Here is a 57,671-nt window from a genome sequence, read left to right on the forward strand (position 1 = left end):
AAGAAAAGCCGGGCATGAAGGGCGCGGAAATGTTGATGTTCAACAGTGGTGGTATGGGCGCACGTCCTACGCTAGATGGTCTTAGCTCTACCGCCTTCCCAAGTGGTGTTCACACCATGCCAGTTGAAGCTACCGAACAAGCGGGACCGCTGATCGTATGGCGTAAAGAGCTGCGTAATGGTTCTGGTGGCGCGGGTGAGTTCCGTGGCGGCTTGGGTCAATCGATCGAGATTTCTCCTGCCAAGGGTTATCAATTCATGTTTAGCGCAATGTTCGACCGTATTGGTCACCCAGCCCGCGGCGTGAATGGCGGTCTAAATGGCGCATCTGGTTACGTAGGCTTGGATGATGGCACGGTGCTAAAAGGCAAGGGTAAACAATTTGTGCCAGAAGGTAAGAAATTGGTGCTGGAGTTGCCTGGTGGCGGTGGTTATGGCCAGCCTGAAAAGCGTGATGCAGAGGCGTTAAAGCGTGATGTTCGTAATGAATACATCTCAGCTGACCAGCTTAAACAAGATTACAAAGCATCTGTTTAAGCGCGAGGGGATAAAACGATGAATTTCCAAAACAAACGCGCAGGCATGATCAAAAGCTCGCCAAGCATGGCTGTGTCTATGCTGGCAAAGAAAATGGTGTCTGAAGGTTTAGATGTGATTGACCTAAGCCTTGGTGAGCCAGACTTTGATACGCCGCCTCACATTATTGAAGCGGCACATCAAGCCATGTTGGCGGGTAAAACCCGCTATACCGCACCAAATGGGGTGGAATCGCTTCGCAAGGCGATTGTGGCTAAGTTTAAGCGTGACAATCAAATTGATTATCAGCTAGATGAAATTACGCTAGGTAATGGTGCTAAACAACTGATCTTTAATGCTTTTCTATCTACCTTGGAAGAGGGTGATGAAGTATTGGTGCCAACGCCATACTGGGTGTCGTACACCGATATCGCGATTTTGCATGGTGGTAAGCCGGTACTGGTGGAATGCGGAATTGAAGATGATTTCAAGATTACCGCCGAGAAACTAGCGGCAGCCATTACGCCAAAGACGCGCTGGTTATTGCTGAACTCTCCTTCGAATCCAAGCGGTGCGATCTATACCCGTGAAGAATACGTAGCGTTGGGTAAAGTACTAGAAAACCATCCAAACGTGATTGTGATGTCGGATGAAATTTACGAACACATCATCACGGGTGATACCCCATTTGTGTCATTTGTCTCTGCTTGCCCTGCGCTAAAAGACCGCACCTTAATCATTAATGGTGTGTCAAAAGCGTACGCAATGACTGGATGGCGTCTTGGTTATGCGGTGGGTCCAAAAGCATTGATCGATTGCATGAACAAAATGCAGTCACAAAGCACTACTTGCCCTTCTTCAATCTCGCAAATTGCCTCTGCCGCGGCGTTAGATGGCCCGCAAGACTTTGTTTCGATGGCATCTAAACAGTTTGCCATTCGTTCTGCAGAAGTCACGAAGGCACTACGTGCGATTCCAGGCTTGGAAGTTAGCGATTCGAAAGGTGCGTTTTACGCCTTTCCTAAATGTGCTGCATTCATTGGTAAGAAGACGCCTGCAGGCGAGGTGATTCAGTCGGATACCGATCTATCTACCTACCTATTGCAAGTAGGTTTGGTCGCGACCGTGCCAGGCTCTGCCTTTGGTTTAGAAGGGTATGTGCGCCTATCTACTGCGACATCGAGCGAACAGTTGGCAAAGGCGACCGCGCGAATTGCAGATGCGTTAGCGCAGTTGAAATAAGGAATTGAATTTAATGAAACATTTCAAACGTGTATTGATTACTGGCGCAGCAGGCGCACTTGGCAAAGTGTTGCGTGCTGGCTTGGCTGATATTGCCGAAACCCTACGCCTAACTGACCGTATGGAGTTGGGCTCTGCAGCTGCCAATGAAGAATTGCAAGTGTGCGATTTGGCGGATCTGGAATCGGTTTTAGCGGCAACCAAGGATGTAGAAGCCATTGTTCACTTGGGTGGCGTGGCGCGTGAAAACACCTTTAATAACATCCTGAATTCAAACATTGTTGGTAGTTACAACGTGTATGAGGCAGCACGTAAAAATGGCGTAAAGCGCATTATTTTTGCAAGCTCAAACCATGCTATCGGTTTTTATGATCGCACCGAGACCATTGATTCTAATGTGATGCATCGCCCAGATAGCTTGTACGGCTTGAGTAAGGCCTTTGGCGAAGATTTGGCGCGTTATTACTTCGATAAATTTGGTATCGAATCGGTGTGTATCCGCATCGGATCTTGCTTCCCAGAGCCAATGGATCGCCGCATGTTGGCCACTTGGCAGTCATACGATGATTTCGTACAGATGGTTTCTAAATCGCTTATCGCTGCCCGCGTTGGTTTTACCGTGATTTATGGCATGTCGGATAACTGCGAATCTTTCTGGGATAACACCAAGGCATCGGTAATTGGCTACCGTCCGAAAGATACCGCAGATGTATTCCGTGAAAAGATGTTTGCAGCAACCCCGACTCCTGATCCATTTGCCCCGGCGATTGTGTATCACGGTGGTGGTTTTGCAGCTGACGGCCATTTTGAAGATCAATAAGGCGGAGTAAATATTGATGGGAACAACAGCAACTTCTCAATCCTACGATGTCGTGATCGTCGGTGGTGGTGTCGTCGGTAGTTCGACCGCTTACTTCTTGGCCTCTAACCCGGATTTCAACGGCAAAGTGTTGGTTATCGAGCGTGATTGGACTTACGCAAAATCGGCTACAGCACTGTCTAGCAGCTCGATTCGTCACCAGTTTTCTAACAAACTGAACATTGAAATCTCGATGTTTGGTTCGGAGTTTGTCCGTAATGCGGGCACATTGCTAGAAGTTGATGGCGACAAGCCAGATTTAGCTTTCCATGAAAATGGCTATTTGTATCTAGCCAACGAAGAACAGTACCCAGTGCTAAAGCGTAATCATGATACGCAAACAAGCTGTGGTGCAGAGATCGAACTACTGAACCCAGAAGGTTTAGGCAAGAAATTTCCTTGGCTAAACCTAGATTCGATTGCGGGTGGTAGTTACGGCTTGCGTGGTGAAGGTTGGTTTGATAGCTACGGATTGATGAGTGCTTTCCGCAAAAAGGCGCGTAGCTTAGGTGTGGAATACATCGAGAATGAAGTCGTTGATGTGGTAACGGATGGCAAACAGGTGACTGCTGTTCGTTTAGCAAGTGGCGAAACGATTCAGTGTGGCCAGATGCTGAACTCTGCAGGTACACGCGGCCCGAAAATTGCCCGCTTGGCAGGGCTAAATATCCCGGTTGAGCCACGTAAACGAAACTTGTTTGTCTTTGAATGTGAAACGCCGCTAGAAGGTGTGGTTCCATTGATGATCGACCCAAGTGGCGTGTTCTTCCGTCAAGAAGGTAAATATTACCTAGGTGGTACTTATCCTAAGCATGACCCTGAAGCAGATGTAGACGACTTTAACGTATTGCATGATGAGTTTGATGAGGAAGTTTGGCCTTTCTTGGCTGAGCGCGTGCCTGCATTCGAAGCAATTCGTGTCGTCAATTCATGGGCAGGACATTACGACTACTGCGTGCTGGACCATAACGCGATTGTTGGACCGCATCCAGAGTTATCTAACTTCCATTTTGCGAATGGCTTTAGTGGACATGGTCTGCAACAGTCGCCAGCGGTGGGGCGTGGCCTAAGCGAAATGATTACCTACGGTCAATACAAAACACTCGACCTGTCTTTGTTGGGCTATGAGCGGGTTATCCAGAATAAACCATTCCTTGAAGAATCCGTGATCTAAGCCGGTCTCGAGTGGAGAAAATATTAAATGAATACGCAAGTTAAACGTACCGGTGGTCAGGTTTTAGTTGATCAGTTGAAGATTCATGGCGTGGAACGCATTTTCTGCGTGCCAGGCGAAAGTTATTTGGCGGTGTTGGATGCATTACACGATGCTAAAGACGATATCGATCTGATCGTATGTCGCCAAGAAGGTGGCGCGGCTTATATGGCAGATGCTTATGGCAAGTTAACCGGCAAACCGGGCATTTGTTTTGTAACCCGTGGCCCTGGGGCAACTAACGCTTCAGTGGGTGTGCATACCGCATTCCAAGATTCAACCCCAATGCTGCTTTTTGTTGGTCAAGTAGCGCGGGATCAGGAAGAGCGCGAAGCCTTCCAAGAGATCGATTATCGTCGCATGTTTGGTCAGATGGCGAAATGGGTCGTGCAAGTAGAAGATGCAGCTCGTCTACCAGAGCTAATTAGCCAAGCCTTCCACCGCGCCGTGAATGGTCGTCCAGGCCCTGTGGTGATTGCACTACCAGAAGATATGCTGTGCGATTTGGTCGCTGTGCCAGATGCGGGTCCTTACAAACAAGTGGAACCTGCAATTAGCCAAGAAGATGTCGCACGTATTGAACAGCACTTGGCGCAAGCACGGCGTCCATTATTGGTGGTTGGTGGTTCTGGCTGGGATCAAACCGCGATTAACAACATGCGTGCGTTTGCTGAAGCTTACAACCTGCCGGTCGCCGCTTCTTTCCGTTGCCAAGACTTTTACGACAACACCTTGCCAAATTACGTGGGCGATTTAGGTTTGGCTGCTGGTCCTCGCTTGGTACAAGCGGTAAAAGACGCTGATCTACTGTTGGTGGTGGGGGCGCGTCTGGGTGAAATGACCACGGGTGGATACGCATTAGTCGATATCCCTGTGCCAAAACAGAAGTTGATTCATGTGCATTTGGGCGTAGAAGAGCTTGGCCGCGTTTACCAAGCCACTTTGCCAGTGAATGCCGGTATGCGTGACTTTGCTCGTAAAATGTCGGTACTAAAACCTGCCGCCTCAGTTGCTTGGGCTGAGTGGACAAAGGTATTGCGCGATGCCTACGTTGGCAATCTGGAAAGCCCAGTATCGCCAGGCAATGTACAAATGGGCCAGATCATGGCGTATTTGCGTAAAACCCTACCGTCAGATGCCATTTTGACGAATGGCGCGGGTAACTACTCTGGCTGGTTACATCGTTTCTACCAGTACCGTGACTATCGCTCACAACTTGGCCCAACCAATGGCTCAATGGGTTATGGTGTGCCAGCTGCAGTGGCTGCAAAGCTAACTTTCCCGAAAAAGCCAGTACTCGCATTTGCGGGTGATGGTTGCTTCATGATGAATGGTCAGGAAATGGCAACTGCGGTGCAGTACGGTGCGAATGTGATCTTTATCGTCGTTAATAACGGCATGTACGGCACCATTCGTATGCACCAAGAGCGTACTTATCCAGCGCGTGTATCTGGTACAGATTTGGTGAACCCAGACTTTGCCTTGCTGGGCGCTGCTTATGGCCTGCATAGCGAAGTGGTGGACGAGACCTCTCAATTTGCTGGCGCATTCGAGCGTTGCCAAGCGGCGGGTAAACCGGCGCTAATCGAAATTCGTATTGACCCAGAAGCATTAACACCGCGCATGAGTCTGTCCGAAATTCGTCAAAATGCTCAGAAGTTGCAAAGCAAATAAGGGGGCTGTCATGCAATTAAAGAATCCAGATCTCCTTCGTCACCAATGCTTGATCAACGGCCAATGGCTGTCAGCTACAGAAGGGGGCGTGATTGAAGTCACTAACCCTGCGAATGGCGAGCTAGTTGGCGTGGTGCCCAAAATGGGGAAGGCGGAAACAGCTGTCGCCATTGAAGGGGCGAACGTCGCCTTCCAAGCATGGCGAGAATACACCGCGAAAGAGCGTGGTACCTTGCTGCGCAAATGGTTTGATCTGATTATGGCAAATCAGGCTGATTTGGCGCTGATCATGACTATCGAGCAAGGTAAACCGCTTGCCGAATCGATGGGTGAAATCGCATTTGCCGCTGCTTATGTGGATTGGTTCGCCGAAGAAGGCAAGCGCGTGTATGGTGACTTGATCCCTGCAACGCAACGCAATCGCCAATTGGTCGTGATGAAAGAGCCAGTGGGTGTTTGTGCGGCGGTAACACCGTGGAACTTCCCGGCCGCCATGATTACCCGTAAAGCTGCGCCAGCATTGGCTGCAGGTTGTACGATTGTGATTAAGCCTGCTTCACAAACCCCGTTCTCTGCATTAGCGCTTTGTTACTTGGCAGAGCAGGCAGGGATTCCGGCTGGTGTAATTAACGTCGTTACGGGCGATTCTGGTGCCATCGGTACAGAGTTAAGTACCAATCCAACTGTTCGTAAACTCTCGTTCACAGGGTCTACTTCTGTTGGTATCAAACTAATGGAGCAATCTGCTTCTACCGTGAAAAAAGTCACGATGGAACTGGGTGGCAATGCACCATTTATCGTGTTTAACGATGCCGATCTAGATGCTGCGGTCGAAGGCGCAATTGTTTCTAAATTCCGCAACTCTGGTCAGACTTGTGTTTGTGCCAACCGGATTTTGGTACAAGAGGGCGTTTACGAAGAGTTCATCAAGCGTTTTACCATTGCGGTGAATGCATTGAAGCTTGGTAACGGGATGGAGCCTGGTGTGACCAGTGGCCCAGTCATTGATGCGAAGGCCGTGAAATTTATGACTGCCTTGGTGGATGATGCCAAAGCGAAAGGGGGCAAGATTGTTGCAGGTGGTAAGGTGGGTGATCTGCCGGGCACTTTCTTTGAGCCAACACTAGTTGCCTATGCGAGTGAGGACATGCGCGTCGCCAAAGAAGAAATCTTTGGTCCTATTGCGCCGGTGTTTGCTTTTAAAGACGAGGCAGATGCAATTCGTCTAGCTAACGATACCGAATACGGCTTGGCGTGCTACTTGTACACCAACGACAATAAGCGTATCTGGAAAATGTCTTCCAAGCTCGAATACGGCATGGTGGGGATCAACGTTAGCTTGGTTGCGACGGAAGTCGCCCCATTTGGTGGTATGAAAGCCTCTGGCGTGGGTAGGGAAGGGTCCAAGTACGGGATTGATGATTACTTGGAAATCAAATACCTGTGTATTGAGACGTGATCACTAGTCTTAGCCTTGACTGCTAGTCACAAAAAAGGACGCCAGATCATGTATCTGGCGTCCTTTTGGGTTTTTTGCAAGTCAACAGTTTAGTCGTTATCTGCAGCATCCGCTTGTGTTGCAGGGTTCAGAATGCGGCGGTAGCGTGTCAGGTTTTCTTCTAAATGTTTACGCAACATTTGGCGAGCACGGGTCGCGTCACCTTCTGTAATCGCGGATAAAATCGCACCATGTTCACGTGCAATTTTCTTGATATGCGATTGTCTACTTTGCCCACCAGATTTGGTATGTTTTAGACGCAAATCGAGAATAATGTCTTTCCCAATCGCTTCTAGAAAGTGGGGGAATTGCGGGTTGTTCGTGGCTTTGGCAATGGCTAAGTGAAACGCAAAGTCGGCTTCAGCTTCTGCATCTACATCTTTACCATCTAATGCATTAAAACGATCAAATGCTGCTGTAATTTCAGACAATGTTTGCGGAGTACGGCGTTCGGCGGCTAGTGCAACGGCTTCATTCTCTACGCCGACACGTAACTCTAGTACTTGTAACGCAACGCGAACATCATCCCCAGCATTGGAAACACTGATGTCAATTTTTTTGGTGTCACGCTCACAAACAAAAACACCAACACCTTGCTTAGAGATTAATTGACCACCTAGCCGTAAAGATGCGACAGCTTCGCGAATCACTGTGCGGCTCACCCCAAATTCAATGCCTAAGTCTTTTTCTGACGGTAGTTTATCTCCGGCAGGGTACATTCCATTGTCAATGCGCTTGGTAATTTCTTCAATAACAATCTGCGTTAGGTTTCCGCGACGGGCCTTGATCGCTTCTGTCATATTTTTACTCCCAGTAGGTACAGAGATACCTGCTTTTCTATTTGTATATTCCCGTTAGATTTAGCTGGCAAACTATTTTTTTAAATTCATTAGTATGTTATCACATGTATTATGAATTGGTATGACAAGATATCAACTTGCTGAAATATAAAGGTTTTAACTTGTATCTTCATATTTTTGTAACTTGTCTTTATTAGCAAATGCTTTATTGACACATAAATGATGTCTGTTATCATACAACATACATGCACATCGTATGGATTGGATAGCGACTTCATTAATGTCGCTGTTTTTTGATGAAACTCGATACTTTCGTTATGGAGAGAGTGATGCGTAGTAAGTTCTCAAAATCAGCTGTTGTAGCGTGCCTGTTATCTGCAGGTGTGATGTCTCATGCATTGGCAGAAGATCTAACCGTCAAAATCGGTTTTGCCGCGCCATTGTCAGGCCCATCTGCTCACCAAGGTGCGGATGTTCAGCACGGTGTAGAAATTGCCTTGGCAGAAGCAAATGCAAAAAAAATTAAGTTAGATGGTAAAACTGCTAAGTTTGTTTTGGTCGCGTTAGATGACGCGGGTGATCCTAAAACAGCAACTCAGGTTGCCCAGCGTTTGGTGGATGAAAAAGTATCTGTAGTAATTGGTCACTACAATTCTGGTGCAAGTATTCCCGCTTCTAAGATTTATGCAGAAGCAGGTATTCCTCAGATTTCTCCTTCTTCTACCAACCCAGCTCTAACTAATCAAGGTATCAAAACTGTATTCCGTACAGTAAATGATGACTCTGCACTGGGTCGTTATGCCGGTTCATACTTGGTTAAAAACCTGAAGGCGAAAAAAGTAGCGGTGATTGATGATCGTACTGCTTACGGACAAGGTTTGGCTGATGAAGTGGTAAAAGCGGTGAAGGCAGCGGGTGGTGCAGTTTCTGTACGTGAGTTTACGAACGATAAATCAACTGATTTCAACGCGATTTTGACTTCTATTAAAGCGTCTAAACCAGATGCATTGTTCTTTGCGGGCCTAGATTATCAAGCAGCGCCAATGGCAAAGCAGATGAAAAACTTGGGTGTTGCTATTCCATTCATGAACATTGGTAACTTGCCAAACGATGACTTCGTAAAAATGGCAGGTGATGCAGCAGAGAATATGTACGCTTGGAACTATGGTTTGCCATTGCAAAACATGCCTAGAGGTGCAAAATTTGATAAGCAGTTGAAAGACAAGTATGGCGTAGGTGTGATCCAGTCTTCTCCTGCTGCTTATGATGCAACTTGGGCCGCAATTACTGCGATGCAAAAAGCAGGTACAGCTAATCCGGCTAAATATTTGGGCGCATTGAAGTCTGTTACTTTTGATGGCATCACAGGCAAGATTCAGTTTGATGCAAAAGGCGATTTGACAGCTCCCGCAGCAACCATTTTCCAGTTTAAGTCTGGCAAGTGGAATACGCTTGAAGTAAAGCGCGGAATTTAATTTCCGAACCCTCTCCTTATACTCTGTTGAGCCACATGCAATTTGCATGTGGCTTTTTTTATTTTTAAATTATTCATTCCATATTGGAATCAATATGAGAATTTATGTCGCTTTTAAACCGCATGTGAATGTATAAAATAAGAAAAAAATTCAACTTACTAGGCAATGTATGAAGAAAAATTTAGTGGTAATCGGTGGGGGTGTAGCTGGACTTTCTTTGGCGACGAAAGCAGCAAAAGTTTTTCAAAAAGACTTCAATATTATCTTAATAGATAAAGCACGTTCTCATATCTGGAAACCGGTTTTACACCAGATCGCGGCTGGTAGTCTTAATCCAGCTAAAGAGGGGATGGATTATGTCGTACAGGCAAAATGGCATGGTTTCAAGTTTTGTCTGGGCGCCGTTTCTAGGGTCAATACAGAAAATAAAAAAGTAGTGATTGATCCGCTTTTAGATGACGAACAAAACGTCATTATTCCAGAGCGTGAAATTGCCTATGATTATTTGATTGTCGCAGCAGGTAGCCAAACCAATGATTTTTCTACCCCCGGTGTGCAAGAACATGCCATTTGTTTGAATTCAATTAAAGAAGCGACGGTACTGCATCAGCGCCTTGTTAATAACATTATTCGTGCGTCTACAGAGAAAGAAAAGCTAGGCAAAAGTGCGGTGAAAGTCGTGATTATTGGTGGTGGTGCGACTGGGGTAGAGTTAGCGGCAGAAATTCGCGACACTATTTCAGAGTTAACTAGTTATGGCCGAGAAAAGATTGATGCATTTAACGAGGTAAAAATTCAAATTATTGAAGCAGGTAACCGAATTTTGCAGCATCTTCCCGAAAAGCTCTCTACTGATGTATTCGAAAAGCTTCGTTTAATGAATGTGACGGTGCAAACATCTACTGCGGTAAAGTCTGTCTCTGCGCGTTCATTAGAAACCAGTGAAGGTACGATTGATAATATCGATATCATTGTTTGGGCTGCGGGTGTGAAAGCTCCTCAGTTTCTTAAAAATATCTCTGGTGTCACCACCAACCGAATTAACCAAATACCTGTTCACCCCACACTACAGTCGATTGATGATCCTTCTATTTTTGTTCTAGGGGATTCTGCTGCTTGTGTGTTAGACGGAAAACCCGTGCCAGCCCGTGCGCAAGCGGCCACTCAGCAAGTGCCGTTAATGATGAAAAACCTGCGCTTACTACTAAAAGATCGTCCGTTGCAGTCTTTTGTTTATAAAGATTACGGCTCGATCATTGCTGTTGGCCGTTCTGCAACGCTGGGTAGTTTGAATCGAATCAATCCGCGTAGCCAATTGCCCGTTTATGGGCGCTTTGCCAAGTTGATTTATGTAACGAACTACATCAAGCATCTCGTCTATGTTGGTGGTACTTACAAAACCATTCTTAAAGTGCTGGGTAAATTCATTGACCGAAAAATTCACCCATCCGTCAAAGTTCACTAATTCTTGAAAGTTAATCATGAAGTTGTTGTTCAAGCTGGGCATGCTAGCCGGTGTCCTCTGTAGCGCATTGCATGCAGAAACCTTAAAAATTGCTATCCAAGGAGCACTCCCTCCGTATGATTATATGGAGGGAGGCAAAATGAAGGGGTTTAATGTAGACATTACCAACGCCCTTTGTATGGAAATGAAAGTCACTTGCCAGATTGTGAAAACCCCATGGGAAAACATTATTCCTAATGTGGCAGCCGGCAAAGTAGATGCTGCTATTTCTACGGTGACGATTACAGAGGAGCGCAAGAAAATTGTGGCCTTCACCGATAAATATGCGCAGACCCCAGGCAGTTTTGTCGCCAAGAAAGGGAAGTTTTTATCGGTGTATATCACTAATCTTGATTTACAAAATAAAGTGATTGGTTATCAGGCAGGCACGACTTACGCCAATCTTATCAAAGGTCGATATCCTCAAATTAAGAGTATTGGCTATCCGTCTACCGACAAAATGTACGAAGCTTTGGTTGCCGGGGAAATTGATATTGCCATCAATGACATGGTCTCTTCTTACGATGGTTTCTTGCAATCCCCGGCTGGTAAAGGTTATGAATTGGTTGGCTCTCCGATCCGAGATAGTAAATATATGGGCACGGGGGAAGGTATTGTGGTGAGGTTGGGAAATCAAGCCTTGGTTGGTCGATTTAACAAAGCCATTGCGACGATTCGGCAAAATAGGGTTTACGATCAAATAATGAACAAATACTTTATATTCAATATATATTGATACAAAATATTTGTATGCAATTTTATTTTTCTGAAAAAAGGGGGCGATTCATGACATCACTCCCTTTTCTCCATCTTACATTGCGTCTTAACACTTAAAACAAACTGAAGTTGCTCGATGCTGGGGCTACTTTGGCTTTGGGCGAATAAAACGCCTGCATGTCAGTGGCAGGGAAGTCTCTAATAAAACTCCGCGCTTCATCGGGGTGTCTGCAAGACAACCAGGCATCGTATTCTTCTGGTCTGACTACCACCAAACTTCGCTTTTCATCATCTGGTTTATGCATCCGCTTCATCAGCGGGTGGTGGTCTGCATTCATGGTGATTTGGGTAAAGGCATGGCTAATTAGCCCGGTGTCGTCTTGCCATGTGCGCCAAAGCCCCGCCACGGCAAACGGTTTGTCATCTGCCATTTTAATTTGCCAGCGTTCAGCCTTGCCAGATTCATAGCATGGCTCAAAAAAACCGAGCATGGGAACAAGGCAAAGTTGCAGGTTTTGCCATGCATAACGGTATGATTTTAACTCACCAATTGTTTCAGCCCGTGCGTTCATCGTCGATAAGCGCACCCCCTTGGGGAGATGAGCTTTAGGCACCATTCCGTAACTAGCCAACACTGCTTCTGGCTGATTGTTCGTGCTTAAAATAATTGGCGCAGCATAGTCTTGCCACGTTTCTGCTGGCCAAGTATCAGGCGCAGCTAACTTCACTTTAAAGTGCTGCTGGAGTTGCTCGGCAGAAGGGGGAATAAAATTTATGCACATAACTAAACAATGAGATGAATGAATGCGTGCCAGATTAGATGACTAAGTCCAGGATTAGTTTGCCACCTGTGTATCGACAATGCCGTTGCTGGTTAGTGAATTGTAATAGACATTTTTGCTGGCATTCATCTATTTTTGATGAGTGAAGGCATTAAAAGTGGATAGCTAGTGATATGTAAAATAAAGGAATGGTCTTTTTAGGTCAAAACGCGAAGCATTTGCCGGTTTAGGTGTATTGTAAAATGAATTTTTGATTAGGCTTGATGGTCATGGCATTGTTGATTTAGCCATGCTTATCCATCTATAGAAATGAATGAATATTATGCACATGGGGCAATTATCGGTTACGCAACTTCGATGCTTAGATAGCCTCTTGGCAACGTGCAATCTTAGTCATACAGCCATTCAATTAGGTTCTAGTCAATCGGTAGTGAGCCGGCAGTTAGATCAATTACGTTTATTATTTGATGATCCTTTGTTGGTGCGCGATGGTCGCCATTTTGTACTAACCCCTAGAGCAATTTCATTAGTTGTGCCATTGAAGAAGCTATTGGCCGATCTTGACGGTTTACTCACCGCAGATCGATTTGATCCTAGCGCGTGTCGTCAAACGTTTCACTTGGCCGGATCAGATTATGTAGCTCAGCACATTCTTCCGGATCTAGTTGCCTATGTAGCTGAGAAATCTCCCTCTGTTCATCTTCATTTTCAGACGTGGAGACCTGAGCTTATTGGTCTATTGGCGACAGGCGAATTAGACCTCGTGACGACAATGCTCGAATCTCCTCCGCCAGAAGTACATGGCAAACTTTTGGGGACAGATCATCCGTGTTTGGTCATGCGTGATGATCATCCTTTACTAAGCCTACCACTCACTGAAAAGAGTTTATGTGCGTATCCGCATGTCAAAATCACCGGAGGGGGAGATAAAGATGGGTATCTTGATCGGCATCTAGCTAGTCAAAAATTGCAGCGGAATATTTCGTATGAGGTCCCATTTTTCGAGTCTGCCTTTCGGTTAGTAGAACGAACGCAATCTATTATGACTGTCCCAACACATATTGCTGAACATCTGGGGCAAGCATTTGCAGTGAAATGGGTGAGCATTCCCTTTACTTCGTTCATGTTTCAATATTATGTGTTATGGCATGAGCGCACTCACTTCGATCCCGCCCATCAATGGCTTCGCCATCTGGTAAAGCAGTATTGGTCTGATTCTCGATTTAGTATTGGTAGTTATCCCTTAGTGGGTAATTAACCCCGCTTATCGATACTTTACTGATTTGCGATAGGAGTTATCGCATTTAGGTGATACTGCTTTTGTGTCTGTCCTCCCTAGAATGCTTGTCATTGCAGCGCTGCTTGGCGCCGATGCATCAACTAGCTAAGAGAGGCAAACATGACACCAGAACAGTTCCGAGAATATGGCCATCAACTTATCGACATGATTGCGGATTATCGCAATGATTTAAGTGACTTTCCTGTGATGTCGACCGTGAGTCCCGGTAGCATCAAACAACAATTACCAACCCAGCCACCAGTAAACGGGGAAGACTTCCAAGCTGTATTTCAGGACATGAAACAGATCATCATGCCAGGGCTATCGCATTGGCAGCACCCGGGGTTCTTTGGCTATTTCCCCTCTAATAGCGAGCTTTCTTCTGTTTTGGGTGACTACCTCAGTACCGGCTTAGGTGTATTGGGGTTATCTTGGCAATCTAGTCCTGCAATGACTGAAGTAGAAGAGGTTGCAACCGACTGGATGCGCCAAATGGTTGGCTTGTCGGAAGGTTGGCAAGGGGTTATTCAAGATACCGCATCGACAAGTACGTTAGTTGCGCTCATTTCTGCACGCGAAAAAGCAAGCCAATATGCGTTGGTGAAAGGTGGTCTGCAAGCACAACGAGCCCCCTTGATGATTTATGTTTCCGCTCATGCGCATAGTTCGGTAGATAAGGCCGCATTACTCGCTGGCTTTGGTAAAGACAATATTCGTTACATCGAAACCGATGCTGATTTTTCGATGATCCCATCAGCGTTGGCAAAAACCATTGCGGATGATATCGCCGCTGGTCTTCATCCTTGCGCTGTTGTCGCGACAACCGGTACGACCACCACAACGGCAGTTGATCCATTATCCGCGATTGGTGATATTGCTCATGAGTACGGTATTTGGTTCCATGTGGATTCTGCAATGGCGGGCTCGGCGATGATTTTGCCGGAATGTCGCTGGATGTGGGACGGTATCGAAAAAGCAGATTCTTTAGTTCTCAATGCGCATAAATGGCTAGGCGCAACGTTTGATCTGTCGCTTTATTATGTGAAAGACCCAGAACATTTGATTCGGGTAATGAGTACCAATCCGAGTTACCTGCAATCGAACGTAGATTCTGAGGTTAAAAATCTTCGGGATTGGGGTATTCCACTTGGACGCCGTTTCCGTGCGCTAAAACTGTGGTGTTTGATTCGCGATCAGGGGGTAACTGGTTTGCAAAAACGCCTGCGCCGAGACATGGCGAACGCGCAGTGGTTTGCCAAGACAGTTTCTTCTACTCCTGATTGGGAAGTTCTGGCGCCAGTTCATCTGCAAACCGTTTGCATTCGCTTCACCCCCAACAACTTACCTACTAATCAGCTAGATGATTTTACGAAAGCATGGGCGGATGCGCTTAATCATAGCGGTTTGGCTTATGTAACACCTGCAACGCTTAATGGGCAGTGGATGGTGCGTATTTCTATTGGTGCCATCCATACAGAAGAAGAACATGTAAAAGCACTCTGGGCGAATATCTTACAAATTAGCCAGCAAGTACTACAGCAGCAGTTTCTTTAAGGTTTACCAGCCAGCCTACATCGGTATGGCTGGCTATTTGTCAGCAACGAGGAGAAGTGATGAGACATTGGATATATGCAGCAAGTGGCGTGTTATTGGCAATGCAGGCACAAGCCGATATGACCGTGAAAGTCGGCCAAGTGAGCCCATTATCAGGCCCGATTGCCCATTTGGGTAAAGATAACGAGGCTGGGGCACTCTTGGCGATTGAGGATGCAAACGCCAAAAAACTGAAAATTGCGGGCCAGATCATCAAATTTGAGTTAATTTCAGAAGATGATGCAAGTGACCCGAAGACAGCTACCATTGTTGCGCAAAAGCTAGTAGACCAGAAGGTTGCAGGCGTTGTTGGTCATCTTAATTCAGGTACGAGTATCCCTGCCTCTAAGATTTACAATGAAGCGGGTATCCCACAGATTTCCCCTTCTGCGACCAATCCAAAATATACCTTACAAGGTTTTAAAACAACCTTCCGCGTGGTAGCGAACGATGTGCAACAAGGTGGCGCGATGGGGACCTTTGCGGTGGATCATCTCAAAGGAAAAAAGATCGCCATTATTGATGATCGCTCTGCTTATGGCCAAGGCTTGGCTGATCAGGTCGATAAAAAGGTAAAAGCATTAAAAGGGCAGGTTATTGCCAGAGAATATGGTACTGACAAAACCACTGACTGGATGGCAATTCTAACGTCAGTAAAAGCGCGCATGCCAGATGTCGTTGTCTATGGCGGAATGGATGCAACGGCAGGGCCATTGCTACAACAGATGCGTCGTCTTGGCATAAAGTCTGCTTTGATTGTTGGTGATGGTGCCTGTTCGCCTGAAATGATTAAGCTATCTGGTTCGGGAATGGATCAGAATGTCTATTGCACGGTGGCGGGTTTGCCGCGTGATCAAATGCCAAAAGGTGCGGCTTTTTTTAAACGTTTTAAACAACGTTTTGGAATGGATGTACAAGTCTACGCCCCATATGAATACGATGCGATGACCGCCCTTATCAGTGCGATGGTTGAAGCCAATTCGGCAGATCCAAAAGTGTACCTACCAACATTAGCCAAGATCCGGTTGCAAGGGGTGACAGGCATGCTGCAATTTACACCAGAAGGTGACATCAAAAATGGTGCCGTAACGGTCAACCAATTCTCAAGCAATAACTGGAAACCAGTCAGTGTGATTAAGTAAATCCATCAAACTGGTCAACTCTCTCTAACTCTCTCATTTACCCCTTGGCAACAAGGGGTATTTTTTTATCTAGGCGGATCTTTTATTAATAGAACGATCGTTCTATAATGTGGTCATGAACCAGCTTGTTATTCTTCCTGTTGATGTGACGCACCCCGCACGCACTTACCCGTTAATGGCTTGCCGCGTGGTAGCGGGCTTTCCTAGCCCCGCGAATGACTACCTAGATGAACCACTAAACATCCAAGAACTATTGGTCACACACCCCGCTAGCACCTTTTTTATGAATTACACCGCAAGGCCAATTCCCTCTGAAATGGTGAATACGGGGGATATTCTGGTTGTCGACAAAAGCGTCCGTCCTTGGCTGGGTGCGCTGGTGGTTGTTTGCCTAGAAGGGGAAATGAAACTGCGTCGTTGGCAAGAAAATGAACGGGCCGAGCTTGCCGGAGAAGATTGGTACGTCTGGGGTGTAGTGGTGGGTTTGGCGAGAAGGTTGGTGAAATGAGTGCGTTGTGGGCATTGGCAGATGTGAACAGTATGTATGCGTCTTGCGAGCAGGTTTTTCGGCCTGATTTGCAAGGACGGCCTGTCATTGTGGCATCGAATAACGATGGTTCTATTATTGCCCGTAACAAAGAGGCAAAAGCCGTTGGGATTAAGATGGGAGTTCCGTTGCATCAGTGTGGTGATCTGATCCGGCAACACCGTGTGACGGTATTTAGCTCTCAATATACGCTGTATGGCGATATGAGTAACCGCATCATGACCTTGTTTGCTGAAATGGCGCCGGCGATAGAGGTTTACAGTATTGATGAATGCTTTTTGTATTACCCATCTGGTTTGAACCAAGCGGTGACGCATGGCGCTTTTATGCGCGACCATATCAAACAATGCACAGGGTTGGGGATTGGCGTGGGGTTTGGGTTATCGAAAACCCAAGCAAAACTAGCCAACCATTTGGCAAAAACACGGCCAGAGACAGAAGGCGTGTTTGATTTTTCTAGCCTGAGTCATCTTGAGCAAACCGAATGGATGGAACAGATTGGTATTGAAGAGGTTTGGGGGGTAGGGCGCCGGTATGTAGAGCGGTTGGGCTTGATGGGGATTTCTACCGTCAGGCAATTGCGTGATGCCAATCTTGAGCAAATCAAAACGAAGTTTGGTGCGGTACTGGCACGAACGGTACTCGAACTTAGGGGGATTTCTTGCCTGCCGCTAGAAGCGGCTGCGCCAGATAAACAGCAGATTATGTGTAGCCGCTCTTTTGCCAAAGAAGTGACCGCATTGCCGGTATTAAGATCGGCCATTATTCATCACCTGTGCAGGGCGATGCAAAAGCTGCGGCAACAAGAATCGGTCGCTGCCGGGGTGGTCGTCATGATTCGGACGAACCCATTCAAACCAGGACAAGCGCAATACCACGCGTCGATGACAGGCATGTTGCCAGTGCCTTCTGATGATACCTTGGTATTGCAAGCGTATACCGAGCAAGTGCTAAATCGGCTTTACCGTGCGGGCTATGCCTATAAGAAAGCGGGCATTATGCTGGTAGACGTGCGTCCAAAGCAGATCGAACAACAAGATTTGTTTGCGCCACCACCTACATCTGCCCCAAAACGAGCAGGGCTGATGCTCGCGATGGATCAGATTAGCCGGCGATTTGGCGCAGAAAAAATCAAATTAGCGAGTGAGTTGTACCACGGGTGGGAAATGCGTAGAGAAAGATTATCTCCCCGTTACACCACGCGCTGGGATGAATTACCGAAGGTATCTCTTTAACCTAGTCAGGGGATTGGGATAACTTCAATGATTGGACTTTTCCCGTCCACTGTTTGCCCTTTGTTGGCATGAGAATATTGATGACCATTCCGATGTTTCTCTACTAAAAAGTTGCACTGCAACAGCACAATCATCGCTAACGTTTTGAACCCCAGCTAATAAAGAATAGCCTACTCGCCAAGGGGAAAGCAGCGGGGAAAGCCATTGAGTATTCTTCAAAATTTTCCTGAAATTCTCTTCATATCTTCCTGCATTGCAGCATCGAAATTACTCGCAATGCATGTTTTGCCTGTCTATACTCCGGTACACAATCGTTAAAAAATGCAATCTGGTAGCTTGGTTTTTCTATCCAAAAAACAAGCGCTTAGCGTGCATAAGAGCGAAGCGCAGTTTTTATCCAAACATGTGTTGAGCCACTAGCCGACATAATCGGTTAGCTTGTAACGAGTGTGTGTAAACGCATGCCGCTCGTGACAGTTGGCGCTGTAAAGGAGTGTCTGATGAATAAGCAGATTTCCCTGACAGACAAATACACGCAAGCAACCGGTCGAGTGTACATGAGTGGCACTCAAGCGTTGGTGCGTTTATTGCTGGCGCAAAAAGCGCGGGATGAAGCAGAGGGTCTACATACAGCCGGATTTGTTTCTGGCTATCGTGGTTCACCATTGGGTGGGCTAGATCAGGCGCTTTGGGGAGCCAAAGCGATTCTCGATCGTCATCAAATTCGATTTACCCCCGGTCTGAATGAAGAATTAGCAGCGACGGCTATCTGGGGAACTCAGCAAGTAAGCATGGACCCGAATGTCTCAGTCGATGGGGTGTTTTCTCTGTGGTATGGGAAAGGCCCTGGTGTGGATCGGTGCGGAGACGTCTTTAAGCATGGCAATATTGCTGGTACATCTGCGCATGGCGGGGTATTGCTTGTGGCGGGGGATGACCATGCGTGCAAATCATCTAGCCTTCCTCATCAAAGTGAACATGCCTTTATCGCTGCGATGATTCCGGTGATGAATCCGTCGTCCGTGACCGAATTTATCGAGTTTGGTTTGCATGGTTGGGCGATGTCTCGTTACTCGGGTTGTTGGGTCGGGTTTAAAACCATTTCAGATACAGTCGAGTCTTCTTCCTCGTTTGAGATAGATCCGCTGAGCGTCGATATCAAAATTCCCGATACTTATCCTGTTCCGCAAGATGGATTTTCTATTCGCTGGCCAGACCCTCCGCTTGAGCAAGAAAATCGGCTGCAAAGAGAGCGTTTATACGCCTTACTCGAATACGTTCGCTTAAACAATTTAAACCGATTAGTGATTGATTCCCCCACGCCAAAATTAGGGATTGTCACTACCGGTAAATCGTACCAAGACGTTTTAGAGGCGTTAGCGCTGCTCGACCTTGATGAGGAAGCGGCTTCCAAAATGGGGATTCGCTTACTCAAAATTGGGGTGTCTTGGCCGCTAGAACCAGAATGTATTCAGACGTTTGCCGAAGGCTTAGAAGAGATTCTGGTGGTAGAGGAAAAGCGTCAAATCCTAGAGTACCAAATAAAAGAGCACCTATATAACGCGCCAAACCGCCCAAGGGTGGTGGGTAAGTACGATGAAACCGGCGAATGGGTGAAGGTCCCGAAAAGTGGAATTTTGCTCTCTCCTAATGGGGAGCTCACCCCAACGACAATCGCCTGTGTAATTGGCAACCGGTTAGCCAAAGTGTGCGGGGATGAGCGATTCATGTCGCTGGTGTCTGCTCACCATATTGTGTGCACCGCATCTGAAGGCTTTGTCCGTCCTGATAAAAGCCTCGCGCAGCGCGTCCCGTATTTTTGTTCTGGCTGCCCACACAATACATCTACCCAAGTACCAGAAGGCAGTCGCGCCCTAGCTGGGATTGGTTGCCACTATATGGCGATGTGGATGAACCGCCGCACAGAAACCTTTAGCCAGATGGGTGGCGAAGGTGTGGCATGGATTGGCCAGGCACCGTTTACCAAAACTAAACATGTGTTTGTGAACTTGGGCGATGGTACGTTGATGCATAGCGGCTCTTTGGCACTTCGCTACGCCATTGCGACAGGGGTAAATGTCACTTATAAAATCCTGGTTAATGATGCGGTGGCGATGACAGGCGGGCAACCCGTAGAAGGTGCGCCAAGTGTTCAGCAAATTGCCCGCATGGTGCATGCCGAAGGGGTCGATCGTATTTGTTTGGTGTCGGATGACCCGTTCCACTTCGAGACCGAAGGCGGTTTACCAGACTGTGTATCGGTGCATCACCGTGATGACATGATGGCGATACAAGAGCAGCTCAGAGAGGAAAAAGGCGTTTCGGTCATTCTATATGCCCAAACGTGTGCGGCAGAAAAACGCCGCCGCCGTAAACGGCAAGTGCTGGTTGATCCACCTCGTCGCGTCATGATCAACCCGCATGTGTGCGAAGGCTGTGGCGATTGCGGAAAACAATCGAATTGCGTGTCGATTTTGCCATTAGAAACTCCGCTTGGCCGTAAGCGCACGATCGATCAGTCGGCTTGCAATAAAGATTTCTCTTGCTTGCGCGGTTTTTGTCCTAGCTTTGTCACCATTGAAGGTGGCCAACTGAAAAAAGCCCAACCGAAAGCGTTGGCACCGGTTGGCAATCTGCCGGAGCCTACCTTACCCGTATTAGGCAAACACGCTTATAACATTCTGATTACTGGTGTGGGCGGTACTGGGGTGGTCACCATTGGCGCTTTATTAGGCATGGCTGCCCATATAGAAGGTAAGGGGGTGCTGGTGCTGGATATGGCAGGGTTGGCGCAAAAAGGAGGATCAGTCACCTCGCATGTCAAAATTGGCTTAACCCCAGCCAACTTGCATTCTGCCCGTATTGCCGGAGGTGATACCGATGTACTGCTAGGCGGGGATTTAGTTGTCAGCGCCAGCAAAGATGTGATGAATATGCTCACCCCAGAGCGAAGCCGGAGCCTGATTAATACCCATATATCTCCTACTGGCGCGTTTACCCAAAATCGAGATTGGGATGCACAACCCGCCAATCTGCTCGATAGGGTGGAACACGGTAGTTTGCAAGTCGCTACCGTAAATGCTACCCAATTAGCCACTGCCTTGTTTGGTGATGCCTTGGCGACCAATATGTTTGTGCTGGGGTATGCATGGCAACAAGGTTGGATTCCACTCTCTGTTGCCTCGATTGAAGCGGCGATTCGTCTAAACGAAGTGAGTGTAGAGATGAACTTGGCCGCCTTTGCTTGGGGGCGCAAAGCCGTTGTCGATCTTACCGCCGTCAAACTTGCCGCAGGGATGCCCGATGTCGCCATGGTGCATTGGCTAAAACGCACAACAAAAACCATCGACGAATTAGTAACTGATCGTGTCAAACGACTGACGGATTATCAAGATGCCGATTATGCAGAGGCTTTTCAGGTGCTCGTACGGCATGCTTTAACCAAAGGCGGTCAGCGCTTGGCTGAAACCGTTGCGAATCAGCTTTTTTCCTTGATGGCTTATAAAGACGAATATGAAGTCGCACGGCTTTATACCGATACCGATTTTATCGCGCAGGTGAAGGCATCTTTCGAAGGTGATTTCCAACTGAAGTTTCACTTAGCGCCACCACTGATGGCAAAGCATAACGCCAAAGGCGTGCCGGTGAAGTCTGTCTATGGGCAGTGGTTGCTAAAAGGCTTTAAAGCGCTAGCTTGGATGAGGCGCTTCCGTGGGACATGGCTAGATGTCTTTGGTCGCACCAAAGAGCGCAAAGCCGAAAGGCAACTGCGTGATGACTATATGAGTGATGTCGAATCGGTAATGAAATACCTACCGCAAGTCGATGTGGAAAAGGTCATTCATTTCCTAGAGTGGCCTAGTCAGGTGAAAGGCTTTGGGCATGTCAAAGCAGCTGCCATGGTATTGGCGTATCAGCACCGGCAAGTGCGCTTATCTGCACTAGTGGCTGCTAGTAAAGCGTCGATTGACCAGCACCAGCCACAGACAATTGCCACCGCTACCACAAACAGATAACTCGAACAAAACTCGAATAAAAGCCGATAGAGGGGGTTCACATGAGCGCCGTTAGTATGTTGGATCAGATTGCCTTACCGTTTGGTGAAGATGACACACACGCCATGCTTCGCGCAGCGGTAAGAGACTTTGTCTCGGCCGAATTAGCGCCTAGGGCATCAGAAATAGACCAAACCAATCTTTTTCCAGCCGATATGTGGAAAAAATTCGGGGAGATGGGCTTACTAGGGATGACCGTTTCAGAAGCCTATGGTGGGACAAACATGGGCTATATGGCACACGTGATTGCGATGGAGGAAATCTCTAGAGCAAGCGCCTCTGTCGCCTTATCTTATGGCGCGCACTCCAATCTTTGCGTTAATCAAATCTACAAAAATGGCAGTGAAGCCCAAAGAGAACGCTATTTACCCAAGCTAATTAGCGGAGAACACATTGGCGCTTTAGCGATGTCTGAACCAAATGCTGGCTCAGACGTGGTGAGCATGAAGCTAAAGGCAGAGCAAAAAGGGGATAGGTTTGTACTCAACGGTAGCAAGATGTGGATTACCAACGGTGGCGATGCCGATACCTTGGTGGTGTATGCCAAAACCGACATGAGCGCAGGCGCGAAAGGCATGACCGCCTTCATTATCGAAAAAGGGATGAAAGGCTTTAGCCACGGGCATCACCTAGACAAACTAGGCATGAGAGGCTCCAACACCTATCCACTCTTTTTTGATGATTGTGAAGTCCCCACAGAGAATGTCTTAGGCGGGGTAGGGAGTGGTGCCAAAGTGCTAATGAGCGGGCTAGATTACGAACGTACCGTGCTATCTGGCGGGCCGCTTGGGATTATGGCTGCCTGTATGGATGTCGTGTTGCCCTACCTGAAAGAGCGCAAACAATTTGGCCAGTCTATTGGGGATTTTCAGCTAATGCAGGGCAAGTTGGCAGATATGTATTCGACTTGGATGGCATCGAAAGCCTTGGTGTATGGGGTGGCAAAACAGTGTGATGCTTTACCACATGGCGATAGATCGCTCCGCAAAGATGCCGCCAGTGCGATTTTGTATTCGGCAGAAAAAGCCACATGGATGGCAGGAGAGGCGATTCAGGCGCTCGGTGGTAATGGCTATATCAACGATTATCCCACCGGCCGACTATGGCGAGACGCCAAGTTATATGAAATTGGCGCCGGCACGTCTGAAATTCGCCGCATGCTGATTGGTAGAGAGTTAATGAGCCTTCTCTAGATGGGCAACAAGCATCGCGACGCTAAATAAGAAAAATAAGGATTCAACATGACCGTTATCCAGAGCCAAATCCGCACTCAAAGCGAGGCATTTAAAGAGAATGATCTGCACATGCGGCAATTGGTGCAAGATTGGAAAGACAAAGTAGCCGAGGTGAGCTTAGGCGGTGGAGAAAAAGCCAGAGCCAAACACCTAGCAAGGCAAAAATTATTACCTAGAGATAGGGTAAATCAGCTACTAGACCCAGGCTCACCCTTTTTAGAAATTGGCCAAATGGCAGCATGGGGAATGTACGATGGCGATTCCCCATCGGCAGGCATGATTGCCGGTATTGGCCAAATCAACGGTACGCTTTGCATGATCGTGGCGAATGATGCGACGGTAAAAGGAGGCACCTATTACCCGATGACCGTCAAAAAGCACCTTCGTGCCCAAGAAATTGCCGACCAAAACCGGCTGCCATGTGTGTATCTGGTGGATTCTGGCGGGGCCTTTTTGCCCAAACAAGATGAAGTCTTCCCAGATAGAGATCATTTTGGCCGTATTTTCTTTAACCAAGCCAATATGTCGGCCAAAGGGATTCCCCAAATCTCGGTGGTAATGGGTAGCTGCACGGCGGGTGGTGCTTATGTCCCTGCCATGTCGGACGAAACCATCATCGTGAATCAACAAGGCACCATTTTTCTGGGGGGACCACCGCTAGTCAAAGCAGCGACAGGGGAAGTGGTATCCGCAGAGGCGCTAGGCGGAGGGGATGTTCACACTAGGCTTTCTGGCGTAGCAGATTACCTGGCAGAAAATGATGCGCATGCATTGGCACTTGCACGGCAAATTGTGACAAGGCTCAATCAACCGGTTAGTTCACTCAGCAGTTCCCTAAGCCTAACAGGCGTAGAGCCACCTATTTATGATCCGGCAGAACTCTATGGCATTTTGCCAAAAGATAGCCGCAAACCGTTTGATGTCAGAGAAATCATCGCCCGTGTAGTAGATGGTTCTCGGTTTGATGAATTTAAACAAAGGTACGGCAGCACCTTAGTAACGGGCTTTGCCGATTTATACGGCCAAACGGTCGGGGTTTTGGCAAACAATGGGATATTGTTTTCCGAAGCCGCATTAAAAGGCGCGCATTTTATCGAGCTGTGTGGCCAACGAAAAATCCCGCTCATGTTCCTACAAAATATCACCGGCTTTATGGTCGGTAAAAAGTACGAGAACGCGGGGATCGCCAAAGATGGCGCCAAAATGGTGACGGCAGTGTCTACCGTACAAGTACCCAAGATCACCACGGTGATTGGTGGCTCTTTTGGGGCGGGTAATTACGGTATGTGTGGGCGGGCGTATTCCCCCCGGTTTTTATGGATGTGGCCCAATGCGCGGATTTCTGTGATGGGCGGAGAGCAAGCCGCAAGTGTGCTAGCTACCGTTCAGCAAGAACGCGCAGAACAAGAGGGAAAACCGTGGACAGAAGAAACCGCAGCAGCGTTTAAAGCGCCAATCATCGAACAGTATGAAACGCAAGGGCACCCTTACTACGCCACAGCCAGATTGTGGGACGATGGCATTATCGACCCCGCACAAACGCGGCGCACCTTGGGTTTGTCACTCTTTGCCGCCCTAAATGCCCCCATTCCCGATACCCGCTTCGGCGTTTTCCGGATGTAGGATGGAAGATGAACACACTATTTATGCTCCCAAACACGGAAATGTTAGCGCTGCAGGTAGAAAATGGCGTGGCAACCATCACTTTACAACGGCCAACTGTCCATAACGCCTTTAACGCGCAACTCATCACAGAACTTCACCTGGTGTGCGATGCCATTCGCGCCTCTTCTGATATTCGCGTCGTGATATTAAGCGGCAGTGGAAAAAACTTTTCTGCTGGTGCTGATCTCAACTGGATGCAACAACAAGGCGAAGCCTCTGAAGCAGAAAACCAAGCCGATGCCTTAAAACTAGCCAATATGTTACGGGCGCTGGCTACCTTACCCCAACCCACCATCGCACGCGTACAGGGCGCAGCAATAGGTGGCGGGCTTGGCTTAGTCTCTGCATGTGATATGGCCGTGGCGGCAGATAACGCCACCTTTGCTACTTCAGAGGTGAGATTAGGCTTAATCCCCGCCACCATTGCGCCATATGTAATTCGTGCGATTGGGGAAAGACAAGCCTATCGGTATTTTCAGACGGCAGAACGTTTTGATGCACTCACTGCACTGCGGATTGGCTTATTGCACGAAGTCACCACGCCAGAAGCATTAGATACGGTGGTTCAGCAATTAGTCTCGTCTTTACTTGCTGGCGCACCAGTTGCCCAAACCGCTTGCAAAGCGCTCATTCGGGACATTGGCCGTACTTTACTGAGCGATGAATGCCTAGCCGATACCGCTAGCCGGATAGCAAAACACCGGTCGTCTGCAGAAGGGAGAGAAGGGCTAGCCGCCTTTCTAGAAAAACGCCCCGCAGCTTGGACATTACCGCCTAGTAAATCCTAGTAAATAAGTACTTTTTCCCCTAAAAAGAAAGAGATGGGGTGAAGGTGACGGCAGCCAAACTACCTAGATAGGGTAGGAAAAAGACAATAAAACCACCCTCCGCAGACAGGCTGCTATCGCAGATGTTGGAGGAGGGAAAAGAGGGTAAGGCAACATGACCACACCAATTATTCACAAACTACTGATTGCAAACCGTGGCGAAATCGCTTGCCGAGTGATTCGTACCGCAAAGGCGATGGGGATTCTGACTGTTGCCGTTTATTCGGAAGCTGATAAAGCGGCACGCCATGTGCGATTAGCAGACGAAGCCATTTTCATCGGCCCATCTGCAGCAAAAGAAAGCTACCTGTGTATTGATAAAATCTTAGCCGCAGCCAAACAAACTGGCGCAACCACTATTCACCCCGGTTATGGTTTTCTCTCTGAAAATGAACAATTCGCCTTGGCATGTAAAGAAGCCGGTATTTTATTTGTTGGCCCAACGCCAGAAGCCATTGCCGCCATGGGGTCAAAGTCTGCCGCAAAACGCTTGATGGAAGCCGCAAGTGTACCCCTTACCCCTAGTTATCACGGTGAAGAACAGTCTCCAGATTTTCTCCACCAAGCCGCGGATCAAATCGGCTACCCGGTGTTAATTAAAGCCAGTGCGGGTGGTGGCGGAAAAGGGATGCGTCGGGTAGATGAGTCTAGCCAGTTTCTAGATGCGCTAGCCAGTTGCCAACGCGAAGCCAAAAATAGCTTTGGGGATGATCAAGTCCTCATCGAGAAATATATCAGCCCCGCTCGACATATCGAAATCCAAGTGTTTGGCGATCAGCATGGGAATGTCGTTTACCTGCAAGAAAGAGATTGCTCGGTTCAACGCCGTCATCAAAAAGTATTAGAAGAAGCCCCCGCACCCGGTATGACGTCTGAACGCAGAAAAGCGATGGGTGAAGCCGCCGTTGCCGCCGCCAAAGCCGTGAACTACCAAGGAGCGGGGACAGTAGAGTTTATTGTTGGCCCGAGTGGCGACTTTTATTTTATGGAAATGAATACCCGCCTGCAGGTAGAGCACCCCGTTACCGAAATGATCACCGGCTTAGATCTCGTCGAGTGGCAACTAAAAGTAGTTGCCGGTCTACCGCTGCCACTTAGCCAAGCCGAGATACCACTAAATGGGCATGCCATCGAAGCGCGTATCTACGCAGAAGACCCAAGCGCCGGTTTCTTACCGTCAATTGGTCATCTACACTGGGTATCGCTCCCTGCTGCAAGCGATACTATCCGAGTGGATACGGGCGTAGAAACGGGTGACGAAATATCCCCATTTTATGATCCGATGATTGCCAAATTAATCGTTTGGGGGGAGGATAGAACCACCGCGCTCACTAGGCTGAAAGAGGCGATTGCGAATTATCGCGTTGTTGGGGTAAAGCACAATTTACCTTTTTTATATGCATTAGCGAGTTCGGACGATTTTTCTACCGCTAACTTATCCACTAGTCTTATCGAAGCAAATCAGGCAAGCCTATTGCCGACGCAGATTGCACTATCAGAAGCGGTCATTTGCCAATTAGCAATTGCCCATTTTTATTACCAAAGACAACAAACCACGAATTCCCCGTGGCAAATGGGAGATGATTGGCGCAATAGCGGCGAGTTTTCTCAAACCATTACGCTGTGTTTTTCTCAACCCACCCAACAAACAGTATCGGTATCACTGAAAAAAGAAGCGGATGGGGTCGTTGCCCTCTTTGGGGGGACTTCCATATTGGCTAGTGTGAAATGGCAAGATCAGAGAGGGGAAATACAGCTTTCGGCATCTTATCGCTATCCTGTGTATCGTTTTGGCAGTAGCTATCATTATTGGCAGGGGGCAAACCAATATGTGATGACGCCAGAAGACCCGATGGCGATTGCCCAAACCGTAGAAGCCGCAGGTGGGCTACATGCGCCAATGCCAGGCAAAATAATAGCGCATTTAGCCAAACCCGGAAGTACCGTAAAAAAAGGACAACCGTTACTAATCCTAGAAGCCATGAAAATGGAACACACCATTACCTCACCAAATGATGGGGTACTAGAAGCCTATTGTTATGACGTGGGCGAACAAATCACCGCCGATGTCTTGTTGGTGCAATTGCTAGCAGAGGGTGAAAAAAATGGATAATCCTAAAGTAAACATCGTCGAAGTAGGCCCAAGAGATGGCCTACAAAATGAAACCACTAGCATCGCAACAGAAACGAAACTCGAACTCATACAACGCCTAGCTGGTGCTGGGCTGAAAACCATCGAAGCCACCGCCTTTGTTTCACCAAAACGTATTCCGCAAATGGCAGATAACCAAGCGGTGATGGCCGGGTTAGACCTAAATGCCGATATCCGTTACCCTGTGTTGGTCCCAAATTTACAAGGGTTAGAAGCCGCAATCGAAGCCGGCGCGAAAGAAATCGCCATTTTTACGGCAACCTCAGATAGTTTTACCCAAAAGAATATTCAATGCACCGTTGCAGAATCTATTCAACGGTTTATACCAGTGATTAACGAATGCTTGCGCCACAATATCGCCATTCGAGGCTACCTTTCAACGGTGATCGATTGCCCCTATGAAGGCCCCATTACCCCCGCCAGAACTGCAGACATTGCCCAACAATTACTAGATTTAGGCTGCTACCAAATTAGCCTAGGCGATACCATCGGCACCGGCACGCCAGAACGTGTCAAAAGAATGCTTGTCACCGTCCAAAAAAACATCCCCGCCAAATTACTCGCTGGCCATTTTCACGATACCTACGGCATGGGCATTGCCAATATCTATGCCGCATGGCAAATGGGCATCACCACGTTTGATGCTTCTGTGGGCGGCCTAGGCGGCTGCCCCTACGCACCGGGCGCTAGCGGCAATGTCGCAACAGAAGATGTGCTATGGCTAATGCAAGGGTTAGGCGTAGAAACCGGCGTAGACCTAGATCAAATCGTCCAAACCGCGTTATGGATCTCCCACCAGCTGGGACGGCCATTGGGGAGTAAAACGGGTAGGGCGAGGGCGATTACTGAATAATTTCAATAGAGAACTGCAACTATCATCATCAATCTATAACTACGCACGCCGTAAACGCGTGCGTTTGTTATCCCATCAGCCAGCGACTGATTCCACTATTGTTCTAAATTTTACATTTAGTACGCCTTAGTAGCGTGCATCAACTATTTCTTGTTTCAAGATGATTTTCATGTCAATCAAGCTTACAAAAATTTACTTGACATGAAAGGTCAAATTTTGGTCGAATCTGTTTTATGCAATATAAATATGCTATGAAAATTTATTTGGTGATAAAGAGATTTATCGTTCGCTGTCTAGATTTACCCCTATCACCCCTGTGAAAAAAGCAATCATGTTTAAAAATTTAAAATCTAAAAGGCTGACTATATCGGGATTAATAATTTATAAATACTTCTGTATGAATATTTATGAAAATTTCAAAGATTATAGATGGATTTTATGGTTTTCTTCAATTCTTGCTTTTGTTGCTTTAGATGTTGTTAGTGCGGTATTTGTTTTTTGTGTAGGATCTTTGTTTTTTAATTGTAAGTATAATTACTTTGTATTTATTGTTTGGGTTTTAATTGGATGTGTTTTTGTAAATTGGCATTTAGTGTTTTTGTTTGTGTTTATGTTTTCCTGTTTTTGTTATTCAAGTAATAAAAGAGTTTCTTTTTTGTTTGCTAAATTGTCAATATTCGTTTTTTTGTTTGATGATATATATGCTTTTGAGCAAAAAATCCCTGAAAAGAATGAGGTTGTAATTGTTGATGGTAAATACTTAAATTCAACGATTTTGATAAATAAAAAAAACGATTATGGAATTTCTATAGTTGATAAAAATGGAAAAATTCATGATTGTACGTGTAAGCTTCTAGGCGATTACAATTGCTTAAGAACGTATGCCAGTCAACATATAGATACTATAAAAAATTTAGATATAGAACTGGAAAAACAGCACTCTGCAGATATTGCAATGCTACGTTGGCTATCTGGAAAAAAAGGAGAGGTTTGGATGTATCCAAGTAGCCAAACGCTTCGTTCAGGGTATGCTTGCTATCAAATATCTAGTAGAGGAGTTGTATATCGTTCATACGAACAATCAATAGTTGGCTATATGAGAGCAAAAAGTAATGTTGGAATTTATTTAATCATTATTTGGTCTGTTTTGGATTCTTTATATATATTTTATATGCTGTTTAATAAATTAATAAGAGTTAAAGCAAGTAGTCAATTTTAAAAATTTTCGTGGAAATATGTATTTTATTGTGATTGTTAATGTAAATGGAAAGTAAATTTAAAATAATGTTAACGGTAGTTTTGGTGAGTGTTTTTGTACTTTGGCTACTAGGGCTTGGTGCAATAGAATACAATAAAACTGGCCGTTGCTACAAGGATAACCGAGTGCTAAGTGATGATGAATTGAAGGCTCGATGGTTTAGGTATTTAATAAAGAAAAAAATGGAAGAAATAAGAGATGATTATGTTGACTCTAGACGTCTAAAGTTTTTTATTGTAAATAAAACCTTAGGTTTTGATGATCAAATTACGCTTATTAAAAATAAACAGGTTTTTGATTTTAATGGAATTGGGAAGAAAGAAGTAAAAGAAGATGAAGATATAGATAAAATTGGGGATGATAGTATAAAAAATGGGGTTTCATTTATCGTTCAGGATCCGATTAACTTTTTTTCATTTGCTAATTCTGAAGACATCAAAATATATAATTTGAAGAATAACAAAAAAATTTTTAATGGGATAATAAAAAAATACGAAGAAAAAACAAAATATAATTTTAATGATTTATTATTGCATAATAATGAACGTTTTTTTTCTGAAATGTATGTATATCATTATAGGTATGGAAAAACGTATCTTGAATATGAAAAGATCAAAGATGATAGCGATGATAAATATCATAATAAGAAATTGGATCAATTGATTGTTGATATGGTTGAAGATGTAAATGATTCTAGGATAGTTTACGATAATTTAAGTGTGAATGGTCCAAATGTATATTATGTCGTAGGGGCTTGTGGCAATTCTGTTTTGGATTATGTGTTGTATTAACTATTGTGGTGTTTCATATTCGACGCCTATCCACATAAATTAGACATAATTATATATTTGAGTTTTCTTGATGTGTTTTACTACCTTTTTAGAGATTGTATCTAAGTATCTATATGATGATACATAGTCTTAAATATGTAATTTTGGAGCCTAAGTGAAAAATAAATTTAAAATAATAATAACGGTAATTTTTGGTTTTATTTTTGCAATTTGGCTGTTAGCACTTGGTTCAATTGAATATAATAAAACTGGTCGTTGCTATAAAGATAACCGTGTATTAGGTCCAAATGAGTTAAGATCTAGATGGATTAAAACTTATTACAAAGATAGCATTGATGGCTTCAGAGATGATTTTCCTGATTTTAATCGATTGGAATTCTATCTGGTTGGTGAGTACATTGATTTTGATAAAAAAATTGACTTGGTAAAAAAGGGGAATGTTTTTAAATTTAATGGTTTGCGCAAAATAAGAATAAAAAGCTCTGGTGATATAGATGAAATTAAGAATGATGCTTTTTTTGAAAAAAGCACATTGATTATTGTTGATCCGCTAAATTTTTTTTCTTTCATTTCATTGGGTGATGATGAGATATTGGATGTCAATAGTAATGTTGAATTAAAAAAACGTTATGATAAATTGAATTTTATTGGTGATTTTTATGAGGGTTTATATAAATCTAAGTCTAGATATGTTGTAAGGTCACCTTATAGTGATAGTTATGATTTTAATGGATTTCGTGATGATCATGGTGTTATTACAAATTTTCATAAAGAAAGAGTACGTCACTTAGATTTCGAAAGATGGGTCAATATTAAGGTGTCACAAATAAACGAAAGAAGAATATCGAAAAATGAAATCACGAAATTTGGAGGTGTGTACTATGTTTTGTCAACATGTGGTGATTTTTATTCTGGTTTTGTAATTAACAAATAAAATTAAAAAATTATAAGGTTTTTTATGAATTTTCCAACTGCAGTGCAGATTGTGTCAAAGTATTTGTATGGTGAATTTTCCATTCCTAATAATATTGATCGTGAATCAATCATTAGGAATGAAGAGTCATCTTCAATAGATGTAAATATGGCTGATTTCATGAGTATTGGAGGCGGTCGATTCATAAAATCTAGTAATTTTAAGATGGTTAGTTAGTGAGTTTTTGTACACTTTTATTGCGGTGTAACCTAAAAGCGACAAGCACGCACTTGTCGCTTTTTTTTGAAACTACACTTTGTTAGATGGTGCTTAAGTCCAATACAAAGCGGTATTTCACATCGCTCTTTAACATGCGTTCATAGGCTTTATTGATGTAATTCATTGGGATGATTTCAATATCGGAAACAATGTCATGTTTCGCGCAGAAATCTAGCATTTCTTGGGTTTCTTTAATGCCCCCAATAAGTGAGCCTGCCAAGCTGCGGCGTTTTAGAATTAATCCAAATACATTCGGTGAGGGATGTGGCTCTGCTGGCGCGCCAACCATGGTCATGGTGCAACCTGTTTTTAGCAGGTTAAGAAATGGATCAAGTGAATGCGGGGCAGCGACGGTATTTAAAATAAAGTCTAATTTGCTTGCGTAAGCAGCCATTTGATCTGGGTCGGTAGAAATGCAGACCTCATCCGCCCCCAAGCGTTTTGCATCTGCCACTTTACTTTGTGAGGTGGTGAATAAAACCACTTCAGCACCCATGGCATGTGCGATTTTCACAGCCATATGGCCTAAACCACCTAATCCGACGATACCTACTTTTTTGCCGGGCCCAGTTCCCCAGCGTTTTAGCGGGGAGTAGGTGGTAATGCCTGCACAAAGTAGTGGCGCAACAGCGGCGAGTTGGGATTCAGAATGCGATACATGCAGCACAAAGTCCGATTTCACAATAATGCGTTGCGAATAACCGCCAAAGGTGTTTTCACCGCCAAATAACGGGCCATTATAGGTGCCGGTGAAGCCATTTTCACAAAATTGTTCTTCCCCTTCTTCACATGGATTGCAGTGGCCACAACTATCTACCATGCAGCCAACCCCTGCAATGTCACCTACTTTAAATTGGCTTACTTCATTACCAACGGCGGTAACTTTACCGACAATTTCGTGCCCCGGTACTGATGGGTAAAGGGTGTTGTACCACTCGTTGCGGGCGGTATGTAAATCAGAGTGGCACACACCACAATAAAGAATATCAATCTGAACATCGTCAGGGTTTAACGCTCGGCGTTCAAATGTAAATGGGACAAGTGGGCTATGCTGATCTAACGCGGCGTATGATTTTACGGTGCTCATGACGGCTCCTTTGTTGATTGGTTTTTCAGCCAATAGCATCGCGCTTATTTGGTTTGATTGCATATCCTAAACCTCTCGGTTTATTGCCTAATCCTCCAAATTCTGTTGGAAATATGTGTGGACCGCTTGCGCGCGAGAGGATATCTGGCAGAATCGTTTTACGATGCAATCGGGTAATTCAATGGGTAAAGGGATAAGACATGGGGTTTGAGTCGGTTCTTAATCAGACACTAATTCATTCTGTTAGCAAACGCTCTGTGGGAAAAGAGGATGTGGCTACTGCAGTAGAAGATCTATTCCTTTTTCGGCGTGAAGCCCCCACCGATCCTTGTGTTTGCATGGTGGAGTCTAGTGTAGTGTTTGTGTTACAAGGCGCAAAGCAGATGATATTGGGTGACGATGCGTTTATGTATAACCGCCAGCACTTTTTAATAACCTCGCTCGATTTACCCGCCTCTACACAAGTAATAGAAGCAAGTCCATCGCTTCCTTGTTTGGGGTTTGTCTTTAAATTAGATTTTCATCTGATTGCCCAATTATTGGCAGAAGGTTGCCCTGTGTCTAATGAAATAGGGGCTTCCCAAGCGGGAATGGATGTCGGCACAGTTACCACGCCGTTACTAGATGCATTTCGCCGTCTGTTTGAATTATTAGATGATCAGGCGTCTATTCCTATCCTGGCCCCGCTAATTAAACGCGAAATTCACTACCGATTATTACTTTCGGATCAATCTTTCCGCTTACGCCAGATGGCTGCGGTTGGCAGCCATAGTCAGCGAATTGCGAAAGTGATTGATTGGTTAAAGCAAAACTTTATGCATCCGCTACAGATTAGTGAATTAGCCGATAGCATTCAGATGAGTACTTCTAGCCTACATTTTCATTTCAAACGGCAAACCCTCATGAGCCCGTTGCAATACCAAAAATGGCTACGCCTAACCGAAGCACGCCGCTTAATGTTAAACGATAAGATAGATGCCGCTGCAGCTGCTTTTAAAGTAGGGTACGAAAGCCCCTCTCAATTTAGCCGAGAATACAGCCGGCTTTTTGGTGCGCCACCCAAAAAAGATATTGAAACCTTGTATTTACGGAGTTCGTCAGGGCTACCTTCCGCTGCTTTCTCCCCTCTGGCGCAATAGTTTTTTAGCTTGATGAATGAAGTGGGTATCGCATGTGGGTAAAAGAATTTACTCATTAAAAGCTAAATGTCATAAAATGATGGTGTTTTTATATTTACTCATCACATTTATATATTATGAAAAAACTGCTTAACTCTTTATCTGCAATCGCTTTGCTGGCGTTGTCAGTCTCTTCTTCTGCTGCTTGTTTAGACAACATTCAACTGGCTACCATCCAAAGTAAAATCGAGCAATTGAACTCATCTTACAAAGACGTGCCATCTTCCATTCAATGCAACAGGACTAAAAATGCTGCTGAAAAGAAAATTTGCGGCAATAAAACGCTAGCGGCGATGGAAGTACTAGATACAAAAGCGTATGTCTATGCAACGGAAAATGCGACCGGTTCAGAAGTGAACCATCAAAAATGGAAAGACGATGCGTGGATTAAATCGACTAGAAACCGCTGTTCGACAGAAGAATGCATCTGTAAAAACTTATCTGAACATACCAATGATTCATTGGGTGGTGAATCACCATACAAGAAATAAATAGAACTACCCACCAAAACAAGTAGCATTAGATTTTGCTTCTAATTGTATCTTGATGCTACTTGTTGTCTTTTATGTACTTAATGATGTTGAACACGATTTCGCAATACCTTTTACTACCGCTGGCCATTCCTTATTTTGTTCTAGGCTTTCTGCGTTCACCGGCATACTAAATAAATAGCCTTGAGCATATTCACAATCAAGATCCGTCAGAAAATCTAGCTGATCTTGTGTTTCCACACCTTCCGCGACAACCGATTGATTTAAACACCTAGCAATAGAGAAAATCGCTTTGACCAGCCCCGCGCGTTGAGGGTCGGTCTGAATACTATTAATAAATGATCGATCAATTTTTAAGGTATCAATTGGGTATTTAGCAAGGTAGCTTAAAGACGAATACCCTGTACCAAAGTCATCAATCGCAATCGAGATGCCTGCGTCTCGGAATTGTTTTAATGTGTGTAATACGTCCACATCGTCTTCTAACAACAAGCTTTCTGTAATTTCTAATTCAATCCAGTCTGGGTGGCAGCCAGTAGCTTCCATCATCGATTTCACATCGGCAACAAGGGTTTCTGATTGAAATTGTTTTGCAGAAAGGTTAATCGCGACTTTGTGTTCGCCAACTTGGTTCCAGCGAACCGCCATTTTGCACGCTTCGCCAATGACCCATTTGCCAATCTCTACAATCAGCCCGCATTCTTCTGCTAGGGGGATAAATTTAAGTGGTGAAATAATCCCTTTGCTTGGATGAATCCAACGAAGCAATGCTTCAGAACCAATCGTTTTGCCGGATTTCAAACAAATTTTAGGTTGATAGAAGAGGGCGAATTCTTGTTTAGACAATGCTTGGCGGAGTTCAGACTCCATTTCCATTCGCTCATCTAATTGGCGAGACAGTGCTTCGGTATAGATAGCAAAGCAGTTACGGCCTGCTTTTTTGGCTTCATACATCGCCACGTCTGCAAAGCGGATGAGATCGTCTGCGTTGTCACTATCTACCGGGTATCGTGATATTCCGATACTGCATGAGGTGTGAAGTTCATAGCCAGAAACAGGGAACGGTGTTTTAAATGCCTCTAATACAATATTCGCAATCGGTTCGATGGTTTCTGGCGTATTTTTAACTGGAATCAGAATGGCAAATTCATCTCCCCCTAGTCTTGCTAGCGTAGCATGGGTGGGAAGTTGTTGTTTTAGCCGTTCAGCGACACTGGCTAATAGTTGGTCACCAACCGGGTGGCCAAGACTATCGTTTACCTCTTTGAATCTATCCATGTCCAAAACGGTAACTAAAATACAATCACCTTCTTTGGTTGGGGTAGAAACATAAATTTTTAGCATCTCGTTAAAATGAGCGCGATTAGCCAACCCCGTTAGCTGATCAAAGTACGCCATCTGATGCGTTTTTTGCTGGTATTCGTATTGTTCTGTGATATCCCTGCCCACCACCAAAATGGAGGACACTTTACCTTGCCGGTCAACTTCAGGCGTAAACGTCAGCATGGCGCAGTTTTCATGGTCAGCGTCATCTAACCATTTATACTGGGTAGAAAGCTCTTTTTTCGTGGCGATCGATTGAATCAGCAATTGCGAATACAAACAATGCGATTCCGTTTCAAAAATCTCTGTAGACGACTGCCCAATTAAGTTTTGCCCTTTTCTTGCATAGGCATTTACAAACGCTGGGTTGGCATAGCGCAATTTTAAGTCCAGATCAAAACGCGCAATCATGTCGGACGTATTTTCAACCAAGGTACGATATTCGTACTCGCGTTCAGTCAGTGCTTTCTCTGCTTTGCGCTGTTCTGTCATATCAAGATACGCGCAAATAATGCCTTGCGGCGTACCTTCTTGATCTCGGTACAATGCTTTGTGAAAACGTAAGTCTCTTAGCTCGCCTTGGGCATTGGGTAATTTGTCATCGTACTGAATCGACGTACCAAGATGTAAGACCGTATTGTCCATGCTGCGGTGAAGTGAGGCCGTTTGCTCGGTGAATATATCAAAGTTGGTTTTACCAACAATGTCATCATCAGAAAAACCAAAAAAATCTCGGCAAGCTTGGTTGATCCCATGGTAGACCCCTAGTAAGTCTTTGTAATACATAGGGATAGGGATAGAATTTTGTAAAGACTGTAAGAACTGCTGACGTTCTAAGAGCTTATTTTCTGAAATCTTACGTTCGGTTAAATCGGTCGCAATCGCTAAAGAGAGATTGGTACCTTGGTAAGAAACTAATCGAGTTCTGACTTCTACAGGGTAAGTACTACCGTCTTTGCGCTGATGACTAGTTTCAAAAGATAACGTTTCATCTGCTTTCAACCCCGATAAAATCTGGCGTAGCTGTGTTGGGCCCGATAGGTTAGGGTCAATATCTAAAGGTGAAAAGCCAGATAGTTCTTCTCTTGAGTACTGCAAATACTCCAATGCACGCTGATTTACATGCACAAAGTGGTAAGGTGCTTCTGTAGAGATCAGATAGACCGCATCTTGGATTAAATCTAAGATAAATTTGTTTAGATAAAGATCGGTTTGAGTTTTTCGTTGCTCGGTAATATCTTGAGCAATCAAGAAAAAAAGCGTCTGGCCTTGGTATTGCAAAATAGTACTGTGTACTTCTACTGGAAAGAAGGATCCATCTTTCCGGCGATAGTCGGTTTCATAACATAAACCGGTTTCAGTCGATTTACCATCTGTTCTTGCAAGGCGTTGAATCTCAATTTCAGAAAATTCAGGGCAAATATCATTTTGTGTGTGGCTGAGTAGTTCGTCTTTATCGTATTGAAGATGCTCACAAGCGGCTTTGTTGACATAGATAAAACGATGATTTTGCGTGGCATCCGAGATAAAAACGGCATCTTTAGCATGCGCTAGCGCAAACTCATTCAGAAACAGGTGGTCTTCTAGCAACTTCCTCTCGGTAATGTCTCTAGAATATCCCACCGTACCAATGACTTTACCATCTACTATAACAGGCGATTTGTGCGTTTCTGCCCATGCAATATTGCCATTATCATCTAAATAAGATTCTTCAACCGAGATTGCTTTTGCACTCTGAATAACACGCTGATCATCTTCTTGAAATTTCTTGGCGTGTTCTTCCGTGTGAATTTCAAAGTCTGTTTTACCAACCAGTTCTGTCGGTGAACTTAGCCCAAATTGGCTTGCATAATATTGATTACTCGCTAACAGCCTACCTTGAATATCTTTCATCCAAATATGGTAAGGCGTGTTGTCTAGTAGGGTTTGGTGGTAGTTAGCGGTGGAGTAGGATTGGCTAATATCAAGAATCAGCCCTTTCCAAGTATGCAAGCCTGCCTGACTTATTTCTGGGCATGGAATCAAATGTAATTGGTGTACATCGCCATTGCTTAAAAAAAGGTTAAGTAAGGCCGGCGTAGCAATATATGTGTCATCTGCGAGTAGCGCTAGTAATGAATCAACATTTTCATAAACTTGGAAAAACTGCCGACAATCTGTAGGCACTACGCAAACGTCGCTAGAACAAAAGGGCGACAGGGTGCCTGTCGAATTCGACAATGTTAAAACGCCATTTTCATCACGCGTGATGGTGATCATTAAATGTGAAAATGGCGAATGTTGCCTGCTTGCATTTTCAGATGAAGGTGATCTAGACACGCTTCCGTCCCTAATTATTGTTATATATATCTTATTTTATGGCCTTACTTTTGGTAATGCTTTCCCGCTTCCTCTCAATATAGACTTTTTTTTATTGTAGTAAAGAGAAATAAGCGGATTTCACGGTTTCTTTGATTGAACAAGAATAGGAAATGAGAGGAGGTGTTTACTGAAGCTAACGGGGAAAATTGTGATGAATGGGATATTCAATTGAATGATGAAATGACAAATAAATTTTATATTTAAATTGTATATTGATTAATCATTTTTATTATGGATTTGTATATTTAATTCAATGATTTATCGGGTTGTGAAGTATATTTCCCAATTAAGAAATAGCGTGGGTTAGACAAAAAGTTGCACTACATAGCGCATCTTCTTTATATGCTGGTTTGAAAGAATCTTCCACGTAGGTGGATAGCATTGGATAGCATCTCATCAATCATGAACTGCAATGTATCTTCACAAGTGTTCATCTTGCGGTGATGAACTTTGAATGTTTAAAAAAACACTTGCAAAATGTAATGTAATCGATTACAAATACGATTATTGTCAATTTTATCTATCAACCTACACATTTTTAGGTTCAAACATTTACCTATAAATGTAAGCGATTACAAGAGGTGGCCATGTCTGAAGAATTTAAAGCATTAGTATTGAAGGGCGACGGTAAAGAACGTGGCGACTTTGCCATGATCAATGACGAGACAGAGCTTGGTTACTGGCAGCCAAAAACAGCAAATGGCTATGCAACTGTTCGCGTGGCGCCTGCTCTGGTTCATATGGATGCGCGTTTTTCAGTAGGTACACAAATTCTTCCACCTGGTGGTGTGATTCGTGAGCATTCTCATGGTGGCAATGAAGAAGTGCTTCATATCATTGAAGGCTGTGGGCAAGCGTTCATCGATGGTGAAGAGTATCCAATGGTTGCGGGCAGCACGCTATTCCTAGGGAAAAATCGCAAACATCGCTTTGTAAACAATAGTGATAAAGACATGAAGTGGGTTTGGTTTATGACACCAAACGGCCTAGAAGATTTCTTCCGCGATATTGGTCGCGTTCGTGTTCATGGCGAGCCAGCACCAGAGCCATTCGAGCGTCCAGAAGATGTGAAAAACATCGAAGCAAGAACTGTATTCGCTTCTGACGCTAAGAAAGACTAACCATGAGTCTAGATTATCAAGTAAGGGGAAATGGCGAACCACTCGTATTGATTTCTGGTTTGGGTGGGCTAGCTGCTTTCTGGGATAAAACAGCTGAATATCTAGCTACTCAATACAAGGTGATTACATTTGATCACCCTGGTATGGGAAAAAGTAGCTTGGAAGGTAAGCCAACTATTTCCGGAATTGTCGACGCTGTTATTTCCATTCTTGATGAGTTAGACATTCAATCTGCTCATATTCTGGGTCACTCTACTGGCGGCATTGTGACTCAGAATTTGGCACTCGATCATCCTGATCGAGTAAGGAAAATCATTTTAAGTAGCACTTGGGCAAAGCCAGATAAACGCTTTAAGGATTTTTTCGATTTAAGACAAATCATCCTGGAAAAGTCAGGAACAGAAGCGTATTCCACTTTTACCAAGCTAATTGGCTATACCCCTGCATGGTATGCAGAGCACTTAGCCCCTACTGAATTAATTGATTTTACAAAGGCAAACCAATCAATTGATGCAGTCATGATTAAAGACAGAATAGATATGCTGTTAAACAATAACAGAATTGATGAAATAGGTTCATTAAATAATCCTGCGTTAATCATCGGCTCTTTAGATGATCAGATTGTTCCTTATTATCATTCCATTGAATTAAATTCTTTAATTAAGAATTCAAAAGTAATTGATGTGACAGGTGGGCATTTTGTTCCAAATGTATACCCATCTAAATATGCAGATATTGTTAAAGAATTTATAGGTTCAAATCATGAAAAAAACAATTAATAAAATTGTTATTTTGGGTTTAGGTGCGATTGGGCGAAAAGTCCTGAATACCCTAAAACAGACGAATAAAGATAATTTGCAAATTGCCGGGTTTGATCATCCTGCAAGGTCAGAGTCTCTATCGTTAGAGTTAGGCATCCCCACTTTTTCTAATGTCGATTCAATGTTGAATTGGCAACCGGATCTTGTCATTGAATGTGCAGGTCACCAAGTGGTGGCAGAGATTGTACCCCCTGTGTTGAACGCGGGAGTCGATGTCGTATTGGTTTCTGTGGGCGCACTCTCTGATCACCAACTATTTCAGAAAATAGATGAGGCAACACAGCATTCGGGTGCGGAATTAGTGCTTGTGTCTGGTGCGATTGGTGGCCTTGATGCCCTGAGAGCGGCAAGAAGTGCGGGTATTCATCGTGTGACCTATACCGGTCGTAAACCGCCACATGCATGGGTTGGCACACCGGCAGAAACACTTTTTGATCTAAATATCATTTCGCAGCCTACTGAAATCTTTTCTGGTAATGCACTCGAATCTGCTCAGCAATATCCAAAAAATGCAAATGTAACCGCTGCAGTAGCAATGGCCGGAATTGGGTTTGAAAAGACGTCGGTAAAAATGATTGCAGATCCAACAATCAATAAAAATGTTCATGAATTAACTGTGGTGGGTGAGTTTGGTGAATTCTCTATTCGCTTGGAAAACAATCCATTACCTGAAAATCCAAAAACATCTTGGTTAGCCGCATTAAGTATTGAAGAAGTTGTTAAACAAAGAATTAGCTAAATTGGAGAATACACTATTATGAAACTATCTAATAAAGTAGCGATTGTAACAGGTGCAGGTGCAGGTATTGGTGCATCCACAGCAGAGTTATTGGCAAGTGAAGGCGCAAAAGTAGTGGTTGCAGACCGTGACTTTAGCAATGCACAAGCAGTAGCAAATAAAATTGGCAGCCAAGCGATTGCCCTTGAAGTTGACGTATCTAGCGATGCGAACATCCGCAAAATGGTCAGTGACACGATCGCTGCATTCGGCAAAGTAGATATTTTAGTGAATAACGCAGGTTTTGGATGTTTTGGCACGGTGGTTACGCTGGAAGAATCTGACTGGGATCGCCTAATGAATGTGAACTTAAAAGGCGTATTCTTGTGTTCAAAACATGTGGTACCTGAAATGGTTAAAAATGGTGGTGGTTCCATTATTAACTTAGCTTCTACTATTTCTGTTGTTGGCATTAAAGACCGTGCTGGTTATGTAGCCGCTAAAGGCGGTGTTGCTGCGCTAACTCGTGCAATGGCACTTGACCATGCAACAGATGGCATTCGCGTAAATAGCGTGGCGCCTGGTGTGATCGCTTCTAGTTACTACGACAAAATGTTCGAAACAGTTGAGAACCCAGAAGAATTCAAAAAAGGCCTAGCTGCGCGCTCGCCATTGAACAAAATGGGTGTGCCAAAAGATATCGCATCGATGATTTTATTCTTGGCATCAGAAGACTCTTCTTTCGCAACCGGTGCAATGTTCACCATTGATGGTGGTTATACCGCTTGGTAAAAGGTGCTGCCATGATTCATGAGCTTAGAGAATATACTATGCCCATTGAAAATTGGCCGGGCTACATTGATGCTTTTCAAAATGTAGCCCATCCAATTCGCGGGGATAATTTTGGTGCGTTTATTGGAAGCTGGTGCTCGCCTGCTACGGCGAGTATTCGTTTCTATCATCTATGGCAATTTGACTCTCTAAATGATAGAGCAGAAAAACGTGCTGCATTAGCTAAAATACCTGAGTGGACAAATACCTTTCTTCCGCTAGCTTGGAAAAATGTGAATAGCCAATTGGTGAGTATTCTGAATCCAGTAGAAGTACTTGCTTCAGAAGTGATGTCTTCTACAGGGCTATATTTGTACAAGATTCAAACTAAACTGGGTAAAGCAGGTAGTTTGACAAAGTTGTTGGCTGAAGATAGTAATTTTCGTCTAGCAACGATTGGTCTTTGGACGTGTGAGTTTCCTGATCCTAATGCGGTGATTGTACTCAGTAAATCTCATACGCTGATGGATCGATTATCGGAGCATGAGGCAGGATCAATTGTCCGTGATTACCAAGTGAATCAGTTAAAACCAGTGAATCAACCTACCTTATAAGGAATTGAAATGGCTTTTAAGCGTGTAGTAAATGTGGTTGGTGTCCATACTGGTGGCGAACGTAATGATGTGATCACTGGTGGGGTAATGGATGTGCCAGGTAAAAGCATTTTTGAAAAAATGCAGTATCTGCAACAGCATCAAGATGACCTACGGAAGTTTTTATTGCAAGAGCCTCGCGGCTCTGTGACTCAGTGCGTTAACTTGGTGCTTCCACCATGCCATCCTGAAGCCGACGCAGGCTTTGTGATTATGGAGTCCGAGTTTTATGTGCCGATGTCTGGTAGCAATACGATTTGTACGGTCACTGCGTTACTAGAAACCGGCATGCTGCCAATGACTGAGCCAGTAACAGAACTTACGCTTGAAGCACCTGGTGGTTTGGTTAGGGTGACGGCTGAGTGTAAAGACGGTAAGTGCATTAACGTCAAATTTGCGAATGTTCCATGCTTTGTATTTGGTTTGGATAAACAAGTAGAAGTACCAGGCTTGGGAACGCTAACTGTTGATGTGGCTTATGGCGGGATGATTTATGTGCTTGCAGATGCGAAAGCGCTCGGCTTTAGTATTACGCCTGATGAAGCGGCCGATTTAGTTGATATTGGTGAGCGTATCAAAGCAGCCGCTGCAGAACAGTTACCTGCGGTACACCCTGAAAACCCTGAAATTCACACCATCAATCAGACCTTGTTTGCTGGTCCAATTGAACGTACTGCGACTGGTTTAACCTCTAAAAATGGGGTGGTTGTTTCTCCAGGCAGAATGGATCGCTCTCCATGTGGTACAGGTACGAGCGCAAGATTGGCCGTGTTGCATGCAAAAGGTCAAATCAAGGTAGGTGAGAAATTCTTACATCGTTCAATCATTGATACCGAGTTTACGGGTGAGATTTTATCTACTACAAAAGTAGGCAATACAGATGGAATTATCCCTGCAATTACTGGTAGCGCTTGGATCACCGGTTATCACCAGTATGTTGTAGATTCCACCGATCCTCTTCCAACGGGTTACACTTTAAGTGATCTATGGAGAAAAAATAAGTAGTAAGTTGGTCGCAATCACGAGGGGCGTGATTTTTATATGGAGAGGATTCATCCTCTCCATTTTTTTATGGTATGACCAACTGCCTCTAAATGTTCACAAATGGTAATTTGTGAACCATATTTCTGTTTGGTAGCGTCATCTAAGTGAACACCAATGACTGCTACATTAGCGCTAAGACCTGCCTGTATGCCAGAAGGGCTATCTTCAATTAAAACCGCATCACTTGGCGCGCATTGGAAATGATCTAAAACAATTTCAATCAGCCTAGGTGATGGCTTCCAAACGCTATATTCAAACGCACTAAAAAGCCGATCATCAAAGTAGGGGGCTAATCCTGTTGCTGCGAGTGAGGTGTGAATTTTCATTAAGGGCGCATTGGAGGCAATACAGATCGTGACATCGTCAAGAGAGGAGAGTAGTGCTTGTGCGCCGGGCATAACGGTTAAGTGGCTCGCTAATCGTTTTTGTGTTTCTTCTCTGTAGACATAATCAAACGACTCGGGCTGAAAGTCTGGTAGTTGTTGTTTGATAAATGCGTGGAAATCCGCTTGTGGCACGCCACGTAAAGCGGAATACACTTCATCATAAGAGAGTGCTAGACCTAGTTGGCTTAAGAGTTGGTGGGCGACTTGCGCTGAAATGCGCTCACTGTCTACTAATGTGCCATCCAAATCAAAAATAACTAATTTCATTTACTCACTCTTTAAATAAAAAAAGAGAACCTTTAAAAAAGGTTCTCTAAACTAACGCAACCACGCTAGCAAAGTATTAAATGGTGTGTGGTAAAGCTGGGGTTCTGGCACCAATCTTGATGAAAGTAGACTTCACTTCCATGAATTCTAAAATGCCATGTATGCCATTTTCACGACCAATACCACTATTTTTGAAACCACCGAATGGCAATTGAGGCGCGGTTTCTAGGAAGGTGTTTACAAACACAGTGCCGCTGCGTAATGCTTGTGACACGGTAATTGCTTTATCAATATCTTTTGTCCACAAGCCGTTGCCTAGGCCGTATTCAGTGTCGTTTGCTAACGCAATTGCTTCGTCGACCGTTTTGAATTTGGTCACTGTCAGCACTGGGCCAAAAATTTCTTCTCTAAATACACGCATTTCTGGTGAAACATTGGTGAAAATGGTCGGCTCAATGAAGTAACCCTTAGCGAATTCACCCATGGTTAATTGTTTACCGCCACAAACAAGCGTAGCGCCTTCATTTTTACCAATTTCAATGTATTCCAACACTTTAGCCATTTGTGCTTCGTGAATCATCGAACCGATATCTGCTTTTTCGTCTAGCGGTAAACCAACACGTACTTTCTCTGTGCGTTTTACCAACTCAACAATAAATGCATCAGCAACAGATTCTTCAATTAACAAACGAGTGCCAGCAACACATTCTTCACCTTGGTTTAAGATAAAACCAAGTAATACGCCATCAATGGCTGCATCAATATCTGCATCTGCAAAAACAACGTTAGCTGCTTTACCACCTAGTTCTAGACCCACTCTACGCACGTCTTTAGCGGCATGTTCTGCAATGCGCTTACCAACAGCGGTAGAGCCAGTGAAAGAAACCATATCAACATCTTTATGGGTGGTTAGTGCTTCGCCAACCACGCTGCCATGACCTGTCACTACGTTGATTAAACCAGCTGGCACACCTGCTTCTGCGGCTAGTTTTGCCACTTCAAACGTAGTACCTGCGGTTAATTCAGAAGGCTTGATAACGGTTGCACAACCAGCGGCTAGTGCGTATGGTAATTTTTGGAATAGGGTAACAAGTGGGAAGTTCCATGGTGTAATCATTCCCACAACGCCTTTTGGTTCGTGTGTCACGATACCAAAAGCAGAAGCGCCTAGGTTGTTATAAGCGCTACCAGGAATTTCTGCAGAAATCGCTGCCGCATAACGGGTTAGTTCTGCAGCCCATAATACTTCTGCACGGGCCTGATTAATGGTTTTGCCTACTTCTTCCGCTTCAATGATGGCTAGCTTTTCAACATCGCGTTGTAAAAGGTCGGCCAGTTTGTTTAATACCTTTGCTTTGTTCAAGCTTGGTGTATTTACCCATTCTTTGGCTTCAAAAGCGGCACGAGCAGCAGCAACAGCTTTGTTCACATCATCTACGCTACCTGCTGGGAATGCTGCTAATAGTTCTCCATGAGCTGGCGATGTACGTTGAATAAATTCATCTGAATTGGATTGAACAGATTGGCCATTAATCCATTGCATGTATGAGCGAACCACTTTCTCACCTCTATGTAATCGTTTACAAAATTAGATAATGTATAAATTTGACAAAGAAGTCAATGGGGCTAGCGTAGTCTGGCTAAAATTAATAAACTAGCTAAAATCAAGGCTTACAAGTGCATTGCACTTCAACAACAAAGTAAAAGTGCCATTTTCAAAGGGTTTGGAAGGGATTTTGTGAAAAAAATAAGAGCAACTGTGTTGGATGTTGCAAATGCTGCCGGTGTTTCTGTCGCGACCGTTTCTAGAGCATTTAATAAGCCAGAAGCAGTAAAGGAAGATGTCAGAAACAAAGTCATTGAAATTGCTCGTTCTCTTGGATACTCCCCAAACCCTGCGGCAAAAGCGTTACGCTTAAATAAAACGAATATTTTAGCTGCTGTCATCCCTACGCTAGATTACGCGATTTATGCGCAAATGATTAACAGCTTTCAGCAGGTGATTAACGATTCTGGCTATACAGTACTTCTGCTAACGGTTGGGTTTGATAATAACAATATCTATGAGCGTGTGAAGTCTGTTGTTGAACGTGGCGCAGAAGGGGTTCTGATCGTCGGTAAAATTTACGATCAAAAGTTGCGAGACTTTTTAAAAGAAAAAAATATTCCAGTCGTTTGTACTTACTCCTATGAAGAGGATCCCGATTTTGCATTTATTGGCTATGATAACTATGCCATTACTTGCAATATCGTCAATTATCTCTCTGATCTTGGCCACAAGAGAATCGCCATGGTGGCTGGTCCATCTAAGGGTAATGATCGTCAACAGGCAAGGATTCGCGCTTACAAAGAAACCATGGAAAGCCATGGCCTTGCAGATCATCTATTAATTTTTGAATCCACTGGCGGTTTTGCTGTGAATTTTGGTGCAGAGGTTTTGCACAAAGTAACGTCTGAATATCCAGAGACCACGGCATTAATTTGTAACAGTGATATTTTTGCCTTTGGTGTATTAAGCGAAGCAAAAAATATGGGTATTCCTGTGCCTGAACGGTTAACCGTGATTGGTCACGATGACATGGAAATCGCCAGATTGATACAACCTCCGCTCACTACTGTATCTATGCCGGTCAATGAAATGGGCAAACAGGCAGCACAGTCCCTGTTAGGTGCTTTGGCGGATGGCAATCCAGTTTTTGGCCTGAAACTAGATAGTAAACTAGTTGTACGAGAGTCATCTGGCAAGCCGCAATAGAGACTTCTCATTTAAGTGAGTTTTGAAGGCTGCCATTCGGGTAGCCTTTTTCTTTTTGATTTCCCGCTATCTACATAAACACAGCCTTAGTGAGAATAGAAGATACGCTTTGCTCACATCTCTCTTGTATAAATAAATGTAAACGATTACATTATAAAAAAGAGGAGATGAACTTATGTTTAGTCTAAAAGCAAAGCTAACACTGACAGTCGGCATGATTGCCGTCGTGAGTTTAATAGCCAGTAACTTCATCATGATGACGCGGGTAACGGAGGTCGTTTCGACGACCAAGCTTGATGGTGCGATTAAACTTGCCCAAGTCGAGGCGGGCAAACTAACGTCTCAAATCTCAACCTATCTTGAAAGTACTAAAACATTAGCCAACCAAATGACTGCGCTTAAGCAGAATAATGCAACGATTGATCGTAGTATTCTGGATATCTTGATAAAAGAAGAATTGGCTAAAAACCCAGCCACGTTAGGGTATTCCAATGTATGGGAAGCTAATGCATTAGACGGCAATGATGAGTCGTTTAAAAATACCGAAGGGTATGATGATTCTGGACGGTTTGTTCCTTATTGGTACCGATCTGGGCAGGAACTCAAAAGAGTGGTGAATCCAGATTACAGCAATCCAAACAATAATTTATGGTACACCACCCCGCTAAATAGTCAAAAAAATACGTTGCTTAACCCTTATTTTGGACCTATTGATGGCAAGCAGGTCCAAATGACCTCCTTTATGTCGCCAATCGTTGTTAATGGGAAGTCTCTAGGGGTGGTGAGTGTTGACATTAAGCTAACAGAGATTCAAGACGAACTAAAAAAAGTGCGTTTGTATGATTCGAAGCAACTTAGCTTAATTTCAAATGAACTGATTTATATCGCCTCGCCAGATGATAGTCAGCTAGGGAAAGCATTTAAAAATACAGATGCTCAGGTACTTAGTGCGATTAAAAATGGCCAACTCTACCACTATATAGATAACGAAGACTTTGTTCATATTTACCAGCCGATTGTGCTGGAAGGTGCAAAACCGTGGACACTGGAAGTCGTTGTTCCAAAAAGTAAAATCTTGGCCGGAATCAGTGAATTAAAGATTTATGCGTTGGTAATTTCTATTATCACTGTGCTGGTCATTGTTTTTCTTGTTCATTTATCCATTGCAAAGCAGTTAGTTCCGCTTCGAGAGCTGGGGGTGTCTATCCATAACTTGGCGAGTGATGAAGGGGATTTAACCAGAAAAATTGATACAAAATCTTCTCCTGAAATTAACTTTATCTCCGATGGTTTTAATCTTTTTTGCGAAAAAATTAAGATGATCGTGAAAGACATTGATTATCAGTCTGGAGAGATTGAATCAATTGATAAAGAGTTAAAGCAAAAAATCAATGAGGTTGAATTTAGATCTAAACAGCAGAATGAACTTTCCAAAGAAATTTTAGGTTCGCTAAGTAACTTAAATGCATCTATGGACAAGCTCTCTAGCGGCATATCGATTGTGGATGAAGTCATTGATGAAACTAAAGAAAAGACAAACAGTAGTTTGCTAACAATTGATGGCATTGCAGGTGAAGTAGAGAACATCAATAGCATTGTTTCTAGCCTCAATCATGTCATGACAGAGTTAGATAGCCGAGCGCAAAAGATTGGCGACATTATTGTTGTGATTAAAGCGGTTGCAGAACAAACCAATCTACTTGCATTAAACGCTGCGATTGAAGCGGCGCGTGCGGGGGAGCAAGGCAGAGGCTTTGCCGTGGTGGCAGATGAGGTCAGAAAACTGGCAGAAAGAACCGCAGATGCAACCGTAGAAATTTCTCAGATGGTAAGCAGCATTCAGAAAGACTCTTCTAATGCGACGGCAAACGTCAAGAATGTCGTCTCTATTATGAATCAGACAGCCGTTAAAACGCAGACCGCAAAAACAGAAATCAATGCCATTCATGTGGTGGTGAATCAATTAGATGATGAGTCCAAAGGCATGAAAGATTCCATTGATGCGCAACGGTTAGTTGGTAATGAGATGGAAAATAAGGCCGGCAATGTGTCGAATTTATCTGTAGAGAACTATACGTTTGTCAAAAATGCGGTAAACAAGGTTGAAGAGATTGACGGTAAGTTAGAAGACTTACTCAGAAACATAAGAAAGTTTAAGGTTTAAGCATGTTACTGTCTGATTTAGGGCTGGCAAAAAGAATTATTAATGCAGTGATTTTTAATTTTATCTGCTATCTGATTGTTGGTTTGCCACTAGGTGTATTGCCTGTATTTTTGAGTAATGATCTACATATGAGTGGGGTGGTAGTTGGTATTGTGATTAGTTCTCAGTACCTTGCCACATTCATTAGCCGGATTTTTGCTGGTCGAATCAATGATAAAAAAGGCCCTAAAGCATCAGTGATTAGTGGATTTACCGCGACAGCTTTTGCGGGTGTTGCTTGGATTGGAGCAGTCCAACTCCACGAGTTTATCTGGCTGAGTATCTCTCTTATCTTGATCAGTCGCGTGTTAATTGGCATTGCAGAAAGCTATGTAGGAACAGGGGGGATCATTTGGGGGATCTCCTCTGTTGGTAGTCAACATACATCTAAAGTTATTTCTTGGAGTGGCATTGCGACATATGGCGCCATTGCAATTGGTGCACCTATTGGCGCTTATTTGTCTTCCATTATTAATATTGAATCTATTGGTTGGTTAACCATTGTTCTTTCTATTCTTTTCCGATTTTTAGCCTTAAAACGGCCCGCTGTGAAAGTAACACCTGGCAAGTCGGCACCATTCTTTATGGTGTTTAAGAAGGTCTTGCCGCAAGGAAGTGGGCTTGCCTTAGGGGGGATTGGATTTGGTGCAATCGCTACGTTTGCGATTTTATTCTTTAAAGAACGTGGCTATGAATATGCGCAATTTGCTATTTTAGCTTTTGGACTTTCATTTCTGACCGTTCGAATGTTGTTCGCCAATTTAATTGAAATCTATGGTGGGATGAAGGTTTCTTGCTACTCGCTATTAATTGAGGGTGTTGGCTTATTTGTGATGTACATGGCGGCTTCTCCCTTCTGGGCTTTTCTTGGTTGTGTGTTGGTGGGGGCCGGATTTTCGCTTATTTTTCCAGCGCTAGGTGTCGAGGCGGTCAAGCGGCTTGATGCGAGTAACCGAGGCATGGCATTGGGTGTGTATACGGTATTTTTTGATGTTTCAATGGCGATTGCAGGACCAACTTGTGGCTTGATTGCAGAGGCATTTAATTACGGCGCAGTCTACGCCTATGCTGCTTTTATGGCGGTCGTCGCTTCTTTAGTATTAGTGGCGTGTAAATAAATGATGCATACCAAAATTTTATCTGCTGCATTGATTGTGTCGCTGTTTTATCTTTTAACACAGTTATCAAAAATCATTCACTTCATCATCCCCGCGCCGATTGTGGGCATGATCATTCTCTTGTGTTTATTCAATCTAGTTGCAGGTTCGAATAAGTACTTTGAAGAGGGGGGCGGATTTATTTTAAAAAATATTCTGCTTTTCTTTATGCCCCCATTGGTCTGTTTACCAGACAGTTTTCAATTAATTAAAGATAACCAACTACTATTTTTGGTTTTTTTTGGGTTGGCTTCGATACTCTTCTTTTTTGCTACCGCATGCGTAGTGAAATGGGTCTTTAACTTCGAGCAGCGTAGAGGTCTCAAGTGATCCTAGCGTTTTATGTGCTTTTAACGGTTGGTGTTTTTTTACTTTCGAACTATCTACAACGTAGGTACAAAACATTCTGGTTTTCCCCATTAATTTTTGGCGTCTTGTTAACGATCATGACGTTAAAAATGCTGAATATTTATGATATCCAGTCATATAAGCAGGCAACTTTTGTCTTGTCCTATCTGCTTGGTCCGGTGATTGTCGCCTTTGCTGTACCTATTTATAAGAATTTTCGCATCCTGAAAAAATATCCACTTACCATTTTGGCTGGTGTGCTTTGTTCTTTTATATTTGGCGTGTTATCGACCTTATTGATTCAATCTTGTTTAGTGCTGCCAACGGCTGTATCAAATAGTTTAATAGTCAAATTTGTAACAACCCCATTTGCTAACTTGGTGTATCAAAAAATAGGGGGAGATCAGTCGCTGACAATCTTTTTTGTTTTATTAACAGGCATCCTCGGCATGATCATTTGCCCCTTTATTTTCCGACTAATCGGTATACAAAATGGTGTGGCAAAAGGGGTGGTATTAGGGGCGACCGCTCACGGCATCGGTACTGCAAAAGCTTATGAATACGGGGAAGAGTCCGCTGCGATTTCCAGTGTTGTTATGAGCTTGGTGGGGATCTGTTTAATTACGATCGTGATTTTATTTTTTCATTAGACAACTTACCTCATCTTTTCTTCACTTTTACCATCTTTTTTGGGCTTGTCATCTAGGGTAGGCCCATCGTCTTCTCATGCTCAATGTGGCGTGCCGACTCATGTTTAAGCTAATTGACTTTAATCAATACGAAAAAAATTTATAACACTGTTGACACAATGATAACGATTACATTACATTGCATGTAATCGATTACATTGTCGTTTCAATGTTCCGAGGGAAGTCTTTCTTGATCTATTAATCCAGCTGGGTTATAGCTAGAAGGGCCTAGGAGAGGGTAGTGTGGAATGATGACATTACTTTAAACAAAGCTATCATTCCCACGTAAACCCATCTTTAATTTCAAATGTAAAGATGAGTTTTAAAGGAGTTCACTATGCAGGTTGAACAACGGAGTATCGAGTTCATTCCAGAAAATGAGCGATACGGAAGTCCTAAGCGATTATTAACAATCTGGTTTAGTTCTAACCTACAAGTTACGACGCTTGTTGTTGGTACTCTAGGTATTGTTGGTGGTCTAAATTTACTATGGACATTCATCGCTTTGATGATTGGCACCATTATTGGCACCATCTTTATGGCGCTCCATTCCGCCCAAGGCCCTAAACTTGGGGTCCCGCAAATGATTCAGAGTCGTGCCCAGTTTGGTGTGATTGGTGCTGGTTTCCCTCTGTTTATCGTTTTCATTTCTTATGTGTTATTCACTGCTGCAAATGGTGTCATTATGCGTGACTCTATTAAGGCGATGATTCCACTGTCAGACAATGAGGCTATTATTGGATTTGGCGTCATTACCCTGATTATTGCTTTCATTGGTTACGAGTTTATTCACAAACTAGGTGCGATTTTAACCGTACTATCTGGCGTGATCTTTGCGATTGTTGCTGTGATGGCAATGAAGGTGAATTTGCCTGTTAATGCATGGACAACCGAAGCCGCAGGGTTTAAATCTGCAACTTTCATGCTAGTCGTATCACAAGCAGCCTCTTGGACGTTGGGTTTTGGTCCTTACGTTGCTGATTATTCTCGTTACTTGCCAAAAGATTCATCTGACAAACAAGTATTCTGGTATAGCTATGTCGGTAACCTATTGGGTTCAACCCTGATTATGTTCTTGGGCGCCTTATTAGCTGCTGGCTACAAGGATATGTCTGCAGGTATTGCTTCTAACCCTGGCGGTGCAATTGCTAACATGTTTGGCGGTGCTTCTACTGTCATCTATTTCATCATTATCGCTGGTGTATTGCAGATTAATGTACTGAATTTATATAGTGGGTATATGTCTTTCATCACTATCTTTAGTGGTTTTAAAGGCATGAATCAAATCACCCAAAAAACCAAGTTCATCATCATGGCACTGGTTGCCGCTGCAGCAACAGCGATTGCGTTGGGGACTCAATATAATTTCTTTGAATACTTCACAGACATCTTAATTGCACAGATTTACTTCTTAGTACCTTGGAGTGCGATCAACCTAGTTGATTTCTATGCGGTTAGAGATGGTAACTACAGTGTGAAAGATATTTTTGATGTGAATGGTATCTATGGGAAATATAACTGGGCAACCATCTTCATTTATATTTCTGCTGTCATTATTTGTATCCCATTCATGCAGCTTTCTTTCTATGTAGGCCCAATTGCTAAATCAGTTGGTGCAGACATTTCTTGGATGCCGGCGCTATTTGCACCTGGATTGTTCTACTTCTTGTATCTAAAAATGAAATTACAAAAAGCAGCATAAATTTGAAAAAACCTCCCCTGTAGCAGGGGGAGGTAAAGTTAGTTGAAAAAAGAGAGATAACAAATGCAAGATCTTCATGGTAGAAAACTTAAGTCTGTTTATGACTATATCGTTGTTGGTTCTGGCTCTGCCGGCAGTGTGTTAGCTGCGAGATTGGCTGAGTCTGGTCAATATAGTGTCCTATTGCTAGAGGCTGGGAAATCAGACAATGTGATTTACATTAAGATGCCTGCAGCACTTGGAATCCCTCTGCAAGATGATAAATACAATTGGTTCTTACATAGTGAAGAGGAACCTGGTTTAAATAACCGTAAGGTGTTGGAAGCACGCGGAAAAACGCTTGGCGGATCTTCTTCTATTAATGGAATGAACTGGGTTCGTGGAAACCCTTGGGACTATGATAACTGGGCTGCTTTAGGCAATTCTGGTTGGTCTTATAAAGAAGTATTACCGTATTTTAAGCGTTCAGAAACCTTCGATAAGGGTGAAAACCAGTATCGCGGTGGTGCTGGACCGATGAAAATTGAAACCTGTAAAGCCAAAGGTGCTTTATACGATGCATTTATTAAATCTGCGATGGAAGCAGGGTATCAGTACATAGAAGATGCCAATGCATACAAGCAAGAAGGCGTGCATATTACCCAGCGTAATGTGCATAAGGGATTAAGATGGAGTACCTCGCGTGGCTATATTCACGCTGCAGGCCCAAAAGAAAATCTACATGTTGTTACCGAAGCGTATGCGCAAAAAATCAAGTTTGTGAATAAACGTGCGGATAAGCTAGTTGTTTCTATTGCGGGTGTGGAACAAGAATTCCATATCAATAAAGAGATTATCTCTTGCGCAGGTGCATTGCATACACCGCACTTATTACTACATTCTGGTATTGGTGATCAGGCAGACTTGAAAAAAGTGGGTGTCAATGTTGTTCATCATCTACCAGGCGTTGGCCGCGGTCTGAAAGACCATGTAGCCGCACCTGTTCAATATTCTTCTATTCCTGGTTCTTCATCAGCAGGCAAACTATCTGCGCTTGGTCGATTGAAAATTGGAATTCAATGGATTTTTGCCAAAAAAGGTCTTGGTGCAACCAACTTCTTTGAGGTAGGCGCGTTTTGTCGTACAAGTGAAGAGGTTAAAGTACCTGATGTACAGTTTGAATTTGTCCCATTCTTGGGCGATTTCCAACATGGTAAATTAAAGCTAAGTGATGGTTTTCAGTATTTCTTTAGCTTGATGCGTCCAAAGAGTGAAGGCCGAGTTTGGATTGAGTCAAACGATCCTAAAGTGCCACCCAAGTTTGTATTCAATTACTTAACTCATGAAGAAGATGTCAAAGTAGCCGTCGCTGCGGTGAAAGAAATTCGTCGTGTTATTGCGCACGATGCATGGAAACCCGTGCGTCAAAATGAAGTACTACCTGGTGCCCATATTCAAACGGATGAGCAAATTGTAGCGTTCCTTCGTGACAACGCAGGTACAAACTACCATCCATGCTGTACGTGCCGCATGGGTAGCGATGAAATGGCTGTAACGGATCATGAAGCTAAAGTGCATGGGCTAGATAATGTCCGTATTGTGGATGCGTCTATCATGCCAGAGATCGTGAGTGGTAACTTGAATGCGCCTATTATCATGATGGCAGAAAAAGTATCTGACCTGATTTTAGGTAAGAGGCCATTAGCCGCAGCAGACGCTGACTATTACAAGCTATAAGCAAAAAAGATTGATTAAAATCAATGTACTCAAAAATGTAAACGATTACATTTGATTCTGTTGTTTTGTTATGTAATCGTTTACTTGGAGAGTCAGATGAGCACAAATAATCAATTAGGTGAATTAAAAGTAATTACAGCTGAGACAGAGTCTAGCTTCTGGCAGCCTTTACCAGGACATGGTTTTGCTTCAGTGAGAGTGTCCCCAAACTTTATTAAGATGGATCAGTCTTGTTCATTTGGTACACAGATGCTTTATCCAGGCAATTACGTACGTGAACATAACCATCCAAATAATGAAGAAATTTTGCACTTTATCGAAGGTAGCGGAAAAGCGTATCTAGATGGAGAAGAGTTCATTCTACAACCAGGTGTAACGGTATATATCGGTAAAGGTAGAAATCACAAACTGGTGAATGATTCTGATGCAGAACTTCGTTGGGTTTGGTTTATGACGCCAAATGGTTTAGAAAACTTCTTTGAACAAGCCGGTATGCCACGTACGGTTGGTGAAGAAACGCCAGAACCATTTGAACGTTCAGCGACAGTGAAAAAGATCGAAGAAAACACAGTTTTCTAAATCTAAAAAGGGGCCAAGTGCCCCTTTTTAGATTTTTACTAAGTGCTCATTTTCGGCTCTGAAACATCCCGTGTGCTGGTACGAATCAACTACATGAAATTAAATGGAAATGAATCAAAAATTATTTAATTCAGCTTATATAGAAATGGTGAATGTTCATTGCCAAGGTGAAATTGGTAAGGTGATTACCGCTGGTGCGCCAGAGATTCCTGGCCTAACGCCATTGGATAAAATGAACTACATTAATCATGTAGATGATTCATTCAGGAAGTTTATTACAAGAGAGCCAAGATCATCTTTACAGATGTCGATCAATTTATTGGTAAAGCCATCTTCTAGTGAATACGACGCTGCTTTTCTCATTCTTCAAGCGGATCAAGCGCATGCGATGTCGGGAAGTAATTGCATGTGTGTTGTCACTGCATTAATTGAGCTAAACCTAGTCAAAGTGACGAGTCCCATCACCACACTAAAACTAGAAACCCCTGCTGGTTTAATTCACGTGACGGCGTCTGTAGAGGATGGCAAGTGTAAAAGTGTCACTTTAGAAAATGTCCCCTCATTTCTCTTAATGAAGAATCATCCGTTTGAATTTAATGGGAAAACACTTCATACCGATATTGCTTTCGGAGGCGTGTTTTATGCCTTAGTGGATGCTACTGACGTTGGTTTACGCATCAGCCCAGAGAATGCCAAGCAATTAGCGGATTTTGGCATGCAGATGAAAGCGATGCTTAATCAGCAGCTAGAGATTAAACATCCGGAATTAGATGGGTTAAATAATATTGCCTATGTCATGTTTAGAGATAAAGATGAAAACGGAGAAGTAATTACTTGTACAACGATGAAGCCGGGTAGGGTAGATCGTTCTCCTTGTGGCACTGGCAGTTCTGCCAATCTGGCATCTAGATTTGAAAATGAACAGCTGCCAATTGGATACAAACAATCCTCGCGTTCAATTATTGGAGGAAACTTCATTACAGAAATTAAAGCATTTGGCACGTTAGGTGCCTACAAAACCATCACACCTCAGATTACTGGTTCTGCATGGGTCTACGGCGTTGAATCTGTTCGATTAGATGAAGCATCTGATCCATTTCCAAATGGTTTTGTTCTTTCTGATATGTGGGGATTCGATGCAAATGCAATCTAAGCAAATGGACATGCCGCTATTAACACCATTTAAGATAGGTGGAAAAACCGCAAAAAATAGGTTTGTGCTAGCGCCGATGACTAGGCAACGCTTTGAAGATGAAAGCGGTACACCAACAAGCTTGGTTGAAGCATATTATCTGCAACGAGCAGAAGCCGGTTTACTGATTACCGAGGCGACGAATATATCGGCTACAGCAAAAGGATTTTCCCATACGCCGAATATGTATACACCAGCACATGCAGATGCTTGGCGTTCATTTACTGATTCGGTACACGAAACCGGTTCGCTAATCGCCATGCAATTAGCCCATGCAGGCCGATTATCCAATCAACGCGTTTTACCTGCTCATCAGCATCCTCACGCACCATCCACAATGGATGTAAATTACTTTTCGAGAATGAAAAACGCTGAAAATGTAATGGAGCAGGTGCTATGTTCCCCGGCGGTGGAGATGAGCATTGAAGCAATCAAAACGGTTCATGCTGATTTTTGTCATGCAGCGACATTAGCTTTGGATGCGGGCTTCGACTTTATCGAACTACATGCTGCACATGGCTTTTTGATTCATCAGTTTTTGTCAGCATCATCAAATAAGCGCAATGACTTGTATGGTGGTGAAATTGAAAACAGGTCATTATTTTTGCTAGAACTATTAGCAGAACTAGCGAAACATGTGCCGTTGAACAAAGTAGGTATCCGAATTTCACCGGTCGGAAAATATAACGGGGTGGATGATACGGAAGATGAAGCGCTGTATCGCTATTTGGTAAAGTGCTTAGCAAAACTAGATCTTGCTTACTTACATGTTTCAGAGCCTAACTGGAATGGTTCGCAGCCGATGAGCGAAGCATTAAGGACGCATATCACCAGTACGTTTACGGGCTGCAAAATTTTCTCTGGTGGATATCAATTTCAAACGGCAGAAGAGCGGGTAAAATCTAACACCGTAGATGCAATAGCGTTTGGCCGAAGCTTTATTGCCAACCCGAAGTTGGTAAAGCATTACGCTGAAAACCTCCCGCTTCATGAAGTGCGCAAAGAG

At 44.0% G+C, this 57,671-nt stretch carries 47 protein-coding genes (2 of these 47 cut by a window edge); 41 read left to right on the forward strand and 6 right to left on the reverse strand.

The window, feature by feature from the left end; genetic code table 11:
* The 6 genes in view from LIN78_RS13940 to LIN78_RS13965 are tightly spaced (at most 27 nt apart) and all read left to right on the forward strand, a layout consistent with a single transcriptional unit that may run on beyond the window.
* Nucleotides 1-536: the 3' portion of a hydantoinase B/oxoprolinase family protein gene (locus LIN78_RS13940; RefSeq protein WP_227181453.1), read on the forward strand. Its footprint begins 1,117 nt before the window's first position; 536 of the gene's 1,653 nt are visible here — the last part of the coding sequence; its start codon lies beyond the left edge, outside the window; it ends in the stop codon at nt 534-536.
* Nucleotides 537-554: 18 nt separating this feature from the next.
* Nucleotides 555-1,757, forward strand: a complete 1,203-nt coding sequence (locus LIN78_RS13945) for a pyridoxal phosphate-dependent aminotransferase (RefSeq protein ID WP_227181454.1) — start codon at nt 555-557, stop codon at nt 1,755-1,757.
* Nucleotides 1,758-1,770: 13 nt separating this feature from the next.
* Complete coding sequence (locus LIN78_RS13950) at nt 1,771-2,577, forward strand: NAD-dependent epimerase/dehydratase family protein (protein ID WP_227181455.1); 807 nt, start codon at nt 1,771-1,773, stop codon at nt 2,575-2,577.
* A gap of 16 nt (nt 2,578-2,593) precedes the next feature.
* Nucleotides 2,594-3,790, forward strand: coding sequence for an NAD(P)/FAD-dependent oxidoreductase (locus LIN78_RS13955; protein WP_227181456.1), 1,197 nt, complete (start codon nt 2,594-2,596; stop codon nt 3,788-3,790).
* A 27-nt stretch (nt 3,791-3,817) separates the two neighbouring features.
* Nucleotides 3,818-5,503: a thiamine pyrophosphate-binding protein gene (locus tag LIN78_RS13960; RefSeq protein WP_227181457.1), complete on the forward strand. Its 1,686-nt coding sequence runs from the start codon at nt 3,818-3,820 to the stop codon at nt 5,501-5,503.
* 10 nt (nt 5,504-5,513) lie between these two features.
* Nucleotides 5,514-6,962 carry an NAD-dependent succinate-semialdehyde dehydrogenase gene (locus LIN78_RS13965; protein ID WP_227181458.1) on the forward strand — a complete coding sequence of 483 codons (1,449 nt, stop codon included), beginning with the start codon at nt 5,514-5,516 and terminating at the stop codon, nt 6,960-6,962.
* An 89-nt stretch (nt 6,963-7,051) separates the two neighbouring features.
* On the opposite strand, the gene LIN78_RS13970 is transcribed toward LIN78_RS13965, so the two are convergent.
* Nucleotides 7,052-7,801 (reverse strand): FadR/GntR family transcriptional regulator, encoded by a 750-nt coding sequence (locus tag LIN78_RS13970; RefSeq protein ID WP_227181459.1) that lies wholly within the window; start codon nt 7,799-7,801, stop codon nt 7,052-7,054.
* Between the two features lie 329 nt (nt 7,802-8,130).
* Here LIN78_RS13970 and LIN78_RS13975 point away from each other — a divergent pair, with 329 nt between their 5' ends.
* The 3 genes from LIN78_RS13975 (at nt 8,131) to LIN78_RS13985 (ending at nt 11,516) form a co-directional block, all read left to right on the forward strand.
* Complete coding sequence (locus LIN78_RS13975; RefSeq protein ID WP_227181460.1) at nt 8,131-9,276, forward strand: branched-chain amino acid ABC transporter substrate-binding protein; 1,146 nt, start codon at nt 8,131-8,133, stop codon at nt 9,274-9,276.
* A 169-nt stretch (nt 9,277-9,445) separates the two neighbouring features.
* Complete coding sequence (locus LIN78_RS13980; RefSeq protein ID WP_227181461.1) at nt 9,446-10,741, forward strand: NAD(P)/FAD-dependent oxidoreductase; 1,296 nt, start codon at nt 9,446-9,448, stop codon at nt 10,739-10,741.
* 16 nt (nt 10,742-10,757) lie between these two features.
* Complete coding sequence (locus LIN78_RS13985; protein ID WP_227181462.1) at nt 10,758-11,516, forward strand: transporter substrate-binding domain-containing protein; 759 nt, start codon at nt 10,758-10,760, stop codon at nt 11,514-11,516.
* Nucleotides 11,517-11,610: 94 nt separating this feature from the next.
* Here LIN78_RS13985 and LIN78_RS13990 read toward each other — a convergent pair whose 3' ends face one another.
* Nucleotides 11,611-12,279 carry an SOS response-associated peptidase gene (locus LIN78_RS13990; RefSeq protein ID WP_227181463.1) on the reverse strand — a complete coding sequence of 223 codons (669 nt, stop codon included), beginning with the start codon at nt 12,277-12,279 and terminating at the stop codon, nt 11,611-11,613.
* A gap of 313 nt (nt 12,280-12,592) precedes the next feature.
* On the opposite strand from LIN78_RS13990, the gene LIN78_RS13995 reads away from it, so the two are divergent.
* The 14 genes from LIN78_RS13995 to LIN78_RS14060 all read left to right on the forward strand — a co-directional run bounded on the left by LIN78_RS13995 (nt 12,593) and on the right by LIN78_RS14060 (nt 31,845).
* The gene (locus LIN78_RS13995; protein ID WP_227181464.1) at nt 12,593-13,537 is read left to right on the forward strand and encodes a LysR family transcriptional regulator; all 945 of its coding nucleotides are present in this window, start codon (nt 12,593-12,595) and stop codon (nt 13,535-13,537) included.
* Nucleotides 13,538-13,678: 141 nt separating this feature from the next.
* Nucleotides 13,679-15,112, forward strand: a complete 1,434-nt coding sequence (locus LIN78_RS14000; protein WP_227181465.1) for a pyridoxal phosphate-dependent decarboxylase family protein — start codon at nt 13,679-13,681, stop codon at nt 15,110-15,112.
* Nucleotides 15,113-15,171: 59 nt separating this feature from the next.
* The gene (locus LIN78_RS14005; protein ID WP_227181466.1) at nt 15,172-16,293 is read left to right on the forward strand and encodes a branched-chain amino acid ABC transporter substrate-binding protein; all 1,122 of its coding nucleotides are present in this window, start codon (nt 15,172-15,174) and stop codon (nt 16,291-16,293) included.
* Between the two features lie 115 nt (nt 16,294-16,408).
* Nucleotides 16,409-16,801, forward strand: coding sequence for a S24 family peptidase (locus LIN78_RS14010; protein ID WP_227181467.1), 393 nt, complete (start codon nt 16,409-16,411; stop codon nt 16,799-16,801).
* Nucleotides 16,798-18,075 carry a Y-family DNA polymerase gene (locus LIN78_RS14015; protein WP_227181468.1) on the forward strand — a complete coding sequence of 426 codons (1,278 nt, stop codon included), beginning with the start codon at nt 16,798-16,800 and terminating at the stop codon, nt 18,073-18,075. The genes LIN78_RS14010 and LIN78_RS14015 overlap by 4 nt, the downstream gene beginning before the upstream one ends.
* A 500-nt stretch (nt 18,076-18,575) precedes the next feature.
* Complete coding sequence (locus LIN78_RS14020) at nt 18,576-22,091, forward strand: indolepyruvate ferredoxin oxidoreductase family protein (protein WP_227181469.1); 3,516 nt, start codon at nt 18,576-18,578, stop codon at nt 22,089-22,091.
* Between the two features lie 56 nt (nt 22,092-22,147).
* Nucleotides 22,148-23,323: an isovaleryl-CoA dehydrogenase gene (locus LIN78_RS14025; RefSeq protein WP_227181538.1), complete on the forward strand. Its 1,176-nt coding sequence runs from the start codon at nt 22,148-22,150 to the stop codon at nt 23,321-23,323.
* A gap of 48 nt (nt 23,324-23,371) precedes the next feature.
* Nucleotides 23,372-24,988 (forward strand): carboxyl transferase domain-containing protein, encoded by a 1,617-nt coding sequence (locus tag LIN78_RS14030; RefSeq protein ID WP_227181470.1) that lies wholly within the window; start codon nt 23,372-23,374, stop codon nt 24,986-24,988.
* 8 nt (nt 24,989-24,996) lie between these two features.
* Nucleotides 24,997-25,818, forward strand: a complete 822-nt coding sequence (locus LIN78_RS14035; protein WP_227181471.1) for an enoyl-CoA hydratase/isomerase family protein — start codon at nt 24,997-24,999, stop codon at nt 25,816-25,818.
* A 154-nt stretch (nt 25,819-25,972) separates the two neighbouring features.
* Complete coding sequence (locus LIN78_RS14040) at nt 25,973-27,970, forward strand: acetyl/propionyl/methylcrotonyl-CoA carboxylase subunit alpha (RefSeq protein WP_227181472.1); 1,998 nt, start codon at nt 25,973-25,975, stop codon at nt 27,968-27,970.
* Nucleotides 27,963-28,862, forward strand: coding sequence for a hydroxymethylglutaryl-CoA lyase (locus tag LIN78_RS14045; protein ID WP_227181473.1), 900 nt, complete (start codon nt 27,963-27,965; stop codon nt 28,860-28,862). Before LIN78_RS14040 ends, LIN78_RS14045 begins: the two co-directional genes overlap by 8 nt.
* Nucleotides 28,863-29,193: 331 nt before the next feature.
* A complete protein-coding gene (locus tag LIN78_RS14050; RefSeq protein WP_227181474.1) occupies nt 29,194-30,081 on the forward strand; it encodes a hypothetical protein in 888 nt (295 codons plus the stop codon).
* Nucleotides 30,082-30,125: 44 nt separating this feature from the next.
* Nucleotides 30,126-30,911, forward strand: a complete 786-nt coding sequence (locus LIN78_RS14055) for a hypothetical protein (protein WP_227181475.1) — start codon at nt 30,126-30,128, stop codon at nt 30,909-30,911.
* A 154-nt stretch (nt 30,912-31,065) separates the two neighbouring features.
* On the forward strand, nt 31,066-31,845 hold the full coding sequence (locus LIN78_RS14060; RefSeq protein WP_227181476.1) for a hypothetical protein: 780 nt from the start codon (nt 31,066-31,068) through the stop codon (nt 31,843-31,845).
* A 298-nt stretch (nt 31,846-32,143) separates the two neighbouring features.
* Here the strand turns inward: LIN78_RS14060 and LIN78_RS14065 are convergent, their stop codons facing one another.
* Nucleotides 32,144-33,190, reverse strand: a complete 1,047-nt coding sequence (locus LIN78_RS14065) for an NAD(P)-dependent alcohol dehydrogenase (protein WP_227181477.1) — start codon at nt 33,188-33,190, stop codon at nt 32,144-32,146.
* A gap of 200 nt (nt 33,191-33,390) precedes the next feature.
* Between LIN78_RS14065 and LIN78_RS14070 the strand changes: the two genes are divergently transcribed.
* Together LIN78_RS14070 and LIN78_RS14075 are read left to right on the forward strand one after the other, a co-directional pair.
* The gene (locus tag LIN78_RS14070) at nt 33,391-34,329 is read left to right on the forward strand and encodes an AraC family transcriptional regulator (RefSeq protein ID WP_227181478.1); all 939 of its coding nucleotides are present in this window, start codon (nt 33,391-33,393) and stop codon (nt 34,327-34,329) included.
* A 116-nt stretch (nt 34,330-34,445) separates the two neighbouring features.
* On the forward strand, nt 34,446-34,859 hold the full coding sequence (locus LIN78_RS14075; RefSeq protein WP_227181479.1) for a lysozyme inhibitor LprI family protein: 414 nt from the start codon (nt 34,446-34,448) through the stop codon (nt 34,857-34,859).
* 72 nt (nt 34,860-34,931) lie between these two features.
* On the opposite strand, the gene LIN78_RS14080 is transcribed toward LIN78_RS14075, so the two are convergent.
* Nucleotides 34,932-38,501 (reverse strand): sensor domain-containing protein, encoded by a 3,570-nt coding sequence (locus LIN78_RS14080; protein ID WP_227181480.1) that lies wholly within the window; start codon nt 38,499-38,501, stop codon nt 34,932-34,934.
* Nucleotides 38,502-39,130: 629 nt separating this feature from the next.
* Here LIN78_RS14080 and LIN78_RS14085 point away from each other — a divergent pair.
* The 6 genes from LIN78_RS14085 to LIN78_RS14110 are packed head-to-tail and all read left to right on the forward strand — an operon-like array spanning nt 39,131 to nt 43,632.
* The gene (locus LIN78_RS14085) at nt 39,131-39,664 is read left to right on the forward strand and encodes a cupin domain-containing protein (protein WP_227181481.1); all 534 of its coding nucleotides are present in this window, start codon (nt 39,131-39,133) and stop codon (nt 39,662-39,664) included.
* Nucleotides 39,665-39,666: 2 nt separating this feature from the next.
* Nucleotides 39,667-40,443 carry an alpha/beta fold hydrolase gene (locus tag LIN78_RS14090; RefSeq protein ID WP_227181482.1) on the forward strand — a complete coding sequence of 259 codons (777 nt, stop codon included), beginning with the start codon at nt 39,667-39,669 and terminating at the stop codon, nt 40,441-40,443.
* On the forward strand, nt 40,427-41,224 hold the full coding sequence (locus LIN78_RS14095; RefSeq protein ID WP_227181483.1) for an aspartate dehydrogenase: 798 nt from the start codon (nt 40,427-40,429) through the stop codon (nt 41,222-41,224). The genes LIN78_RS14090 and LIN78_RS14095 overlap by 17 nt, the downstream gene beginning before the upstream one ends.
* A gap of 18 nt (nt 41,225-41,242) precedes the next feature.
* Entirely contained in the window at nt 41,243-41,995 is a 753-nt protein-coding gene (locus tag LIN78_RS14100) for an SDR family oxidoreductase (RefSeq protein WP_227181484.1), read from the forward strand.
* Nucleotides 41,996-42,006: 11 nt separating this feature from the next.
* On the forward strand, nt 42,007-42,588 hold the full coding sequence (locus tag LIN78_RS14105; RefSeq protein ID WP_227181485.1) for an NIPSNAP family protein: 582 nt from the start codon (nt 42,007-42,009) through the stop codon (nt 42,586-42,588).
* Nucleotides 42,589-42,597: 9 nt separating this feature from the next.
* Complete coding sequence (locus LIN78_RS14110) at nt 42,598-43,632, forward strand: proline racemase family protein (RefSeq protein ID WP_227181486.1); 1,035 nt, start codon at nt 42,598-42,600, stop codon at nt 43,630-43,632.
* Between the two features lie 47 nt (nt 43,633-43,679).
* Here LIN78_RS14110 and LIN78_RS14115 read toward each other — a convergent pair whose 3' ends face one another.
* Both LIN78_RS14115 and LIN78_RS14120 read right to left on the reverse strand, forming a co-directional pair.
* On the reverse strand, nt 43,680-44,324 hold the full coding sequence (locus LIN78_RS14115; RefSeq protein ID WP_227181487.1) for an HAD family hydrolase: 645 nt from the start codon (nt 44,322-44,324) through the stop codon (nt 43,680-43,682).
* A 76-nt stretch (nt 44,325-44,400) separates the two neighbouring features.
* Nucleotides 44,401-45,882, reverse strand: coding sequence for an aldehyde dehydrogenase family protein (locus LIN78_RS14120; protein WP_227181488.1), 1,482 nt, complete (start codon nt 45,880-45,882; stop codon nt 44,401-44,403).
* 180 nt (nt 45,883-46,062) lie between these two features.
* On the opposite strand from LIN78_RS14120, the gene LIN78_RS14125 reads away from it, so the two are divergent.
* The 10 genes from LIN78_RS14125 to LIN78_RS14170 form a co-directional block, all read left to right on the forward strand.
* A complete protein-coding gene (locus tag LIN78_RS14125; protein WP_227181490.1) occupies nt 46,063-47,079 on the forward strand; it encodes a LacI family DNA-binding transcriptional regulator in 1,017 nt (338 codons plus the stop codon).
* A gap of 175 nt (nt 47,080-47,254) precedes the next feature.
* Nucleotides 47,255-49,243, forward strand: a complete 1,989-nt coding sequence (locus LIN78_RS14130; RefSeq protein WP_227181491.1) for a methyl-accepting chemotaxis protein — start codon at nt 47,255-47,257, stop codon at nt 49,241-49,243.
* A gap of 2 nt (nt 49,244-49,245) precedes the next feature.
* Entirely contained in the window at nt 49,246-50,400 is a 1,155-nt protein-coding gene (locus LIN78_RS14135) for an MFS transporter (RefSeq protein WP_227181493.1), read from the forward strand.
* Nucleotides 50,401-50,403: 3 nt separating this feature from the next.
* Nucleotides 50,404-50,769 (forward strand): CidA/LrgA family protein, encoded by a 366-nt coding sequence (locus LIN78_RS18425; RefSeq protein ID WP_227181540.1) that lies wholly within the window; start codon nt 50,404-50,406, stop codon nt 50,767-50,769.
* A gap of 14 nt (nt 50,770-50,783) precedes the next feature.
* Complete coding sequence (locus LIN78_RS14145; protein WP_227181541.1) at nt 50,784-51,437, forward strand: LrgB family protein; 654 nt, start codon at nt 50,784-50,786, stop codon at nt 51,435-51,437.
* A 376-nt stretch (nt 51,438-51,813) separates the two neighbouring features.
* A complete protein-coding gene (locus LIN78_RS14150; protein ID WP_227181494.1) occupies nt 51,814-53,178 on the forward strand; it encodes a purine-cytosine permease family protein in 1,365 nt (454 codons plus the stop codon).
* Between the two features lie 63 nt (nt 53,179-53,241).
* Complete coding sequence (locus LIN78_RS14155; protein ID WP_227181495.1) at nt 53,242-54,894, forward strand: choline dehydrogenase; 1,653 nt, start codon at nt 53,242-53,244, stop codon at nt 54,892-54,894.
* Between the two features lie 96 nt (nt 54,895-54,990).
* A complete protein-coding gene (locus LIN78_RS14160; RefSeq protein WP_227181497.1) occupies nt 54,991-55,473 on the forward strand; it encodes a cupin domain-containing protein in 483 nt (160 codons plus the stop codon).
* Between the two features lie 103 nt (nt 55,474-55,576).
* On the forward strand, nt 55,577-56,626 hold the full coding sequence (locus tag LIN78_RS14165) for a proline racemase family protein (RefSeq protein WP_227181498.1): 1,050 nt from the start codon (nt 55,577-55,579) through the stop codon (nt 56,624-56,626).
* Nucleotides 56,610-57,671 carry the 5' portion of an oxidoreductase gene (locus LIN78_RS14170; protein WP_227181499.1) on the forward strand. 42 nt of this gene lie beyond the right edge of the window, so 1,062 of the gene's 1,104 nt are visible here — the first part of the coding sequence; it begins with the start codon at nt 56,610-56,612; its stop codon lies beyond the right edge, outside the window. Before LIN78_RS14165 ends, LIN78_RS14170 begins: the two co-directional genes overlap by 17 nt.

It is taken from the genome of Leeia speluncae, from assembly GCF_020564625.1.
Classification (GTDB): Bacteria; Pseudomonadota; Gammaproteobacteria; order Burkholderiales; family Leeiaceae; genus Leeia; species Leeia speluncae.

What these genes read in the sequence shown, in the direction of transcription:
- LIN78_RS14090 (WP_227181482.1), top strand. Translation starts at nt 39,667, where the DNA reads ATGAGTCTAGATTATCAAGTAAGGGGAAATGGCGAACCACTCGTATTG.
- LIN78_RS14050 (WP_227181474.1), top strand. Translation starts at nt 29,194, where the DNA reads ATGTTTAAAAATTTAAAATCTAAAAGGCTGACTATATCGGGATTAATA.
- LIN78_RS14115 (WP_227181487.1), bottom strand. Translation starts at nt 44,324, where the DNA reads ATGAAATTAGTTATTTTTGATTTGGATGGCACATTAGTAGACAGTGAG.
- LIN78_RS13955 (WP_227181456.1), top strand. Translation starts at nt 2,594, where the DNA reads ATGGGAACAACAGCAACTTCTCAATCCTACGATGTCGTGATCGTCGGT.
- LIN78_RS13985 (WP_227181462.1), top strand. Translation starts at nt 10,758, where the DNA reads ATGAAGTTGTTGTTCAAGCTGGGCATGCTAGCCGGTGTCCTCTGTAGC.
- LIN78_RS14065 (WP_227181477.1), bottom strand. Translation starts at nt 33,190, where the DNA reads ATGAGCACCGTAAAATCATACGCCGCGTTAGATCAGCATAGCCCACTT.
- LIN78_RS13975 (WP_227181460.1), top strand. Translation starts at nt 8,131, where the DNA reads ATGCGTAGTAAGTTCTCAAAATCAGCTGTTGTAGCGTGCCTGTTATCT.
- LIN78_RS14130 (WP_227181491.1), top strand. Translation starts at nt 47,255, where the DNA reads ATGTTTAGTCTAAAAGCAAAGCTAACACTGACAGTCGGCATGATTGCC.
- LIN78_RS14110 (WP_227181486.1), top strand. Translation starts at nt 42,598, where the DNA reads ATGGCTTTTAAGCGTGTAGTAAATGTGGTTGGTGTCCATACTGGTGGC.
- LIN78_RS14105 (WP_227181485.1), top strand. Translation starts at nt 42,007, where the DNA reads ATGATTCATGAGCTTAGAGAATATACTATGCCCATTGAAAATTGGCCG.
- LIN78_RS14005 (WP_227181466.1), top strand. Translation starts at nt 15,172, where the DNA reads ATGAGACATTGGATATATGCAGCAAGTGGCGTGTTATTGGCAATGCAG.
- LIN78_RS14040 (WP_227181472.1), top strand. Translation starts at nt 25,973, where the DNA reads ATGACCACACCAATTATTCACAAACTACTGATTGCAAACCGTGGCGAA.
- LIN78_RS14165 (WP_227181498.1), top strand. Translation starts at nt 55,577, where the DNA reads ATGGAAATGAATCAAAAATTATTTAATTCAGCTTATATAGAAATGGTG.
- LIN78_RS14025 (WP_227181538.1), top strand. Translation starts at nt 22,148, where the DNA reads ATGTTGGATCAGATTGCCTTACCGTTTGGTGAAGATGACACACACGCC.
- LIN78_RS13945 (WP_227181454.1), top strand. Translation starts at nt 555, where the DNA reads ATGAATTTCCAAAACAAACGCGCAGGCATGATCAAAAGCTCGCCAAGC.
- LIN78_RS18425 (WP_227181540.1), top strand. Translation starts at nt 50,404, where the DNA reads ATGCATACCAAAATTTTATCTGCTGCATTGATTGTGTCGCTGTTTTAT.
- LIN78_RS14045 (WP_227181473.1), top strand. Translation starts at nt 27,963, where the DNA reads ATGGATAATCCTAAAGTAAACATCGTCGAAGTAGGCCCAAGAGATGGC.
- LIN78_RS14160 (WP_227181497.1), top strand. Translation starts at nt 54,991, where the DNA reads ATGAGCACAAATAATCAATTAGGTGAATTAAAAGTAATTACAGCTGAG.
- LIN78_RS14155 (WP_227181495.1), top strand. Translation starts at nt 53,242, where the DNA reads ATGCAAGATCTTCATGGTAGAAAACTTAAGTCTGTTTATGACTATATC.
- LIN78_RS14055 (WP_227181475.1), top strand. Translation starts at nt 30,126, where the DNA reads ATGGAAAGTAAATTTAAAATAATGTTAACGGTAGTTTTGGTGAGTGTT.
- LIN78_RS13980 (WP_227181461.1), top strand. Translation starts at nt 9,446, where the DNA reads ATGAAGAAAAATTTAGTGGTAATCGGTGGGGGTGTAGCTGGACTTTCT.
- LIN78_RS13995 (WP_227181464.1), top strand. Translation starts at nt 12,593, where the DNA reads ATGAATATTATGCACATGGGGCAATTATCGGTTACGCAACTTCGATGC.
- LIN78_RS14010 (WP_227181467.1), top strand. Translation starts at nt 16,409, where the DNA reads ATGAACCAGCTTGTTATTCTTCCTGTTGATGTGACGCACCCCGCACGC.
- LIN78_RS14070 (WP_227181478.1), top strand. Translation starts at nt 33,391, where the DNA reads ATGGGGTTTGAGTCGGTTCTTAATCAGACACTAATTCATTCTGTTAGC.
- LIN78_RS14035 (WP_227181471.1), top strand. Translation starts at nt 24,997, where the DNA reads ATGAACACACTATTTATGCTCCCAAACACGGAAATGTTAGCGCTGCAG.
- LIN78_RS13965 (WP_227181458.1), top strand. Translation starts at nt 5,514, where the DNA reads ATGCAATTAAAGAATCCAGATCTCCTTCGTCACCAATGCTTGATCAAC.
- LIN78_RS14020 (WP_227181469.1), top strand. Translation starts at nt 18,576, where the DNA reads ATGAATAAGCAGATTTCCCTGACAGACAAATACACGCAAGCAACCGGT.
- LIN78_RS13950 (WP_227181455.1), top strand. Translation starts at nt 1,771, where the DNA reads ATGAAACATTTCAAACGTGTATTGATTACTGGCGCAGCAGGCGCACTT.
- LIN78_RS14095 (WP_227181483.1), top strand. Translation starts at nt 40,427, where the DNA reads ATGAAAAAAACAATTAATAAAATTGTTATTTTGGGTTTAGGTGCGATT.
- LIN78_RS13960 (WP_227181457.1), top strand. Translation starts at nt 3,818, where the DNA reads ATGAATACGCAAGTTAAACGTACCGGTGGTCAGGTTTTAGTTGATCAG.
- LIN78_RS14015 (WP_227181468.1), top strand. Translation starts at nt 16,798, where the DNA reads ATGAGTGCGTTGTGGGCATTGGCAGATGTGAACAGTATGTATGCGTCT.
- LIN78_RS14135 (WP_227181493.1), top strand. Translation starts at nt 49,246, where the DNA reads ATGTTACTGTCTGATTTAGGGCTGGCAAAAAGAATTATTAATGCAGTG.
- LIN78_RS14085 (WP_227181481.1), top strand. Translation starts at nt 39,131, where the DNA reads ATGTCTGAAGAATTTAAAGCATTAGTATTGAAGGGCGACGGTAAAGAA.
- LIN78_RS14000 (WP_227181465.1), top strand. Translation starts at nt 13,679, where the DNA reads ATGACACCAGAACAGTTCCGAGAATATGGCCATCAACTTATCGACATG.
- LIN78_RS14150 (WP_227181494.1), top strand. Translation starts at nt 51,814, where the DNA reads ATGCAGGTTGAACAACGGAGTATCGAGTTCATTCCAGAAAATGAGCGA.
- LIN78_RS13990 (WP_227181463.1), bottom strand. Translation starts at nt 12,279, where the DNA reads ATGTGCATAAATTTTATTCCCCCTTCTGCCGAGCAACTCCAGCAGCAC.
- LIN78_RS14030 (WP_227181470.1), top strand. Translation starts at nt 23,372, where the DNA reads ATGACCGTTATCCAGAGCCAAATCCGCACTCAAAGCGAGGCATTTAAA.
- LIN78_RS14075 (WP_227181479.1), top strand. Translation starts at nt 34,446, where the DNA reads ATGAAAAAACTGCTTAACTCTTTATCTGCAATCGCTTTGCTGGCGTTG.
- LIN78_RS14100 (WP_227181484.1), top strand. Translation starts at nt 41,243, where the DNA reads ATGAAACTATCTAATAAAGTAGCGATTGTAACAGGTGCAGGTGCAGGT.
- LIN78_RS13970 (WP_227181459.1), bottom strand. Translation starts at nt 7,801, where the DNA reads ATGACAGAAGCGATCAAGGCCCGTCGCGGAAACCTAACGCAGATTGTT.